Source organism: Pseudomonas sp. WS 5051 (assembly GCF_012985715.1).
GTDB classification, from domain to species: Bacteria; Pseudomonadota; Gammaproteobacteria; order Pseudomonadales; family Pseudomonadaceae; genus Aquipseudomonas; species Aquipseudomonas bubulae.
Map to the genome: position 1 here is coordinate 1 of NZ_JAAQWV010000015.1, position 57,671 is coordinate 57,671.

General features: G+C 57.8%; 48 protein-coding genes and 2 tRNA genes. 18 read left to right on the forward strand and 32 right to left on the reverse strand.

The annotated features are described in order from the left end of the window. Positions 1 to 294 precede the first annotated feature (294 nt). The 9 genes from msrQ to mrcB form a co-directional block, all read right to left on the reverse strand. Positions 295 to 909 (reverse strand): protein-methionine-sulfoxide reductase heme-binding subunit MsrQ, encoded by a 615-nt coding sequence (gene msrQ, locus HBN79_RS19420; RefSeq protein ID WP_095020691.1) that lies wholly within the window; start codon positions 907 to 909, stop codon positions 295 to 297. Then, positions 909 to 1,922, reverse strand: a complete 1,014-nt coding sequence (gene msrP / locus HBN79_RS19425; protein ID WP_095002582.1) for a protein-methionine-sulfoxide reductase catalytic subunit MsrP — start codon at positions 1,920 to 1,922, stop codon at positions 909 to 911. The genes msrQ and msrP overlap by 1 nt, the downstream gene beginning before the upstream one ends. Before the next feature lie 63 nt (positions 1,923 to 1,985). Continuing rightward, on the reverse strand, positions 1,986 to 2,843 hold the full coding sequence (gene pssA / locus HBN79_RS19430) for a CDP-diacylglycerol--serine O-phosphatidyltransferase (protein ID WP_095002581.1): 858 nt from the start codon (positions 2,841 to 2,843) through the stop codon (positions 1,986 to 1,988). Positions 2,844 to 2,987: 144 nt separating this feature from the next. Beyond that, positions 2,988 to 4,004 (reverse strand): ketol-acid reductoisomerase, encoded by a 1,017-nt coding sequence (ilvC, locus tag HBN79_RS19435; RefSeq protein WP_095002580.1) that lies wholly within the window; start codon positions 4,002 to 4,004, stop codon positions 2,988 to 2,990. A 49-nt stretch (positions 4,005 to 4,053) separates the two neighbouring features. After that, positions 4,054 to 4,545: an acetolactate synthase small subunit gene (gene ilvN / locus HBN79_RS19440; RefSeq protein WP_016783407.1), complete on the reverse strand. Its 492-nt coding sequence runs from the start codon at positions 4,543 to 4,545 to the stop codon at positions 4,054 to 4,056. Positions 4,546 to 4,547: 2 nt separating this feature from the next. Continuing rightward, positions 4,548 to 6,272, reverse strand: coding sequence for an acetolactate synthase 3 large subunit (locus tag HBN79_RS19445; RefSeq protein WP_095018783.1), 1,725 nt, complete (start codon positions 6,270 to 6,272; stop codon positions 4,548 to 4,550). A 409-nt stretch (positions 6,273 to 6,681) separates the two neighbouring features. Next, positions 6,682 to 7,011 (reverse strand): YqcC family protein, encoded by a 330-nt coding sequence (locus HBN79_RS19450; protein WP_095002592.1) that lies wholly within the window; start codon positions 7,009 to 7,011, stop codon positions 6,682 to 6,684. 5 nt (positions 7,012 to 7,016) lie between these two features. After that, positions 7,017 to 7,754, reverse strand: coding sequence for a tetratricopeptide repeat protein (locus HBN79_RS19455; protein WP_095018778.1), 738 nt, complete (start codon positions 7,752 to 7,754; stop codon positions 7,017 to 7,019). Between the two features lie 16 nt (positions 7,755 to 7,770). Further along, complete coding sequence (mrcB, locus tag HBN79_RS19460) at positions 7,771 to 10,095, reverse strand: penicillin-binding protein 1B (protein ID WP_095025617.1); 2,325 nt, start codon at positions 10,093 to 10,095, stop codon at positions 7,771 to 7,773. Between the two features lie 116 nt (positions 10,096 to 10,211). Here mrcB and HBN79_RS19465 point away from each other — a divergent pair, with 116 nt between their 5' ends. Together HBN79_RS19465 and HBN79_RS19470 are read left to right on the forward strand one after the other, a co-directional pair. After that, entirely contained in the window at positions 10,212 to 11,768 is a 1,557-nt protein-coding gene (locus HBN79_RS19465; protein ID WP_095018776.1) for a bifunctional aminoglycoside phosphotransferase/ATP-binding protein, read from the forward strand. Between the two features lie 312 nt (positions 11,769 to 12,080). Continuing rightward, positions 12,081 to 12,353 carry a TfoX/Sxy family protein gene (locus HBN79_RS19470; RefSeq protein WP_095002576.1) on the forward strand — a complete coding sequence of 91 codons (273 nt, stop codon included), beginning with the start codon at positions 12,081 to 12,083 and terminating at the stop codon, positions 12,351 to 12,353. A gap of 221 nt (positions 12,354 to 12,574) precedes the next feature. On the opposite strand, the gene HBN79_RS19475 is transcribed toward HBN79_RS19470, so the two are convergent. From HBN79_RS19475 to HBN79_RS19485, 3 genes are read right to left on the reverse strand one after another with little or no spacing between them, the layout of a single operon-like run. Continuing rightward, positions 12,575 to 13,342 (reverse strand): heme ABC transporter ATP-binding protein, encoded by a 768-nt coding sequence (locus tag HBN79_RS19475; RefSeq protein ID WP_169917056.1) that lies wholly within the window; start codon positions 13,340 to 13,342, stop codon positions 12,575 to 12,577. Next, positions 13,342 to 14,325, reverse strand: a complete 984-nt coding sequence (locus tag HBN79_RS19480; RefSeq protein ID WP_169917069.1) for an iron ABC transporter permease — start codon at positions 14,323 to 14,325, stop codon at positions 13,342 to 13,344. The genes HBN79_RS19475 and HBN79_RS19480 overlap by 1 nt, the downstream gene beginning before the upstream one ends. 50 nt (positions 14,326 to 14,375) lie before the next feature. Then, a complete protein-coding gene (locus HBN79_RS19485; RefSeq protein ID WP_095002573.1) occupies positions 14,376 to 15,251 on the reverse strand; it encodes an ABC transporter substrate-binding protein in 876 nt (291 codons plus the stop codon). A gap of 166 nt (positions 15,252 to 15,417) precedes the next feature. Here HBN79_RS19485 and HBN79_RS19490 point away from each other — a divergent pair, with 166 nt between their 5' ends. Beyond that, on the forward strand, positions 15,418 to 15,756 hold the full coding sequence (locus tag HBN79_RS19490; protein ID WP_138738791.1) for a Rieske (2Fe-2S) protein: 339 nt from the start codon (positions 15,418 to 15,420) through the stop codon (positions 15,754 to 15,756). On the opposite strand, the gene sfsA is transcribed toward HBN79_RS19490, so the two are convergent. Both sfsA and HBN79_RS19500 read right to left on the reverse strand, forming a co-directional pair. After that, entirely contained in the window at positions 15,739 to 16,446 is a 708-nt protein-coding gene (gene sfsA, locus HBN79_RS19495; RefSeq protein ID WP_133144029.1) for a DNA/RNA nuclease SfsA, read from the reverse strand. The genes HBN79_RS19490 and sfsA overlap by 18 nt on opposite strands. Next, complete coding sequence (locus tag HBN79_RS19500) at positions 16,446 to 17,618, reverse strand: pyridoxal phosphate-dependent aminotransferase (RefSeq protein ID WP_095002570.1); 1,173 nt, start codon at positions 17,616 to 17,618, stop codon at positions 16,446 to 16,448. The genes sfsA and HBN79_RS19500 overlap by 1 nt, the downstream gene beginning before the upstream one ends. A 322-nt stretch (positions 17,619 to 17,940) precedes the next feature. On the opposite strand from HBN79_RS19500, the gene dksA reads away from it, so the two are divergent. The 14 genes from dksA (at position 17,941) to HBN79_RS19570 (ending at position 36,969) form a co-directional block, all read left to right on the forward strand. Then, positions 17,941 to 18,381, forward strand: coding sequence for an RNA polymerase-binding protein DksA (gene dksA, locus HBN79_RS19505; RefSeq protein ID WP_016783419.1), 441 nt, complete (start codon positions 17,941 to 17,943; stop codon positions 18,379 to 18,381). A gap of 169 nt (positions 18,382 to 18,550) precedes the next feature. After that, positions 18,551 to 19,438 (forward strand): tRNA glutamyl-Q(34) synthetase GluQRS, encoded by an 888-nt coding sequence (gluQRS, locus tag HBN79_RS19510; protein ID WP_095018774.1) that lies wholly within the window; start codon positions 18,551 to 18,553, stop codon positions 19,436 to 19,438. Between the two features lie 78 nt (positions 19,439 to 19,516). Further along, positions 19,517 to 19,693: a hypothetical protein gene (locus HBN79_RS19515; RefSeq protein ID WP_003176118.1), complete on the forward strand. Its 177-nt coding sequence runs from the start codon at positions 19,517 to 19,519 to the stop codon at positions 19,691 to 19,693. After that, the gene (locus HBN79_RS19520; RefSeq protein WP_165446546.1) at positions 19,677 to 22,631 is read left to right on the forward strand and encodes a sensor histidine kinase; all 2,955 of its coding nucleotides are present in this window, start codon (positions 19,677 to 19,679) and stop codon (positions 22,629 to 22,631) included. Before HBN79_RS19515 ends, HBN79_RS19520 begins: the two co-directional genes overlap by 17 nt. A 22-nt stretch (positions 22,632 to 22,653) precedes the next feature. Further along, on the forward strand, positions 22,654 to 24,087 hold the full coding sequence (locus tag HBN79_RS19525; RefSeq protein WP_095002567.1) for a sigma-54 dependent transcriptional regulator: 1,434 nt from the start codon (positions 22,654 to 22,656) through the stop codon (positions 24,085 to 24,087). 735 nt (positions 24,088 to 24,822) lie between these two features. Next, the gene (locus HBN79_RS19530) at positions 24,823 to 26,217 is read left to right on the forward strand and encodes a polynucleotide adenylyltransferase PcnB (protein ID WP_095002566.1); all 1,395 of its coding nucleotides are present in this window, start codon (positions 24,823 to 24,825) and stop codon (positions 26,215 to 26,217) included. A 3-nt stretch (positions 26,218 to 26,220) separates the two neighbouring features. Continuing rightward, complete coding sequence (gene folK, locus HBN79_RS19535; protein ID WP_095002565.1) at positions 26,221 to 26,703, forward strand: 2-amino-4-hydroxy-6-hydroxymethyldihydropteridine diphosphokinase; 483 nt, start codon at positions 26,221 to 26,223, stop codon at positions 26,701 to 26,703. 222 nt (positions 26,704 to 26,925) lie between these two features. Next, positions 26,926 to 27,726: a 3-methyl-2-oxobutanoate hydroxymethyltransferase gene (gene panB, locus HBN79_RS19540; protein ID WP_095018772.1), complete on the forward strand. Its 801-nt coding sequence runs from the start codon at positions 26,926 to 26,928 to the stop codon at positions 27,724 to 27,726. Then, positions 27,723 to 28,583: a pantoate--beta-alanine ligase gene (gene panC, locus HBN79_RS19545; protein WP_169917057.1), complete on the forward strand. Its 861-nt coding sequence runs from the start codon at positions 27,723 to 27,725 to the stop codon at positions 28,581 to 28,583. Before panB ends, panC begins: the two co-directional genes overlap by 4 nt. Before the next feature lie 265 nt (positions 28,584 to 28,848). Beyond that, positions 28,849 to 30,513, forward strand: a complete 1,665-nt coding sequence (pgi, locus tag HBN79_RS19550; protein ID WP_095018771.1) for a glucose-6-phosphate isomerase — start codon at positions 28,849 to 28,851, stop codon at positions 30,511 to 30,513. A 52-nt stretch (positions 30,514 to 30,565) separates the two neighbouring features. Then, positions 30,566 to 31,435, forward strand: a complete 870-nt coding sequence (locus HBN79_RS19555; protein ID WP_169917058.1) for an oxygenase MpaB family protein — start codon at positions 30,566 to 30,568, stop codon at positions 31,433 to 31,435. A 157-nt stretch (positions 31,436 to 31,592) separates the two neighbouring features. Then, positions 31,593 to 32,774 (forward strand): acetyl-CoA C-acetyltransferase, encoded by a 1,182-nt coding sequence (locus HBN79_RS19560; protein ID WP_095002560.1) that lies wholly within the window; start codon positions 31,593 to 31,595, stop codon positions 32,772 to 32,774. A 177-nt stretch (positions 32,775 to 32,951) separates the two neighbouring features. Further along, positions 32,952 to 33,965, forward strand: coding sequence for a class I SAM-dependent methyltransferase (locus HBN79_RS19565; RefSeq protein ID WP_095002559.1), 1,014 nt, complete (start codon positions 32,952 to 32,954; stop codon positions 33,963 to 33,965). An 88-nt stretch (positions 33,966 to 34,053) separates the two neighbouring features. After that, positions 34,054 to 36,969, forward strand: a complete 2,916-nt coding sequence (locus HBN79_RS19570; RefSeq protein ID WP_095002558.1) for a DUF748 domain-containing protein — start codon at positions 34,054 to 34,056, stop codon at positions 36,967 to 36,969. Positions 36,970 to 37,221: 252 nt separating this feature from the next. Here HBN79_RS19570 and HBN79_RS19575 read toward each other — a convergent pair whose 3' ends face one another. The 16 genes from HBN79_RS19575 to rlmE form a co-directional block, all read right to left on the reverse strand. Next, the gene (locus tag HBN79_RS19575; RefSeq protein WP_095002557.1) at positions 37,222 to 37,575 is read right to left on the reverse strand and encodes a BON domain-containing protein; all 354 of its coding nucleotides are present in this window, start codon (positions 37,573 to 37,575) and stop codon (positions 37,222 to 37,224) included. Positions 37,576 to 37,862: 287 nt separating this feature from the next. After that, on the reverse strand, positions 37,863 to 39,968 hold the full coding sequence (gene pnp, locus HBN79_RS19580) for a polyribonucleotide nucleotidyltransferase (RefSeq protein ID WP_095002556.1): 2,106 nt from the start codon (positions 39,966 to 39,968) through the stop codon (positions 37,863 to 37,865). Positions 39,969 to 40,192: 224 nt separating this feature from the next. Next, entirely contained in the window at positions 40,193 to 40,462 is a 270-nt protein-coding gene (gene rpsO / locus HBN79_RS19585) for a 30S ribosomal protein S15 (RefSeq protein WP_016783433.1), read from the reverse strand. Positions 40,463 to 40,623: 161 nt separating this feature from the next. Continuing rightward, positions 40,624 to 41,541 (reverse strand): tRNA pseudouridine(55) synthase TruB, encoded by a 918-nt coding sequence (truB, locus tag HBN79_RS19590; protein WP_095018769.1) that lies wholly within the window; start codon positions 41,539 to 41,541, stop codon positions 40,624 to 40,626. Positions 41,542 to 41,544: 3 nt separating this feature from the next. Continuing rightward, positions 41,545 to 41,946: a 30S ribosome-binding factor RbfA gene (gene rbfA / locus HBN79_RS19595; RefSeq protein WP_016783435.1), complete on the reverse strand. Its 402-nt coding sequence runs from the start codon at positions 41,944 to 41,946 to the stop codon at positions 41,545 to 41,547. Between the two features lie 158 nt (positions 41,947 to 42,104). Beyond that, positions 42,105 to 44,609 carry a translation initiation factor IF-2 gene (gene infB, locus HBN79_RS19600; protein ID WP_095002554.1) on the reverse strand — a complete coding sequence of 835 codons (2,505 nt, stop codon included), beginning with the start codon at positions 44,607 to 44,609 and terminating at the stop codon, positions 42,105 to 42,107. Positions 44,610 to 44,636: 27 nt separating this feature from the next. Further along, a complete protein-coding gene (gene nusA / locus HBN79_RS19605; RefSeq protein ID WP_016783437.1) occupies positions 44,637 to 46,118 on the reverse strand; it encodes a transcription termination factor NusA in 1,482 nt (493 codons plus the stop codon). A 47-nt stretch (positions 46,119 to 46,165) separates the two neighbouring features. Beyond that, on the reverse strand, positions 46,166 to 46,624 hold the full coding sequence (gene rimP / locus HBN79_RS19610) for a ribosome maturation factor RimP (protein ID WP_016783438.1): 459 nt from the start codon (positions 46,622 to 46,624) through the stop codon (positions 46,166 to 46,168). Between the two features lie 141 nt (positions 46,625 to 46,765). Then, positions 46,766 to 46,842, reverse strand: a tRNA-Met gene (locus tag HBN79_RS19615). A 96-nt stretch (positions 46,843 to 46,938) separates the two neighbouring features. Further along, positions 46,939 to 47,024: transfer RNA gene (locus tag HBN79_RS19620), tRNA-Leu, on the reverse strand. 29 nt (positions 47,025 to 47,053) lie between these two features. After that, positions 47,054 to 47,437, reverse strand: a complete 384-nt coding sequence (secG, locus tag HBN79_RS19625; protein WP_003439612.1) for a preprotein translocase subunit SecG — start codon at positions 47,435 to 47,437, stop codon at positions 47,054 to 47,056. 2 nt (positions 47,438 to 47,439) lie between these two features. After that, entirely contained in the window at positions 47,440 to 48,195 is a 756-nt protein-coding gene (tpiA, locus tag HBN79_RS19630; protein WP_169917059.1) for a triose-phosphate isomerase, read from the reverse strand. Positions 48,196 to 48,260: 65 nt separating this feature from the next. Further along, the gene (gene glmM / locus HBN79_RS19635) at positions 48,261 to 49,598 is read right to left on the reverse strand and encodes a phosphoglucosamine mutase (protein ID WP_095025609.1); all 1,338 of its coding nucleotides are present in this window, start codon (positions 49,596 to 49,598) and stop codon (positions 48,261 to 48,263) included. A 16-nt stretch (positions 49,599 to 49,614) separates the two neighbouring features. Beyond that, complete coding sequence (gene folP, locus HBN79_RS19640; RefSeq protein ID WP_095002550.1) at positions 49,615 to 50,466, reverse strand: dihydropteroate synthase; 852 nt, start codon at positions 50,464 to 50,466, stop codon at positions 49,615 to 49,617. An 8-nt stretch (positions 50,467 to 50,474) separates the two neighbouring features. Beyond that, complete coding sequence (gene ftsH / locus HBN79_RS19645; protein ID WP_016783442.1) at positions 50,475 to 52,382, reverse strand: ATP-dependent zinc metalloprotease FtsH; 1,908 nt, start codon at positions 52,380 to 52,382, stop codon at positions 50,475 to 50,477. 193 nt (positions 52,383 to 52,575) lie between these two features. Beyond that, positions 52,576 to 53,226, reverse strand: coding sequence for a 23S rRNA (uridine(2552)-2'-O)-methyltransferase RlmE (gene rlmE, locus HBN79_RS19650; RefSeq protein WP_016783443.1), 651 nt, complete (start codon positions 53,224 to 53,226; stop codon positions 52,576 to 52,578). 107 nt (positions 53,227 to 53,333) lie between these two features. Between rlmE and yhbY the strand changes: the two genes are divergently transcribed. Further along, complete coding sequence (yhbY, locus tag HBN79_RS19655; protein ID WP_003439595.1) at positions 53,334 to 53,642, forward strand: ribosome assembly RNA-binding protein YhbY; 309 nt, start codon at positions 53,334 to 53,336, stop codon at positions 53,640 to 53,642. Between the two features lie 279 nt (positions 53,643 to 53,921). On the opposite strand, the gene greA is transcribed toward yhbY, so the two are convergent. Then, complete coding sequence (greA, locus tag HBN79_RS19660) at positions 53,922 to 54,398, reverse strand: transcription elongation factor GreA (protein ID WP_016783444.1); 477 nt, start codon at positions 54,396 to 54,398, stop codon at positions 53,922 to 53,924. Continuing rightward, positions 54,395 to 57,616: a carbamoyl-phosphate synthase large subunit gene (gene carB / locus HBN79_RS19665; RefSeq protein WP_095002549.1), complete on the reverse strand. Its 3,222-nt coding sequence runs from the start codon at positions 57,614 to 57,616 to the stop codon at positions 54,395 to 54,397. Before carB ends, greA begins: the two co-directional genes overlap by 4 nt. Positions 57,617 to 57,671 lie beyond the last annotated feature (55 nt).

Genomic DNA, 57,671 nt, shown 5'->3' on the forward strand with positions numbered 1-57,671 from the left:
GAGGCGCGCATTCTACAGCAGCCTCTGTTGCTGTCAAGCGGTTATTTTAAGATGCTTTCAAAGTTTCCTCTGTAACATCAACCACTTGCGCTTTCGATCTCTCGTTAACGGGAGGCGAATTCTACAGCGCTACACGCTGCTGTCAACACCTCATTTCCTGCTTCGATGACTTGAAGCTGACACCGCCGAAAACCGTCCAACTCATTGAAACTCAAGGAGTTTTCCGTTTCGACTGCGCCGGAAGTGGGGCGAATTATAGGCCGTTTGAATCTAGGGTCAAGCACTAATTTGAACTTAAATCGCAGAAGCTGATTTCTTCTTATATAGACGCGGAATCCGGCTCTTCACCATCGGTATGCGCAGTGCCAGCAGACCTGCACCTATACAGGCATAAATCGACCATTCCTTGAGGTCCGCCCGCACTATCCAGAGCATATGCAGCAACCCCAAGCCCACTACCACATACACCAGACGATGGAGCTTCTTCCAGCGCGTGCCCAAGCGTCGCTGACTGTAGCGATTCGACGTCACCGCCAACGCCAGTAAACACAAGAACCCCAGGCTGCCGACAATAATGTAGGGACGCTTGCTTAGCTCAACACCCAACTGCGACCAGTCAAACCCCAGCACGAAAGTCAGGTAGGCACACAGATGCAGCACCACATAGGCAAAACACCACAAGCCGAGCTGTCGACGCACCGTGACCCAGCCCGACCAGCTCGTCAGTCTATGCATCGGCGTCATGCTCAACGTCACCAACAGCAGTATCAACGTTCCCAGCCCCAGACGATCGACCAACACCTTTCCCGGGTCTGGCCCCAAGGCAAAGATCCAGGCCTCGTACAACCAATACAAAGGCCAGATGGCCACCACGATAAAGACGCCAAGGCGCCAAGGTAGATGCTTCATCAGTAGTTCTTCCGCAGATCCAGGCCTGTATATAAAGAAGCAACCTCATCGGCGTAACCGTTGAACATCTGCGTATCGCGCACATTGGGACTGAACAGACCGCTCGGCAAGCGTCGCTCACGCGCCTGTGTCCAACGCGGATGATCAACTTGCGGATTCACGTTGGCATAGAAGCCGTACTCATCCGCAGCAATGCTTTGCCAGGTGGTTTTTGGCTGATCCTCGACCAGACTGATACGCACGATGGATTTCACGCTTTTGAAACCATACTTCCAGGGCACCACCAACCGTAGCGGCGCGCCATTTTGATTGGGCAATTCGCGGCCATACATGCCCACCGCCAAAATCGCCAACGGATTCATCGCCTCATCCAGCCGTAACCCTTCTACATACGGCCAGTCAATCAATGCAAAACCCGAACGCTGCCCCGGCATGACCTTAGGATCCTGCAATGTTTCAAAACGGATGTACCTGGCTTTGGAGGTTGGCTCCACCTGCTTGAGCAATGCCGAAATGGGAAATCCCATCCACGGGATCACCATCGACCAGGCCTCTACACAACGCAGACGATAAATCCGCTCCTCCAACTGATAAGGCTTCATGAAGTCTTCCAGCGCGTAACGACCCGGTTTGCCCACCTCCCCGTCGACTACCACAGTCCAGGGCTCGGTTTTCAAGGCACCAGCATTTTGCGCCGGATCCCCCTTGTCAGTGCCGAACTCATAGAAGTTGTTGTAGTGGGTCGCATCCTTGAAAGGCGTGATCGCCTCCCCCTTCACCGTGACGGCCTGCCATTTGGTCTGCGCTAGCTTGTCGGCAAACCAGGCTGGAGCCTTGCCCGGCTCAACATCTGCATAGCGCACCGCATCTTCGGCACTGGCCAAACGTGGAAGCGCGCCCACAGCCAATCCGGCAAGCGAACTGCCCAACAATGCACGACGGGATAAATAGAAGGATTCAGGCGTAACGTCCGACTCTTTGCAGTCGGACGCTTTAGGCAGCTTGATGAGCATGACAACTCCGCAGTATTGGAGGGCTGATGCACCAATAGACTACGGAGTATGGGAGAAATTACATCACTCGGCGTTTTTGTTACGACGCAAACGCAGCAAGTACTGGATCGGCCCCGATGCCGCATATGCCAGGAAGGCCAGCAACAGAATGCGCGGCGGATCGCTGAACACAACCGCGAAGACCAGCACCACAGCCAGAATCGCCACAAAAGGAACACGCCCTTTCAAGTCCAGTTCCTTGAAGCTGTTGTACTTGATATTGCTGACCATCAGCATGCCGGCAGCCGCTACGAGCAAGGCAACCAGGAACGACATTTTCGAACCCTGAATACCGTAATCACTGAATGCCCATACGATACCCGCCACCACACCAGCCGCCGCCGGGCTGGCCAGGCCGATAAAGTAGCGTTTGTCCGCTGTACCTACCTGGGTATTGAAACGCGCCAGACGCAACGCCGCGCCCGCAACATAGATGAAGGCAACCATCCAGCCGACCTTGCCCATGTCCCCCAGTGCCCAGCCAAAAGCCAGCAACGCAGGGGCAACACCAAAGGCAACCATGTCCGACAAGGAATCGTACTCGGCACCAAAGGCACTTTCGGTATTGGTCATGCGGGCTACACGGCCATCAAGACCGTCGAGCACCATGGCGACAAAAATGGCGATGGCTGCAAAGGCAAAGTATTTGCTGGCCCCAGCAGTATCACCCGCACTCATGGCACTTTGCGCACTCATGGAACTGATGATGGAGTAAAAACCGGCGAACAGGTTCGCAGTGGTGAAAAGGTTCGGCAGCAGATAGATACCACGATGCCGGACTTTTCGGCCTTCGGCGTCATGCCCTTCTTCGACATGCTCATCGATAGGCAGCAGGCTATCGGCGTCTGAAGCCGCTTTTGGCTCTTCGGGACGTTCGCTCATGGACATTACCTTGCAACGATATGGAAAGTTTCGGTAGAAGCTTGGGGCCAACACGCACCCGCAAACGATCCTGCTTTATACCAGAAGCCGCCGCTTAAACGAAAAAACGCGGCCTAGGCCGCGTTTTCTCTACAGGCTGGGAACTTAGTTCTTTGCCTGGTCAACGATTTTGTTGGCGCCGATCCAAGGCATCATCGAGCGCAGTTGCCCGCCAATGACTTCGATACCGTGAGCGGCGTTGTTGCGACGCTTAGCAGTCATCGAAGGGTAGCCGGTAGCACCCTCGCTGATGAACATTTTCGCGTATTCACCGTCCTGGATGCGTTTCAGAGCGTTACGCATTGCCTGACGGGATTCAGCGTTGATGACCTCAGGGCCAGTCACGTACTCGCCGTATTCGGCGTTGTTGGAGATCGAGTAGTTCATGTTGGCGATACCGCCTTCGTACATGAGGTCAACGATCAACTTCAATTCGTGCAGGCACTCGAAGTAAGCCATTTCTGGCGCGTAACCGGCTTCAACCAGAGTTTCAAAGCCAGCCTTAACCAGTTCAACAGTACCGCCACACAGAACTGCCTGCTCGCCGAACAGGTCGGTTTCGGTTTCGTCCTTGAACGTGGTTTCGATGATGCCGGTACGACCGCCGCCTACGCCCGAAGCATAAGACAGGGCCAGGTTCTTGGCGTTGCCCGACGCATCCTGGTAGATAGCGATCAGGTCAGGGATACCACCGCCACGTACGAACTCGGAACGAACGGTGTGACCTGGCGCTTTTGGCGCGATCATGATCACGTCGAGGTCGGCACGCGGCACAACCTGGTTGTAGTGAATCGCGAAACCGTGGGAGAAGGCCAGGGTGGCGCCCTTCTTGATGTTCGGTTCGATTTCATTTTTGTACAGCGCGGACTGGAACTCGTCCGGGGTCAGAATCATGACCAGGTCCGCAGCGGCAACAGCGCTGGCAACGTCAGTTACTTTCAGGCCATGAGCTTCAGCCTTGGCGACAGTGGCCGAACCCTTGCGCAGGCCAACGGTAACGTCAACGCCGGAATCTTTCAGGTTGCAGGCTTGAGCGTGACCCTGGGAGCCGTAACCGATGATGGCTACTTTTTTGCCCTGGATGATCGAAAGGTCGCAGTCTTTGTCGTAATAAACTTTCATGATTTTCCCTTATATCCAGGCCATTCAGGCCAATTAGCACTTGTTAGTTTTAGATGCTGAGTACTTTGTCGCCACGGGCAATCCCGGTGACGCCACTGCGAACTGTTTCCAGGATCGAGGCGGTTCCAATCGACTGAATGAAACTGTCGAGCTTCTCACTGGTGCCTGTCAACTGCACGGTATACACACTGGCGCTGACATCAACGATCTGCCCACGGAAAATATCCGTGGTGCGTTTGATTTCTGCGCGCTGTGCACCCGTTGCCTTGACCTTGACCAACATCAGTTCGCGCTCGATGTGAGCGCTTTCCGACAGATCCACCAGCTTGACCACTTCGATCAGCTTGTTCAGGTTTTTGGTGATCTGCTCGATCACTTCATCATGCCCCACCGTGGTCAGGGTCAGACGCGACAGGGTCGGGTCTTCTGTTGGTGCCACGGTCAGGCTTTCGATGTTGTAGTTGCGTTGCGAAAAAAGCCCGACAACGCGAGACAATGCGCCCGGTTCGTTTTCAAGAAGCAAGGAAATAATGTGCCGCATGATTAAGTACGCTCCGTCTTGCTCAGCCACATGTCGCGCATGGAGCCATCTTTGATCTGCATCGGATAAACGTGCTCACTGGTATCAACCTGAATATCCAGGAACACCAGGCGATCCTTCATGGCAAAGGCTTCTTCCATTTTCGGCTTGAGGTCTTTCAGATCGGTGATCCGGATACCTACATGCCCGTAAGCTTCAGCCAGCTTGACGAAATCAGGCAGCGATTCCATATACGAATGGGAGTGACGACTGCCGTAGTTCATGTCCTGCCACTGACGCACCATCCCCAGCACTCCGTTGTTGAGGCTGACGATTTTGACGGGCAAGCCGTACTGCAGACAGGTGGACAATTCCTGAATGTTCATCTGAATACTGCCCTCGCCTGTCACGCAGGCAACGTCAGCATCAGGGAAGCTCAGTTTTACCCCCATCGCAGCCGGGAAACCGAAGCCCATGGTGCCCAGGCCTCCGGAGTTGATCCAGCGGTTGGGTTTGTTGAAGCGGTAGTACTGGGCCGCGAACATCTGGTGCTGCCCCACATCGGACGTTACATAGGCATCGCCCTTGGTCACTTCGCAGAGCATCTCGATAACAGCCTGAGGCTTGATCTGGCTGCCGTCACCCTTGTTGTAAGGGAACAGGTCACCGTCTCCGCGCCACTCGTCGATTTGCTTCCACCAACTGGCAACCGCTTCCGGGTTTGGCTTGTCGCCGATGTCCTTGAGGATGGCGACCATTTCGGTCAGCACGCTCTCAACAGGGCCTACGATCGGCACGTCCGCCTTGATGGTTTTGGAGATGGACGCCGGGTCGATATCGATATGGATGATCTTGGCATTCGGGCAGAACTTGGACGGGCCGTTGATGACCCGGTCATCGAAGCGTGCACCTACCGCAAGGATCACGTCTGCGTTGTGCATCGCCATGTTGGCCGTGAAGCTGCCATGCATGCCAAGCATGCCGATAAACTGACGGTCGGTGCCAGGGTATGCACCCAGGCCCATCAGCGTATTGGTCACGGGCACGTTGAGCATTTTTGCCAGCTCGGTCAGTGGCTCCGAGCCACCGCCCAAAATAACCCCGCCGCCTGCGTAAAGCACAGGGCGCCTGGCCGCCAGCAGCATCTCTGCCGCCTTGCGGATCTGGCCGGAGTGGCCACGCAAGGCCGGGCTGTAGGAGCGCAGCTTGGCTTTTTTCGGGAAAACGTATTCGAATTTTTCGGCCGGGTTGGTCATGTCTTTCGGGATATCGACCACGACCGGACCAGGACGGCCGGATTGCGCCAGGTAGAACGCCTTTTTCATGACTTCCGGGATTTCCGAAGCATGCTTGATCATGAAGCTGTGCTTCACGATGGGCCGGGAGATACCGATCATGTCGGTTTCCTGGAAGGCATCAGTTCCGACCATGGTACTAGGCACCTGGCCCGAAATGATCACCATCGGAATGGAGTCCATGTAGGCAGTGGCAATACCGGTGATGGCGTTGGTAGCACCCGGCCCGGAAGTCACCAGTACTACACCGGCTTTACCGGTGGCACGGGCGTAGCCGTCAGCCATATGGGTTGCAGCTTGTTCATGACGAACCAGGATGTGGGTAACTTCCGGCTCTTTGAACAGTGCGTCGTAGACATGCAGGAGAGCACCACCTGGGTACCCGTAGATATATTTGACACCTTCGTCGCGCAAAAAGCGGACGAGCATCTCACCACCAGACAAAAGCTCCACGTTGTTCACCTCTAAAACGCCAGAATACCGTCCACAAAAATACGAACGGGTCTTAATAGGTTTACTTTTCAGCAGAGCATGAGCGACGGTGGTCGCCGACTACGTCAGCACTGACTGAGCAAGTATTGGGAACTCCCCAAGTATTGCGGGGGTTTCCCACCCAGCGCGAGGTAACGCGTTGCGGGTGTAACAGGTCGGCGCGGGTGTGCGCCTCATGATCTGCTGAGAGAGCCTGCTTCTGGCAGCCCCTCTACAGCGGGAGTTCGATTCTTGTCATTAGGCCTGTCCAAGTCAAGCCATCAATTCAATTTATTTGCATAAATCGACAGGAACGCACAAAAAAACGCGCAAAATGACAGAAGCCAACAAGAAAATGGATGGCTGCCAGTAAAAACTGGCAGCCATGACCTCAGGAGGCAGGGCTGATCAGGTGGTCAAAGTCTTGGAAATGCTTGAGCAAGGGTTTCCAGTTGCCACGACGCTGGGCAAACACATGCTCAGCCATATGCCAAATACCCGAGACACTGGGCAGAGGCTGCCCCCGTTCGACGATGGTTTTCATTTTCGGCAGGAAGATCCACTGCACCCATTGCTCAAAATCCAGGCGATCGACACTGAACGGCTCCAGGCTGGAAAGGTCGTGTTCGGTCGGGACCTTGTCACTCCACAAGCCCTGGGTGCGCATTTCGTGTTCGATCAGCAGCAGGAACCCGGCAACTTCAGATGTGCGTGCATCCATGACCATCAGAGGCTCACCTTGGCTTTTTGACGGGCCAATGCAGCACCAGCGGCATCACCTTGCTTCTCACGGGCCTGGGCAATCAAACCCCACAAGCTCGCCTGCAAATCCGGACGACCACTAGCGAACGTCAAACCACGGCGGGCAAACTGCTCAGCCTGGGCGGCATCGCCCTGGGCCATACGCACCTGAGCCAGACGATAAAGCACCTGAGGCTCACGAGGGGCCACGCGCTGGGCACGTTCAAGGCTCGATGAAGCGCCGTTCAAGTCGCCGCTCGCCTGTTGTTGCTGAGCGGTGGTAAGCAGCGCCAGCACCGGGCCATCCAGTTGCTCGTCGGCAGCCAGGCCGCCGCTGTTCGACGGAATGCCGCTGGGGGTAATGGCCGTCGGGGCACTGTAGGCCGCGCCCGGTGTGTAGCTACCCGTGTTGATGGGGGCTGCGGCAGGGCCGGGGGTGATCGGCCCCGGCGTAAATGGCTGGGTGCTGATCGGCGTCGACACACTGGCAGCGCCGCCCGGAATCATCACCACAACCCCCGAGTCCTCGGTAATCGTACGTGCCTGAGCGGCACGCGGCGCAGTGGCCTGTGGATAATTCCCCGCCGTACGCTGGGCCGAAACACGCTCGTTATTCGACACCGCAACACCAGAATCGACCACAGGGATGGACCCCTGCGGCACGCTGGCACAACCATTGAGCAAAGCCAGGGCTGAAACAGCCGCAATCCACAACTTATTCACGTCATACCCTCTTTGCTTAATTCAACCAGCCCTTGACCCAATCCATCACGGCTTCACCGGTGGCGGGCTCTTGCCCACCACAACTGGCACCAGCTGGCGGTTCACTGCCGCGAATATACGGCATCTGTACCGCGCCAGGGCAGCCGGCATCCGATCCTTGACCGGTATGCGGATCAATCCAGGCCTGCACAATGTTATCGGGCTGAGGCATGTCGAGCGGCAGCGGGTCAGCCTTCTTCATAAAGCTGGTCCACACCTGCAAGGCACCGGTTGCCCCCGTGAACGGGGTTTTGCCGTTGTCATCGCGCCCCAGCCAGACCACTGCCAGCAAGTCCTGGCTAAAGCCGGCAAACCAGCTGTCACGGGAATCGTTACTGGTGCCGGTCTTGCCCGCCAACGCGAGACTCTTGGGCAGCACGTTATAAACCGAGCGCCCCGTACCTTCGCGCATCACATGCTGCATGGCGCTCTGGATCAGAAAGATCGAGCCCGGATCAAAGCGTTGCTGGATCTGGAACGGGTAACGTTTGAGCGGCTCGCCTTCGGCTGTCAGCACGCTGCGAATGCCGCGCATCGGCGTATTGAAGCCGCCGTTGGCCAAGGTCTGGTACATGGTCGCCACTTCCATCGGGCTCAAGGCACCAGCCCCCAGCAACATGGACGGGAATGCCGGAAACTCGCGCTCCACACCCAGTCGCGCCAGGGTCTTGAGTACATTAGGCACGCCGACTTCCTGCCCCAGCCTTACCGTACCGAGGTTGTAGGAGTTCATCATGGACTGATAGAGGAAAATCGTACCGTGAGAGCGGCGGTCATAGTTCTGAGGCTTCCAGATCTGACCATCAGCGCCTTTGATCGACAATGGCTCATCCGACAGCCAACTGGTCAGCGTGTACTTGCTCGGCCGCTCAAGTGCTGTGAGATAGACCGCAGGCTTGATCAGCGAGCCAATCGGTCGCACCGCATCCAGTGCACGGTTGAAACCTGCGTAGCCTGGCGCACGACTGCCGATCAGTGCCTGGACTTCGCCGGTTTCAGGGTTGGTCACCACCATGGCGGCTTCCACTTCATCCGCGCCCTTGCGCCCGGCCAGACGCTTGAAGGTCTCGCCCACCGCAGCTTCGGACTTCATCTGCAGGATCGGGTCGAAGCTGGTGAAGATTCGCAGCCCTTCTTCGGTCAAGTCTTCGTCGCGGTAGTCTTCACGCAGCTGACGCTTGACCAGATCCAGGAACCCCGGGAACGAGCTGTCTGCCAGACTGCCGCGCTTGGTCACGCCCAAAGGCATTTTTTTCGCTGCAGCCACTTGCTCGGGCGTTGCAACACCTTGCTGCTCGAGCAGGTCGAGCACCAGATTACGTCGTACAAGCGCACGCTCGGGGTAACGCCGCGGGTTATAGGCCGAGGGCCCTTTAACCATACCGACCAGCAGTGCTACCTGGTGCAACTTGAGCTCGGCCAGCGGCTGGCTGAAGAAGAACTGGCTGGCCAGACCGAAACCGTGCACCGCGCGTTGACCGTCCTGGCCGACAAACACCTCGTTGAGGTACGCCTCAAGGATTTCGCGCTTGTCATAGTGCAACTCAAGCAGCAGCGCCATCATTGCTTCGGTCAGCTTGCGGCTCAGGCTGCGTTCGTTGGTCAGGTAGAAGTTCTTGACCAGTTGCTGGGTCAAGGTACTGCCGCCCTGGCGCATTTGCCCGGCCGAGGTATTGACCCACATGGCGCGTGCAATCGACTTGGGCGACACCCCGAAATGGTGATAGAAGTCCCTGTCCTCGACGGTGACCAGGGTTTCCAGCAGAAACGGCGGTACCTGATCGATATTGATCAGGATCCGGTCTTCAAGGTTTTTCGGGTACATGCCGCCAATCAGCAGCGGCTCAAGGCGCACCACCGGCAGTTTGGAACCATTGGTCGAGGAAAGCTCGGCAACATAGTCGCCAGAAAATCTTACCCGCACCGGCTGCGCCTGCTCGGCACCTTCATAAAACTGAAAGCCACGGGTATTGAGGTCAACCGTGTTGCCATTGACGGATGCCGCGCCCGGGCCGTTGGCCACGCTTTCACGGCGATAACCCAGCGCATCGAGCTCGGTGAGGAAGTCGTTCTTGCTCAGCTTCTGGCCGACGAACAGCTCCAGCGGGCGCGCATACACCTTGGCCGGGATGGTCCAGCGCTTTCCGGAGAATTTCTCCTGAACGATGGCATCCAGATAGACGGCAAAACCTGCCAGCACCACCAGGCCGACCAGACTGAGCTTGATTGCCCAGCCCAGCCAGGGCCTAAGGCCGCCAGAGGGACGTTTGGAACGGGAACGAGGAGATCGGGTACGAGTCATGGCGCGAGATTATACGCACTTTATTCATGTTCATCATGCGCAGCCCGGCGGTTTGCACTCCCGCTGCCAGCCGCCATAATGGCGCATCGAATATTCCCGACCTTGAAGGATCAACCGTGAGCCAGAACCTGATTGCCGCCCTGCAAAACCCGGACCTCTATCCCCATGAAGTCGAAGGATTTCAGGTTATCGAGACGCATATCTCCTGGGTCATCCTTACCGGGCCGTATGCCTATAAATTGAAGAAACCGGTCAACTTCGGCTTTCTTGACTTCACCGAACTCAGTGGCCGTGAACACTTCTGCAATGAAGAGTTGCGTCTCAACCAGCGCCTGACCGAAGGCCTGTACCTGGACGTGCTGCCGATCACCGGCAGCGCCGACGTACCAGCATTCGGTGGTGAAGGCCCGGCCATTGAATACGCGTTGAAAATGCGCCAGTTCCCGCAAAGCCAGCTGCTGAGCACACTGCAAGCCAATGGCGAACTGAATGCCGGCCATGTCGACGAAATGGCCCAGCAGATCGCCCGCTTCCACATGCAGGCGCCCCATGTGCCTGCTGCGCACTACCAGGGCACGCCTGAGGCGGTAATGGACCCGGTTCGTCAGAACTTCGAACAAATTCGCCCGTTCCTTTCGGACAAAGCCGACCTGTTGCAACTGGAAGCACTCCAGGCCTGGGCAGAGGCCAGCTTCACCCGCCTCAAGCCGCTGTTCGAACAGCGCAAGGCCCAAGGCTTCATTCGCGAATGCCACGGTGACATTCACCTGGGCAATGCCACGATGATTGACGGCAAAGTAGTGATTTTCGACTGCATCGAGTTCAACGAACCGTTCCGCTTCACCGACGTCTACGCCGATACCGCCTTCCTGGCGATGGACCTCGAAGACCGCGGCCTGAAATGCCTGGCCCGCCGATTCGTCAGCCAGTACCTGGAACTGACCGGTGATTATCAGGGCCTGGAGCTGCTGAACTTCTACAAGGCCTACCGCGCACTGGTTCGCGCCAAAGTCAGCCTGTTCAGCATGCCTGCCGAAGCCAGCCCGGTGCAGCGCGCAGCCACTCTGCGTCAATACCGCAACTACGCGAACCTGGCAGAGAGCTACAGCACGATTCCTTCGCGTTTTCTGACCATTACGCACGGTGTTTCGGCTGTAGGTAAAAGCTCGGTAGCCATGCGACTGGTTGAAGCTTTGGGGGCGATTCGCCTGCGCTCAGACGTCATCCGCAAGCAACTGTTCGGTCAGCAGACGGCAGAAAACGCAGTCGGCGATGGCATCTACAACGCCGACGCCAGCGCAGCTACCTACAATAAACTGCATGAACTGGCCGGCATCGTCCTGCGTGCGGGCTTCCCGGTGGTGATCGATGCCACCTACCTCAAGCGTGAGCAGCGCGATGCGGCCGCCAAAGTGGCCGAAGCGACAGGTGTTCCTTGCCTGATCCTTGACTGCACCGCCCCGGACGCCGTGATCGAAGGCTGGCTGGCCCATCGCAAGTCCGTGGGTACCGACCCGTCTGACGCCACCCTGGAAGTAGTCAAAGCTCAGCAAGCCAGCCGCGAAGCGCTGGGCGCTGATGAGATCCTGCGCAGCAAGCGTGTTGAAACCCACAACAGCAAAAGCCTCGACACTCTGATTGCCGACATTCGCCAGCGCTTGCCGGGCCTGTAAGGTCCATGTTCGCCGTGGAACCGCAACGGTTTCACGGCGTTTACCTGCGTAACATCGCCCGTTAACACAAATACGACATCAGCTCCGGCGCTGGCGTTTCACAGTCGCCAAGGTCGATTGAATGGCCATGGGCGCTCTACCCTCTTGGGTCCAGGGAACTGATTTGCGCCTTACTACAGCACATTCGCTCAATTCCAACTCCGCCTTGTTCCAAAACCGACTAACGGACTACGAATTTCCTACTGAGCGCTACACTCAATAGAGTCAACATACCCCGTAAACGCTGAGCTCACGCCGTCGCAAGGAGAGCTGATGAACGATGAACTCCAGCATTTGAAAAATCTTGGCAAGACCTCTTCACAATGGCTGCACGCTGTTGGCATTCACAGTGCCGCGGACTTGAAGCGCCTGGGCGCAGTGGATGCCTACCGGGCGGTGAAGGCACGAGGGTTCAGAGCCTCCAAAGTACTTTTATATGCTATCGAAGGTGCCCTGCTGGATGTTCACTGGAACGATATTCCTGCAGAACGCAAAGAGGCCCTCAATCAGCAAGTCGAGCATCTGGCCACACTGAAAAAGGCCTGATACGGCAGGCTGGCAACGAACACGATGAACGGTAAAAAACAGTTGTTGACTTGGTAATGAGAATTGTTATGATTACGCCATCTGGTCGCGAGACCAGTCGATCTTCTGAAAGGCCCTTGGTTCGGACTCTCAGAAAATCTCCTCATCAGGCTAATCACGGTTATTTGACCCGGCTCTTGCCGGGTCTTTTTTTGCCTGTGGAAAAGTGCTTGGGCGGCTGCTCAGCGAGCAATTACCATCGGGCAACCCAGCTCCGGGTGCGGCTGCACTAAAACATCGAGCCCAAACACGGACTTGAGCTCATCCGGCTGCAATACCGCTTGCGGGCAATCCAGAGCCCGTGGGCGCCCCTGTTCCAGCAAGAGCAAGCGGTCACAGTAACGCGCCGCCAGGTTAAGGTCATGCAGGATGATCAACACCGCGGCGCCGCGATCAGCAAATGCCCGAATGGCCTTGAGCGTGGTGTGCTGATGCAAGGGGTCGAGCATTGAAGTGGGTTCATCAAGCAACAGGGTCTGCCCGTTTTGCCCCGGCCATAATTGCGCCAGTACCCGTGCCAGATGCACACGCTGACGCTCGCCCCCCGATAAGGCCAGGTAGCTGCGCCCCGCAAGATGCTCAACATCGGCGGCCTGCAATGCCTCATGGATTATTTCGGCGTCGCGAGTGCGACCCGTCTGATGAGGCAGTCGGCCCATGCCCACCACTTCTTCAACGCGAAAGGCAAAATCCAGGGTCGAGGTTTGCGGCAGGACAGCGAGGCGTTGTGCCCGCTGCGCGCCCTTCCAGTGGCTCAAGGCCAGCTCATCCAGCCAGACCTGCCCGCCACTCGGCGCCAGCTCCCCGCACAAGGCCGCCAGCAGGGTACTTTTACCCGCGCCATTGGGGCCTAGCACACCCAGTACTTCCCCCGGGCGTACATCAAGGGTGACATCCGCCAGCACGATTTTCTGATCGCGACGGATCTGCAGGTTTTCCGTACGCAGCATCAGTGGCGTCCTCGCATCAGCAAATACAGGAAGAAAGGCGCACCGAGAAACGCAGTAACAATCCCGATGGGCAGTTCGGCTGGCGCCAGCGCCAGGCGAGCGATCAAGTCGGCAAACAGCAACAAGGTGGCCCCCGCCAGTACCGAAGCAGGCAACAGCACCCGGTGATCAGGCCCCGCCAGCAGTCGCACCAGATGCGGCACCACCAGCCCGATAAAGCCAATCATGCCTGCCGCTGCCACAGCGGCCCCCACCCCCAGGGCCGTGCAGAACACCAGTTCGCGCTTCAGGCCTTCAACGTCGATGCCCAGGTGATTGGCTTCGGATTCCCCCAACAGCAGTGCATTGAGCGCATTCGCCCGCCGGGGCAGCCACAGTGCGACCCCCACCGTCACAATCAACAGTGGCCACAGCCGTGCATAGCTGGCGCCATTGAGACTGCCCAGGTTCCAGAATGTCAGAGTGCGCAAGGTCGCGTCATCGGCGAGATAGGTAAACAAACCCACAGCAGAACCAGCCAAGGCTGTCAGGGCAATGCCCGCAAGCAACATCACCGCCACATTGGTCTGACCGTTGCGCCGGCCCAACCGATACACCAGCGCCGTCACCCCCAAACCACCGATAAACGCACACAGCGACAGCAGGTACGGGCCCATCACTTCCGGCAACCCGCCAAAAGCAGCCCCGCCGACAATCGCGATCGCCGCCCCGAGGGCGGCGCCACTGGATACGCCGACCAACCCCGGATCGGCCAGCGGGTTGCGAAACAACCCCTGCATGGCTACACCTGAGAGCGCCAGCACGCCACCCACCGCCAGCCCCAACAAGGTTCGCGGCAAGCGGATCTGCCCCAGGATCAATTCGGCCTGCTCCAGGCCTTCACCCGCAATCGGCACCCCGATCAGGCGCAGTGCCGCGCGCAAGGTGTCAAACAACGGCAGGCTCACCGGCCCCAGCGCCAGCGACAGCCAGATCGACAACAGGCACAACGCGCTCAAACCTGTAAACAGGGCCCGGGGTTTAACCAACGTCCTCATTGGCTGACCGGAACCGCGGGATAGAACTCAGCCGTCAGTTGCTTCAGGCGTTCCGGCAGACGCGGCCCCAGGCCACCCACCAGCAGCGTCGGGTCCAGCTCATAGACACGGCCATTTTTAGCGGCGCGTATAGATGCCAGTACCGGGTTTTCTTTCATAAGCGCTTTGCGCGCCGCCTCACCGGTCAGGCTGCGATCGGCAAATACCAGCACTTCAGGGTTGAGCCCCGCCAGCGCTTCCACAGAAAACGGCTTGTAACCGCTGTGGGTCGCCAGGTTATGTCCCCCCGCTTGCGTCAGCAGCCAGTCCGCCGCCGTATCTTTGCCAGCAATCATCGGTTTACCACCGGCATGGCCCAACAGTAGCAATACCCCGGGTGCCTGATGACTGGCTTGTGCGGCCTTGACCTGCTGTTGATGCTCTTCCAGTTGCTGCTGGTAGTCCTTAAACACTTGCGCTGCCTGCGCCTCATCCCCCAGCAGGCGCCCCAAATGCTGCAAGGTGCCCTCAAGGCTGGCTAGGTCTGCCTGGGCCGAAAACATCTCCACCGGCACACCGGCACCGCGAATCTGCAACAACACCGCGGCCGGGCCCATTTCTTCAGTGCCGATCAGCACATCCGGCTTCAGGCTCAGGACACCTTCTGCCGAGAGTTGGCGCTGATAGCCGATACTGGGCAGCGACTTGAGTGATTCAGGATGCTGGCTGGTGGTATCGACCCCAACCAATTTAGACTCCGCACCCAATACGCTGACCCACTCCGAAAGCGCTCCTCCGGCGCTGACCCAACGTTGTGGCAACTCGCCAGCCAGGCTGACATGACTGATCATAAGGCCTGCACAGAACGTAATCAGGCGGGTACTCAGGCGCATACAGAGGCTTTCCTTGAATAAAGAGGGCTCACAATTTTCACGCTGTGAAAACAGCACATGCAGAGCAAGCCGCCATTTGATAATTGTTTGCATTTGCACGTCAACCTGTTAACCCGCTCAGAAACCCGTCATCGACTCAACCGTTTAGCTGTTATTAAGGATTGTCATGAAGTTTTTATGCTCATCGCATGCACTGAGCGAAGGTACCAGCCGTGGCTTTGAGCTGGATGAAGTGCGGCTGCTGATCACTCGCCGGGAGGGCCGGGTGTATGCCTACAAAAACCGCTGCCCCCATCGCGGGGTGGCACTGGAATGGCAACCCGACCAGTTTCTCGACCCCAGCGCCAGCCTGATCCAGTGTTCAACCCACGCAGCATTGTTCCTGATCGAAAGCGGGGAATGCGTGGCCGGGCCTTGCGCGGGACAATTTCTGACAGCCCTTGACTGCCGTGAAGACGGCCAAGGGATCTGGATTACACCGCAAGCCTCAGAGGATGACGCCTAGACGGCGATCAACCACTACAGCATCCGATGTCAGGCTGACCCCATATGCCAGCACCTGCACCCCGGCCGCCACAGCCTCGCGCAGGGCAGCGGCATAACCCGGGTCGATTTCTTCAGCCGGACGCACCGCATCGATCCCCGTCAGGTTGACGCAATACAGCTGCACCGCACGCACGCCTTCCTTCGCCAGGGTCGCCAGCTCGCGCAGATGCTTGGCGCCACGCTGGGTCACGGCATCCGGAAATGCCGCGACACGGGAACCGTCAAACCCCAGGGTGACACTCTTGACCTCGACATAGGCAAAGCCCTGCGGGTACTCAAGGCGAAAATCGATGCGACTTTTTTCCTGCCCGTAAGGGACCTCGCGCTTGAGCGCGGTAAAACCCTCCAGCTCGGTAATCACCCCGGCCAGCAGCGCCTCTTCGATCAAGTGATTGGCGCGCCCGGTGTTCACGCACGCCAGCCGTCCTTGCGGGGTTTGGCTGATTTCCCAGGTACCCGGCAACTTGCGTTTGGGGTCGTTGGAACGACTGAACCACACCTGACCACCCTCGACCATGCAATTGAGCATGGAACCGGTGTTCGGGCAGTGGATGGTCATCAACTCGCCAGCGCTGGTTTCGATATCCGCCAAAAATCGCTTATAGCGCTTGATCAGGCGCCCTTCTTCCAGTTCAGGTGAAAAACGCATCAGCCCTTCCAGCTCTTGAGGCCACGGGCAATCCGCTCAACAGCTTCCTGCAGGCGTGGCAAATTTTGGGTATAGGCAAAGCGTACGTGATGCCCGGATTTGTAACGGCCGAAATCCAGGCCTGGGGTAAAGGCGATGTGCTGGGTTTCCAGAAAATGCTGACAAAACGCGAAGGCATCACCGCCAAACGCGCTGATGTCGGCATACAGGTAAAACGCACCTTCAGGCTCAACCGCAATGCCAAAGCCCAGCTCGCGCAAGGCCGGCAACAGGAAATCGCGACGACGGCCAAACTCGGCCCGACGCTCTTCCAGAATCGCCAGGGTCTGCGGTTCGAAGCAGGCCAATGCTGCGTACTGGGCCATGCTTGGCGCGCTGATATAGAGATTCTGTGCGAGTTTCTCCAGGTCGGCCACTGCCTCAGGCGGCGCCACCAGCCAGCCCAGGCGCCAGCCGGTCATGCCGAAATACTTGGAAAAACTATTAAGCACAAACGCGCTGTCATCAACTTCCAGCACACTCGCCGCATCACAGCCATAGGTCAGGCCGTGATAGATCTCATCCACCACCAGATGCCCATTGCGGGCCTTGACCGCTGCAGACAGGGCTGCCAGTTCGTCACGACTCAACAGTGTGCCGGTCGGATTGGCCGGGGACGCCACCAACGCGCCTACGCTGTCCTGGTTCCAGTGGCGTTCGACCAGTTCGGCTGTGAGTTGATAGCGCACATCGGGACCTACAGGCACCAGTTGGGCCGCCCCCTCTACCAAACGCAGGAAATGTCGGTTACATGGGTAGCCCGGGTCTGCTAGCAACCAGTGTTTACCCGGATCAACCAGCAGGCTGGAAGCCAGTAACAGGGCACCAGAACCACCGGGCGTTATAAGAATTCGCCCGGGGTCGATATTCAAGCCATAGCGCTGCCGGTAAAACCCGCTGATCGCTTCACGCAGTTCCGGCAGGCCACGGGCGGCGGTATAACGGGTTTTGCCGGCGGCCAGGGCAGCCTGGCCGGCAGCAATGATCGGCTCGGCCGTGGTGAAGTCCGGCTCGCCGATTTCCAGGTGAATCACATCGTGCCCGGCAGCCTGCAACTCATTGGCCCGTGCCAACAACGCCATCACGTGGAACGGTTCGATTGCGCGGCTGCGCGCACTGTATGACTGAGCCATGAGCCTGCCTTCCTGGGTAAGCAAAAAGCCGATTCTACCCAAGCAGTGCTATAAGAGAGAGCTAATTACGGTCTTAGCCCACTTGCCGATAGAACCAAACAACCCGGCCTTTAGTCATAGCTCGACTAAAATTATTAATTAGCCACTAATCTCAAGCACCACAGGCTCTGCACACATACCCTGAGAACGGGCTGGACATGCGGGAGTAGCGCAGCCCGATTTGATCTGGTAAGTTCGCCCGCTTGCAGCCGCAGGGCCGGCAGGTGTCGGTGATGTTGCAATCCTGCGCAATGGATTAGAAGAATGAGAGGCGGTCCATTTCATGCCCACACAAGCAAAGCAACAGAATACTCAACTTAGCGGCTTCGAACCCTACGTTGAAAAGAAGGGTGAAGAGTACATGGGCGAGCCCATGCGTAAACACTTCACCAAGATTCTGCAAAAGTGGAAACAGGACTTGATGCAGGAAGTCGACCGCACCGTTGATCATATGAAAGACGAAGCGGCAAACTTTCCTGACCCATCCGACCGCGCGAGCCAGGAAGAAGAATTCAGCCTGGAACTGCGCGCCCGCGATCGCGAGCGCAAGCTGATCAAGAAAATCGACAAGACGCTGCAACTGATTGAAGACGAAGAATATGGCTGGTGCGAATCCTGCGGCGTCGAAATCGGTATCCGTCGACTCGAGGCCCGCCCTACTGCCGACATGTGCGTAGACTGCAAGACCTTGGCTGAAATCAAGGAAAAACAAGTCGGCAAGTAATCGCCAACTTGACCAGATGGGGCGTGCGAACGCCCCATTTTTGTTTGTGAAATTTCAGTGCCCTGCGTGGGAGCGGGCTTGCTCGCGATAGCATCACCGCGCCAAAGGTTCCAAACCGGGTTGCCCCATCGCGAGCAAACCCGCTCCCACAAGAAATCGGCCCACGTCCATGACTGCACCCTCCTATATCGGGCGCTTCGCCCCAACGCCCAGTGGCCATCTGCATTTTGGTTCGTTGGTCGCCGCCCTTGCGTCATACCTCGATGCCCGCTCCGTAGGTGGCCGCTGGTTGCTGCGCATGGAAGATCTCGATCCGCCGCGGGAAATGCCCGGCGCCCAGGCCGCGATTCTCGATGCCCTTGAGCGCTACGGTTTTGAATGGGACGGCGAACTGGTCCGTCAAAGCGAGCGCCACGAAGCCTATGCGCACGTGCTAAACCGACTGTTCAGCATGGGCCTGGCCTACGCCTGCACCTGTTCACGCAAACAGCTGGAAGGTTACAACGGCATTTACCCCGGCTTTTGCCGCAATGCCGGGCACTCAATGGATAACGCAGCCATCCGCATTCGCGTCCCTGAGCTGGAATATGCCTTCACCGACCGGGTTCAGGGCGAGTTCCGCCAGCACCTGGGGCGCGATGTCGGTGATTTCGTGATTCGTCGCCGCGACGGTCTCTATGCCTACCAATTGGCGGTGGTGCTCGATGATGCCGCCCAGGGTGTGACCGATATCGTGCGTGGCGCCGACCTGCTCGACTCCACCCCGCGCCAACTTTACCTGCAAGAGTTGCTGGGCTTATCACAACCGCGCTATCTGCATGTGCCACTGATCGTGCAGCCTGATGGCCACAAACTCGGCAAATCCTACCGCTCACCGCCCCTGACCCCGGAGCAGGCCACCCCGCTGCTGCTGCGGGCCTTGCGTGCTCTGGGTCAGACAACAGAGCAACACCTGAACGACGCTACCCCGCGTGAGGTGCTGGATTGGGGCATTGCCCACTGGAACGCCGCCAATATCCCACGCACACTGACCCTCGCCGAGGCGCAATTACGCTGACAGCCCTTGCAGGTTGCCAGCCATCCGTTACCATCGCCGCACGTTTTTGGGCATGCGGCCTGTAAAAGTGAGGGCGGGATGTATATCTATCGATTGGTCCTGTTGCTGGTTGTCGGGATCTACCTGTTTTCTCCCGCCATCATGGATTGGTGGATCGATGCGACAGGCGCCTGGTACCGGCCCTATCTGCTCTGGCTGATTCTGATCGTTGTGACCTTTATTCTGCAGAGCCAAAAAGATGCCGATGAGCTTTAGCCTGACCCAGATGATCCTGATCAGCGCCGCCTACCTGCTGGTGCTGTTTGGCGTGGCCTGGATCAGTGAACGCGGCATGATCCCGCGCGCAATCATTCGTCACCCGCTGACCTACACCCTGTCTTTGGGCGTTTACGCCAGTGCCTGGGCGTTCTACGGCACAGTGGGGCTGGCTTACGAATATGGCTACGGCTTTTTGTCCAGCTACCTTGGGGTTTCCGGGGCTTTTCTGCTGGCGCCTGTGTTGCTTTACCCCATTCTAAAAATCACCCGCACCTACCAGCTCTCATCGCTGGCCGACCTGTTCGCCTTTCGCTTCCGCAGCACCTGGGCCGGAGCCCTGACCACGATTTTCATGCTGATAGGCGTGTTACCGCTATTGGCCCTGCAAATCCAGGCCGTGGCCGACTCCATCAGCATCCTCACCCGCGAGCCGGTGCAACACCGCGTAGCCCTGAGCTTCTGCGCACTGATCACCCTGTTTACGATCTTCTTCGGCTCTCGGCATATCGCCACCCGTGAGAAACACGAAGGCCTGGTATTCGCCATTGCCTTTGAGTCGGTGATCAAGCTGATCGCCATTGGCGGTGTGGGCCTTTACGCGCTTTATGGCGTGTTCGATGGCCCGCAACAGCTGGAAGTCTGGCTGCTGCAGAACCAGACCGCCCTCGCCGCACTGCACACACCGCTTCAAGAAGGGCCATGGCGCACCCTGCTGCTAGTATTTTTCGCCTCGGCCATTGTGATGCCGCACATGTATCACATGACCTTCACCGAGAACCTCAACCCGCGCGGGCTGGTCAGCGCCAGCTGGGGCCTGCCGCTGTTCCTGTTGCTGATGAGCCTGGCCGTGCCGCTGATCCTGTGGGCCGGCCTCAAGCTGGGCGCCACCACCAATCCGGAATACTTCACACTCGGTATCGGTATTGCCGCCAACAGCAAACCCCTGGCGCTGCTGGCTTATGTGGGCGGGCTTTCGGCCTCCAGCGGGCTGATTATCGTCACCACCCTGGCGCTTTCGGGCATGGCCCTCAACCACCTGGTGCTGCCGCTTTATCAACCGCCCGCCGAAGGTAATATCTACCGCTGGCTGAAGTGGACCCGCCGCGCCCTGATCGTTGCCATTATCATGGCCGGCTACGGCTTCTACCTGCTGCTGGGCGCCGAGCAGGATCTGGCCAACCTCGGCATCGTGGCCTTTGTCGCCACGTTGCAGTTTTTGCCGGGCGTGCTCTCGGTACTGTACTGGCCGACGGCCAACCGACGTGGCTTTATTGCCGGTCTGCTGGCCGGGATACTGGTGTGGATGGCGAGCATGCTGTTCCCGCTGATCGGCAACTTCCAGGGCTTCTATATCCCGTGGTTGAACATGATCTATGTGCTGGACGATACCAGCTGGCACATGGCAGCCATCGCCTCGCTGGCGGCCAACGTGCTGATGTTCACCCTGATTTCCCTGTTCACCAACGCCAGCCCTGAAGAAGCCAGTGCCGCCGAAGCCTGTGCTGTGGATAACGTACGCCGCCCGCAACGTCGCGAGCTGCACGCGGCCTCCCCGCAGGAGTTCGCTACACAGCTGGCCAAACCTCTGGGCGCCAAAGCTGCGCAAAAAGAAGTCGAACAGGCGCTGCGTGACCTTTTCCTGCCTTTCGATGAACGTCGCCCCTATGCCTTGCGACGCCTGCGCGACAGGATCGAAGCCAACCTTTCCGGCCTGATGGGCCCAAGCGTCGCACAAGATATGGTCGAGACCTTTTTGCCCTACAAGTCCGGCGGCGAAAACTACGTTACCGAGGACATTCACTTTATCGAAAGCCGGCTTGAGGACTACCACTCACGCCTTACCGGGCTGGCAGCCGAGCTCGACGCCTTGCGCCGTTATCACCGCCAGACCCTGCAAGAGTTGCCGATGGGCGTGTGTTCACTGGCCAAGGATCAAGAGATCCTGATGTGGAACAAGGCCATGGAAGAGTTGACCGGCATCCCGGCCCAGCGCGTGGTGGGTTCGCGCCTGGGTACCCTGGGCGATCCATGGCGCGAGTTGCTGCAAGGTTTTATCGACCTGCCGGACGAACACTTGCACAAGCAGCACCTGGCCCTTGATGGCCAGACCCGCTGGCTCAACCTGCACAAAGCCGCCATTGACGAGCCGCTGGCACCGGGTAATAGCGGCCTGGTGCTGCTGGTCGAGGACCTGACGGAAACCCAGATGCTCGAAGACAAGCTGGTGCACTCCGAGCGCCTGGCCAGCATCGGGCGGCTGGCGGCAGGGGTGGCTCACGAAATCGGCAACCCGGTCACCGGCATTGCCTGCCTGGCGCAGAATCTGCGCGAGGAACGCGAAGACGATGGCGAATTGACCGAAATCAGCAGCCAGATACTTGAACAGACCAAACGCATCTCACGCATCGTCCAGTCTCTGATGAGCTTCGCCCATGCCGGCAGCCATCAACACAATGACGAGCCCGTCTGTCTGGCCGAAGTAGCCCAGGATGCCATTGGCCTGCTGGCCCTGAACCGACGCAATTTCGAAGTGCAATTCTACAACCTGTGCGACCCGGACCACTGGGTCGACGGCGACCCGCAGCGGCTCGCCCAGGTATTGATCAACCTGCTCTCCAACGCCCGCGACGCGACGCCTGCCGGCAGTGCCGTACGGGTCAAGAGCGAGGCCAGCGAGCACACCGTCGACCTTATCGTGGAAGATGAAGGCACTGGCATTCCGCAGAACATCATGGACCGGTTGTTCGAACCGTTTTTCACCACCAAGGACCCTGGCGAAGGTACAGGTCTGGGCCTTGCACTGGTCTATTCCATCGTTGAAGAGCATTATGGACAAATCACCATCGACAGCCCGGCTGACATTCACAGCCAACGCGGAACCCGTATCCGGGTGACACTACCGCGTCATGTCGAAGCGACGTCCGCTGTGAACTGAGACCGTCGAGAGAACCGAATCAATGCCGCATATTTTGATCGTCGAAGATGAAACCATCATCCGCTCCGCCCTACGCCGCTTACTGGAGCGCAATCAATACCAGGTCAGCGAGGCTGGCTCGGTGCAAGAGGCGCAGGAGCAGTTCAGCATCCCGTCGTTTGACTTGATTGTCAGCGACCTGCGCCTGCCCGGCGCTCCGGGGACCGAGCTGATCAAGCTTGGCCAGGGCAAGCCGGTGCTGATCATGACCAGCTATGCCAGCCTGCGCTCGGCCGTGGACTCGATGAAAATGGGCGCGGTGGACTACATCGCCAAACCTTTTGATCACGACGAAATGCTGCAAGCGGTGGCGCGCATTCTGCGTGACCGGCAAAACACCCAGAGCGCGCCGGCCGAACGCCCTGCCAAAGCAGGCACCGCTGACAAAAACACGGTGGATAACAGCAACGGTGAAATCGGCATCATCGGTTCGTGCCCGCCAATGCTGGACATGTACAGCAAGATTCGCAAAGTAGCGCCCACTGACTCCAATGTGCTGATCCAGGGTGAATCCGGCACAGGTAAAGAGCTGGTAGCCCGCGCCCTGCACAACCTGTCGCGCCGCGCCAAAGCACCGATGATCTCGGTCAACTGCGCGGCCATCCCGGAATCCCTGATCGAGTCCGAACTGTTCGGCCACGAAAAAGGCGCGTTTACCGGCGCCAGCGCTGGCCGTGCCGGTCTGGTTGAAGCCGCCGATGGCGGCACGCTGTTCCTCGATGAAATCGGCGAATTGCCGCTTGAGGCCCAAGCCCGACTGCTGCGCGTGCTGCAGGAAGGCGAGATTCGCCGGGTTGGCTCGGTACAGTCGCAGAAGGTCGATGTTCGCCTGATTGCCGCGACCCACCGCGACCTGAAAAGCCTGGCCAAGGTAGGCCAGTTCCGCGAAGACCTGTACTACCGCCTGCACGTTATCGCGCTCAAGCTGCCTGCGCTGCGTGAACGTGGCGCTGACGTCAACGAAATCGCCAACGCCTTCCTCGCCCGCCAAAGTGCTCGCGTGGGTCGCACCGACCTCAAATTCGCCCCCGATGCCGAACGGGCGATCAGCCATTACTCATGGCCGGGTAACGTGCGCGAGCTGGAAAACGCTGTGGAGCGCGCGGTGATCCTCTGTGAAAGCCCGGAAATCTCGGCTGAACTGCTGGGTATCGATATTGAACTGAGCGACCTGCAAGACGATGACTTCATCGGCCTGGCCCCGCAGCAGAGCATCAGTAACGGTAACACCAGCCTTGATCCCACCGAGGACCTGTCACTGGAAGACTACTTCCAGCACTTCGTCCTTGAGCATCAGGACCATATGACCGAGACCGAACTGGCTCGAAAACTGGGGGTCAGCCGCAAATGCTTGTGGGAGCGACGTCAGCGTCTGGGAATCCCGCGACGCAAAACCGGCGTGCCAAGCGAGGGCTAGGTAACAGCGCCAGAGGTAACCAACTGTTACCTCTGTTAAATCACGTAACAAAAGCCGGGTCTTACGGTAACGATGACCCGGCTTTTTTTTGCCCGGAAAAAGGCCAAAACCCTGAAAACCCCTTATTTTGCTGGGCCGCGCAAAAGTTGGCACGCACCCTGCTATATGTATTCGTACAAGAACAATAAGAATCACAGCAGCACACAATAAAAATAAGACGTATCGGCTCACGCATAACAAGAACAACACGGCGGAGGCGCAGCTAACTGATTGTTTTGGAGAGGTGTTGTAAATGGGGCTTGCCCCGCGACCAGGCAGAGAACAACAAAAACTGCACTTAAAGCAGAGCCTGAACTGGTTGGATCATTGATCACATCAACGCAGCGACCAAAGCAATCCGTTTGCTCTTATCTCCCGATTGGGAGGGTTGCACAGGCAAGACCTTTGTAACCAGGGCGATTAACAAAAACAAAAAGCCCGCAATCAATAATAAAAATAGAGCACGCAACTAATTCTGGGGGAGCTTCGGCTCCCCTTGTGGTTTCTGCGATTTAACAAATCCCCTCGCAACCGTCTAAACCGCGCCTCTTACAGCTATTTATGCTTACGGCTTGCAGCTTCGCTCGCAAGAGCGGCTAAGCGTCCTACACCATCCCCTGACTAAATGCTAGAATCCCCGCCCATCATGCGGTCATTCTTCGTTTTGGCCGAACATTCCTTCAAACAGTGCATCCCATGCTGAAGAAGCTGTTCCAGTCATTCCGTTCTCCCAAGCGTCGTACGCAACAACTGCGCAGCACCCCTGAAGTGCTCAACAGCAGCCAACACTCGCTGCAACGTGCCCAGTTCAGCCGCTACGCGGTCAATATCGTCGAACGCCTGCAGAACGCCGGTTACCAGGCCTATCTGGTTGGCGGTTGCGTACGCGACATGCTGCTCAATATCACGCCAAAAGACTTTGACGTCGCCACCAGCGCCACGCCCGAGCAAGTGCGCGCCGAATTTCGCAATGCGCGAATCATCGGTCGTCGTTTCAAGTTGGTGCATATCCACTTTGGCCGCGAAATCATTGAAGTCGCGACCTTCCGTGCCAATCACCCGCAAAACGACGAAGAGGAAGACAGCAACCAGTCCTCGCGTAACGAAAGCGGGCGCATCTTGCGCGACAACGTCTACGGCACCCTTGAAGAAGACGCCCAGCGTCGTGACTTCACGATCAACGCCCTGTACTACGACCCGGTCAGCGAGCGCATCCTCGATTACGCCAATGGCGTACACGATATCCGCAACCGCTTGCTGCGCCTGATCGGCGACCCGCAACAGCGCTACCAGGAAGACCCTGTTCGCATGCTGCGCGCAGTGCGCTTTGCCGCCAAGCTCAACTTTGGTATCGAAAAGCACACCGCCGAACCAATCCGCGAACTGGCGCCGATGCTGCGGGAAATCCCTTCCGCGCGCCTGTTCGAAGAAGTGCTCAAGCTGTTCCTCTCCGGTAACGCTTCCGACACCTTCGAGATGCTGGTTGACCTCGAGTTGTTCGACCCTCTGTTCCCGGCCAGCGCCGAAGCACTGGAGCACAACCCGACCTACACCCACACCCTGATCAGCGAAGCCTTGCGCAACACTGATCTGCGCATCAAACAGGGCAAACCGGTGACCCCGGCCTTCCTGTTTGCCGCCCTGTTGTGGCCCGCGTTGCCTGCACGCGTATTGCGCCTGCAAGATCAAGGCATGCCGCCCATTCCTGCCATGCAGGAAGCCGCCCATGAACTGATCGCCGAGCAATGCCAGCGTATTGCTATTCCCAAGCGCTTCACCATGCCGATTCGCGAGATCTGGGACATGCAGGAGCGCCTGCCGCGTCGCAGCGGCAAACGCGCCGACATGTTGCTCGACAACCCGCGTTTCCGTGCCGGGTATGACTTCTTGCTCTTGCGTGAAAGCGCCGGCGAGCAGACCAATGGCCTGGGCGAATGGTGGACCGACTATCAGGACGCCAATGACAGCGGCCGCCGCGAGATGATCCGCGATCTGAGCAACGCCAAGGATGACGGTACCGGTCCTGCACCGCGCAAACGTCGCCGTACCAGCGGTGCCAAGCGTAAACGCAGCGCCGCAGCGGACGAGTAAGCGATGGAACGCGTCTACATTGGAATGGGCAGCAATCTGGCTGACCCGGCGGATCAATTGCGCAGTGCTGTCCAGGCCCTGGCGCAATTGCCGGACTCCCGACTCATCGGGGTTTCAGCATTTTATCAAAGCGATTCGCTGTTGCCTGGCCAGCCGCGCTACACCAATGCCGTAGCGGCCATCGACAGCTCGCTGGCGCCGCTGGACCTGCTCGATGCCCTGCAGGCCATCGAACTGGACCAGGGACGCGAGCGTCAAGAGCGTTGGGGCCCGCGCACTCTGGACCTGGACATCTTGCTATTCGGCGATCGCCTGATCGACGAGCCCCGCCTTAAAGTTCCGCACTACCACATGCACGCCCGGCCTTTTGTGCTGTATCCGCTGGCCGAACTGGCGCCAGCATCGCTGAAACTCTCCGATGGCCGCACGCTCGCGCAATTGCTCGATGACTGCCCATTTATCGGGCTTGAGCGAATCCCCTCTTAAGCTGAATCGAATCTATACCCGGGTAACACCATTGCGGTAACACCCGGAATTGACTTCCAGTGCCCTCGTCACGACTATAGGCATCCCGCAGCCATCCACAGGATGGTGCAATGTGAAAAGCAGGCTTTATAAGCGCCCTCTATAAAGGTGTGCCTGTTCATAACGATGAATCACACGCGTTACTCGCAGTGGTTACCACACTGCCTGACGAGGATCCTTTTCATGCCAGCTATTACCCTGACCACCCTGCAAGGCCTTAAGCAAAAAGGTGAAAAAATCACCATGCTGACGTGCTATGACGCCACCTTCGCCCACGCCTGCAATCAGGCCGGTGTTGAAGTGCTATTGGTAGGCGACTCCCTGGGCATGGTTCTACAAGGGCATGACAGTACATTGCCTGTGACGACCGCTGACATGGCCTACCACGTGGCCTGCGTCAAACGCGGTAACCAGGACGCTCTGATCCTGGCGGACATGGCCTTTATGGCCAACGCCACCCTGGAACAAAGCCTCAACAACAGCGCGGTGCTGATGAAGGCCGGCGCGCATATGGTCAAGGTCGAAGGCGCCGTGTGGCTGGCCGAGTCGATCCGGGCCATGACTGAACGCGGCATCCCCGTGTGCGCGCATATGGGCCTGACCCCGCAGACCGTGAACGTGCTGGGGGGTTACAAGGTACAAGGCCGCAACGAAAACCAGGCGCGCCAGATGCGTGCCGATGCCATTGCCCTGGAACAGGCAGGAGCGGCCATGCTGCTGCTCGAATGTGTACCCAGCGAACTGGCAAAAGAGATCACCCACGCGGTCAAGATCCCGGTCATCGGCATCGGCGCCGGCAGTGACACCGACGGCCAGGTCCTGGTGCTGCACGACATGCTGGGCCTTTCACTGACCGGCCGCGTGCCCAAGTTCGTGAAAAACTTCATGAGCGGCCAGCCCGATATCCAGTCCGCCCTGCGCGCCTACGTCACTGAAGTCAAAGCCGTCAGCTTTCCTGCTACCGAACACGGATTCTCTGCATGAACACAGTTAAAAACGTTCGCGAACTGCGCGCCGTCATCGCCCGCGCACGCCGTGAAGGCAAACAGATAGCACTGGTCCCGACCATGGGCAATCTGCACAGTGGCCATGGCGCACTGGTAACCACCGCCGCACAACAAGCCGATTTCGTGGTGGCCAGCATTTTCGTCAACCCGCTGCAGTTTGGCGCCAACGAAGATCTGGATACCTATCCGCGCACCCTGGCAGCCGACCAGGAAAGGCTTCTGCAGGCAGGCTGTGACTTGCTGTTTGCCCCGACCGTTGAAGAAATGTACCCCAACGGCATGGACGGCCTGACCCGTGTTACTGCTGCCAAATTAAGCAATGAACTGTGCGGCAGCCGTCGCCCGGGGCATTTCGATGGTGTGACCACCGTGGTCAGCAAGCTGTTCAACATGGTTCAGCCCGACCTGGCGATTTTTGGGCAAAAAGACTACCAACAGCTGGCAGTCATTCGCGCAATGGTCAACGATCTGAACTTCCCGATCCAGATCATCAGCGAACCCACCGTGCGCGCCGAAGACGGCCTGGCCCTGTCCTCGCGCAATGGTTACCTGAGCGAAGAGCAGCGAGCCCTGGCGCCAGCGCTGTACCGTCACCTGAGTGAAATGGCGCGCGCCATCGAAGCCGGTGAGCGCGACTACCCGGCCCTGGTGCGCCAGCATCTGGCGCAAATCGAAGCCATTGGTTTTCGTCCGGACTACCTGGAAGTGCGCCACGCACAGACCTTGCTACCGGCACAGGCGACTGATCGCGACCTGGTAATTCTGGTTGCGGCCTTCCTGGGTGCCACCCGTTTGATCGACAACGTACATCTTAATCTCGACAGCGCGCTCTGACAGAGTGGCCTGTGCGGAACCGCGGAATGACCCGCACTCCATAAAGAAACACTGAAACGTTTCACCTGCTGTGACGTAACTGTGACAAAAGTTACTTCTCGGTGTCAGACAAAGCCAAGACAGAAGCAGGCGCGAAGGTTACTGTAATCGCCCTGCTTCCAGTTAACGTGCAGAATCAGACCGACCGAACGCCTGAACAAGAAAAACCAGGCGCAGGTGTTTTCAGTGTCCAAAGGCAGTTCAAGCAAAAAGGATATCCGCAGCGATGGCGTACTACCGCACCCCTCACGACGTTACCGCTCTGCCCGCTTGGCAAGCGTTGAAACTTCACCGTGCCAGCATGCAAAACTTCAGCATGCGTGACGCGTTTAACAGCAACCCGAAACGTTTTGAAGAATTCACCCTGAGCAGCTGCGGGCTGTTTCTGGACTACTCGAAAAACCTGATCACCAACGAGACCCGCGACCTTCTGGTCGACCTCGCCAATGAGGTCGACCTCAAAGGCGCAATCAAGTCGTTGTTCAGCGGTGAAATCGTCAACGCCTCTGAAGGTCGCCCGGCCCTGCACACCGCGTTGCGCCGTCCGGTTGCCGACAAACTGTCGGTCAACGGCGTGAACATCATGCCCGAGGTGCATAAAGTCCTGAACCAGATGACCGAGCTGGTCGGCCGGATTCACGACGGTCTGTGGCGCGGTTACACCGAGAAGCCAATCACCGACATCGTCAATATCGGCATCGGCGGCTCGTTCCTCGGCCCTGAGCTGGTTTCTGAAGCGCTGCTGTCCTACGCGCAAAAAGGTGTGCGCTGCCATTACCTGGCGAACATCGACGGCAGTGAGTTCCATGAACTGACCGCAAAACTGCGCGCTGAAACCACCCTATTTATCGTTTCGTCCAAATCATTCAATACCCTCGAAACCCTGAAAAACGCCCAGGCGGCACGAGCCTGGTACCTCGCCCAGGGCGGTTCGGAAGCTGAGCTGCATCGCCACTTTATCGCCGTATCGAGCAACAACGCGGCAGCCGTGGCATTCGGTATTCGAGAAGAAAACATCTTCCCGATGTGGGACTGGGTCGGCGGGCGTTACTCGCTGTGGTCGGCCATCGGTCTGCCAATTGCCCTGGCCATCGGCATGTCCAACTTCAAAGAGCTGCTGTCCGGTGCCTACAGCATGGACCAGCACTTCCAGACTGCTCCGTTCGAGCAGAACATGCCGGTACTGATGGCAGCACTGGGTGTGTGGTATGGCAACTTCTGGGGCGCGCAAAGCCACGCGATCCTGCCGTACGACCACTACCTGCGTAACATCACCAAACACTTGCAACAGCTGGACATGGAATCCAACGGCAAGAGCGTGCGCCAGGACGGCACTCCGGTGTCAACCGATACTGGCCCGGTGATCTGGGGTGGAGTGGGCTGCAACGGTCAGCATGCGTACCACCAATTGCTGCACCAAGGCACCCAACTGATCCCGGCCGACTTTATCGTGCCGATTGTCAGCTTCAACCCGGTGTCCGACCACCATCAATGGCTGTATGCCAACTGCCTGTCGCAAAGCCAGGCGCTGATGCTGGGTAAAACCCGCGCAGAAGCCGAAGCTGAACTGCGCGACAAGGGCATGAGCGAAGAAGAAGTTAAAAAACTGGCGCCGCACAAGGTGATCCCGGGCAACCGCCCGAGCAATACCCTGGTGGTGGAACGCATCAGCCCGCGCCGTCTGGGTGCACTGGTGGCGCTGTACGAACACAAAGTGTTTGTGCAAAGCGTGATCTGGGGCATCAACGCCTTCGACCAATGGGGTGTTGAACTGGGCAAGGAGCTGGGCAAGGGCGTATACAACCGCCTGACCGGTATCCAGGAAGAGCCTGCCGACGATGCGTCGACCCAGGGCCTGATCAACTACTTCCGCGGCCGTCACCGCGGGTGATTGATAGCCAGCCAGTTTTCATCGACTGGCTGGCACCATCGAGAAAGGCATAATGGAATTTATCCGCCGCCCCATCGAGCGCCAGATCATGAGCCTGACCGGGCTTTCCCTCGGCAAGCTCGACCTCGAAAACCCCAAGAGCGACCCCGGCCTGTTCGGCCCGGACTCCATCAGTTGGCAGGTCCACGGTGACTTCACCAGCATGCTGATTGGCGGCATCAGCGCCTTGATGCTGCAAGCCTTGCACCCACTGGCCCTGGCCGGGGTGTGGGACCACTCCAGTTTCCGCGAAGACATGCTGGGTCGGCTACGCCGCACCGGGCAGTTCATTTCAGGTACCACCTTCGGCGCCACTGGCGATGCCAACTGGCTGATCGACAAAGTGCGCACCATCCACCTGCAAGTCAGCGGCACCGGTCTCGATGGCCGCCCCTATGCGGCCAGCGACCCCGAGCTGCTGACCTGGGTGCATGTGGCCGAAGTCAGCAATTTTCTCGCCGCCCACCTGCGCTATCGCAACCCGCATTTATCCGCTGAAGATCAGGACCGCTACTACGACGAAATCGCCATGATCGCTGAACGCCTGGGCGCCACCCACGTACCGCGCTCACGTCAGCAAGTAGCCCATTACCTCGACAGCGTTCGCCCGCAATTGCTTTGCGATGAGCGCAGCCGTGAAGTCATTCGCCTGCTGCTCAACGCCCCTGCCCCCAGCCTGCTAGCCAAACCATTTGGTGCATTGATGATGCAGGCCGGGATCGATTTACTGCCCGACTGGGCCAGCGACCAGTTGGGGCTGCAACAACACTCGATGATTCGCAAAGGGGTGCGGGCCGGGGTCAACAGCACCGCGCCAATCCTGCGCTGGGCCGTACGCAACGGTTCGGTACAACGGGCGCGACGGCGCATGGGGCTTGGCTGAAAACCGCTACGTTGCCATCGCGGGCAGGCCCGCACCCACAGGATCTGTGGTGCTCTTGTGGGAGCGGGCCTGCCCGCGATGAACTCAACACCGATTTATGCCACCATGCCCGCCTGAATCCGGACACAACACTCCAAGAATAAAGAGGACTCAAGCAATGCAAGACGTCGTAATCGTTGCGGCTACCCGCACCGCCGTTGGCAGCTTTCAAGGTTCGCTGGCCCATGTACCTGCCGTGGAACTGGGTGCCGCCGTCATTCGCCAATTACTCGCACAAACCGGCCTGGATGGCGCCCAGGTCGACGAAGTGATCATGGGTCAGGTACTGACCGCCGGTGCCGGGCAAAACCCTGCCCGCCAGGCGGCAATCAAGGCCGGCCTGCCGTTTGCGGTACCGGCACTGACCCTGAACAAGGTTTGCGGGTCGGGCCTCAAGGCCCTGCACCTGGGGGCCCAGGCCATTCGATGCGGCGATGCCGAGGTGATCATCGCCGGCGGCCAGGAAAACATGAGCCTGTCCAACTACATCATGCCCGGTGCCCGCACCGGTCTGCGCATGGGCCACAGTCAGATCGTCGACACCATGATCAGCGATGGCCTGTGGGATGCGTTCAACGACTACCACATGGGCATTACCGCCGAAAACCTTGTGGCTAAATACGACATCAGCCGTGAAGCGCAAGACGCCTTCGCCGCCGCCTCACAGCAAAAAGCCACTGCGGCGATTGAAGCCGGGCGCTTTGTCGATGAAATCACCCCCGTCCTGATCCCGCAGCGCAAAGGCGATCCGATCGCATTCACTACCGACGAGCAACCGCGCGCTGGCACCACCGCCGAATCGTTGGCAAAACTGCGTCCCGCATTCAAAAAAGACGGCTCTGTCACCGCAGGTAACGCCTCCTCACTCAATGACGGCGCAGCCGCGGTCATGCTCATGAGCGCCGCCAAGGCCAAGGCCCTGGGCTTGCCGGTGCTGGCCAAAATCGCGGCCTACGCCAATGCCGGCGTGGATCCGGCCATCATGGGCATCGGCCCGGTCAGTGCCACCCAGCGTTGCCTGAGCAAAGCCGGCTGGACTTTGCAGCAACTGGACCTGATCGAAGCCAACGAAGCCTTCGCCGCACAAGCGCTGGCCGTGGGCCAGGAACTGCAATGGGACGCGAGCAAGGTCAACGTCAATGGCGGCGCAATTGCCATTGGCCACCCTATTGGTGCGTCAGGTTGCCGGATCCTGGTGACCCTGCTTCACGAAATGCTCAAGCGCGACGCCAAAAAAGGCCTGGCCACCTTGTGCATCGGCGGTGGTCAGGGCGTAGCGCTGGCGATCGAGCGGGAGTAATGCAAAACGTGTAGATACTCTGTTGCCGGTCAAGCCATCCTGTGGGAGCGAGCCTGCTCGCGAACGACCTTCGCGAGCAGGCTCGCTCCCACAGCGGCTACAAGAGCAACGCAGCAATAATCACCAGCCCTATTCTGCTAAACTGCCGCGCCTTATCTGTCCCCCAAGGCGCAATGCATGTCTTCCTTGAATCAGGCGCTGCGCGCCGCCCTCGATAATCGTCACGACCTGTTGGCCGAGCTGCACGCCCAGGGCACCGACTGCTATCGCCTGTTCCACGGCAGCCAGGAAGGCGCCGGCGGCCTGACCATCGACCGCTACGGCCCGCAACTGCTGGTACAAAGCTTTCATCAACGTCTTGAGCGCGATGACTTGCTGCAACTGCACGAAGCCATCAATCGCCACCTGGGCCTCGACCTGCTGCTGGTCTACAACGACCGCTCCCAGGGCAACTCGCGTATCGACCGCGAAGACACCGTGTACCGCGCCGAAGACGCCGCCCTTGAAGACACCGTCGGCCACGAATGGGGCCTCAAGTACCGGGTGCGCGGCCGCCATGCCGGGCAAGACCCGCTGTTGTTTCTCGACCTGCGCAACGCCCGTGGCTGGGTCAAGCAGCACAGTGCCGGCAAAAGCGTGCTCAACCTGTTCTCCTACACCTGTGGTGTTGGCCTGAGTGCCGCTGCAGGTGGAGCCAGCGAAGTCTGCAACCTCGATTTCGCCGAAGGCAATCTGGCGGTTGGTCGCGAAAACGGCCTGCTGAACCCTGAACTGCCAAAAATGAAATTCGTACAGTCCGACTATTTCGCGGCCATCCGCCAATTGGCCGGTCTGCCAATCATTCAGCGTCGTCACAAGCTGCCTGCCTACCCGCGCATGGATCAGCGTGAATACGACCTCGTGCTGCTCGACCCGCCTGCCTGGGCCAAGAGTGCCTTCGGCACGGTCGATCTGCTGCGCGACTACCAAAGCCTGCTCAAGCCGGCCGTACTGACCACCGCACCAGACGGCGTATTGATCTGCTGCAACAATCTGGCAAAGGTCAGCATGGACGACTGGCGCGAGCAGGTTTTGCGTTGCGCCGAGAAAGCTGGCCGCCCGGTTCGCGACTGGCAGGTCATGAGTCCGGCCAGCGATTTCCCGTCCCTGGATCAGCAGCCACCGCTGAAAACCCTGATCCTTCAGTTTTAATCCATTCTCCCAATACGGCGTTCGTCTCGGAACCAGAAACGCGTGCCATACTCCAAGGCACTTCCGACTGCTATAGACGACGCCCCACATGCTCAAAGGATTGATCCGCGCCCTTGGCGCCGTGCTGATTGCCATCGCACTTTACAGCGTGCTTGGGTTCCTGATCTTGCCGGGCATCGGCCTGCGCATCATCAACCAGCAACTGGCCAACTACGCCACGGTGCCCGCCAGACTCGACCGGCTGGAGTTCAACCCCTTCAGCCTTGAGCTGACCCTGTGGGGGTTCAGAGTCGGCGAACCGGGCAAGGAACAGGTCGGCTTCGAGCGGCTGTACACCAATCTGCAAGCCGACAGCCTGTGGACAAAAGCCCTGCACCTGGCCGACGTGCAGCTGGATAAACCGAAAACCGAGCTGCTGTTCAACAAGGACGGTACGCTCAACCTGACACAACTGTTCAAGCTGCCCGAGAGCGAGCCCACCCCGGCCGATCCCGAGAGCAAACCGTTCCCGCTGCGTATCGACAACATCAAGCTGGCGGGTGGCTACCTGCACTTCACCGATATGCGTCCCAGCGAGCCCATCGAATTCCTCTATGACTCGATGGACCTGGAGCTGAAAAACCTCAGCACCCTGCCCGATGACAACGCCGATATGACCCTGGTGGCCGCAGGCCCTGCAGGCGGGCGGATCGACTGGACCGGCACCCTGAGCCTGGTACCCATCACCTCGACCGGCAAACTGAAAGTCACCGACGGCAAGATGAAAGTCTGGTGGCCCTATGTGCGCGATGCATTACCGCTGGCCCTGGAAGATGGCGTACTGAATTTCAGCACCGACTACACCCTGAACCTGTCCAAAGAAACCGAAATGCTCCTGAGCAATGCCACGGCCAGCATCGCACCGCTCAAGATCAATGCCCCCGATGGCCGCCCGCTGGTGCGTCTGGAGCGCCTGGATGTCAGCGACACCAGCGTCGACCTGGCCAAACAGGAAGTGGTGGTCGGCAAGATCAACAGCCAGAACCTCGAAACCTGGGCCGCCCGCGAAAAAGACGGCCAGCTTGACTGGCAAAAGCTGTTTGCCAGCCAGCCCGACAAACCATCGACCAAAACCGAAGAAGTGGTGACCGTCGAAGCACCGAAAGCGGCCCCGGTGGCGCCGAGCAAACCCTGGGCCGTGCTGCTCAAGGATGTCGACCTGCGTGACTATCGCATCCACCTTGCCGACAAGGAGCCCAAAACCCCGGTGGAGCTGGAGGTCGGCCCGCTGAACCTGAACCTGAAAAACTTCGACAGCCTGAACCGTTCTCCTTTCACCCTCAACCTCGACACCGGCGTGGGCAAGCAAGGCAAACTCACCGCCAGCGGCGACGTCAGCCTGAGCCCGGTAAGCGCCAGGCTCAAGGTCAACACCAAAGATATCGACTTGCGTATCGCCCAGGCCTATATCGACCCGTTTATCCGCCTTGAGCTGCGTAGCGGCATGCTTGGCAGCGACCTGGCGGTTGATCTGAAAAGCACCGCCCCCCTGGCCTTTACCGTGGCCGGCCGCGCCCAGATCGATCAACTGCACACATTGGACACCCTGAAAAACCGCGACTTCCTGAAGTGGCAAAAACTGGTGCTGGAGGATCTGAAGTACCAGCACGGCGATAGCCTCTCGCTTGCACGGGTCAATTTCGAAAAGCCCTATGTGCGCTTCATGATCAACGATGACCGCACCACCAATATCGATGACCTGCTGATCCCACAACCTGCAGGCAGTACGTCGGCCAAAGGCACGGCCAGCAAGGAAAAACCGCTGGGCATTCACATCGGCGCAATTGCGATCAACGATGGTTCAGCGAATTTCGCCGACTTCAGCCTGACACCCAACTTCCAGACCGCGGTTCAACAGCTCAACGGCCTGATTGGCACCATCGACAGCCGTAACCCCAAACCTGCCCCGGTCAATATTGCAGGCAAGGTCGACCGTTATGCGCCGGTGACCATCAAGGGCAGCGTCAACCCGTTTGACCCGATGGCCAGCCTGGATATCGCCACCAGCTTCAAGCGTGTCGAACTGACCACATTGACCCCCTACTCCGGGAAGTTTGCCGGTTACCGCATCCGCAAGGGTCGTCTCAACCTCGACCTGCATTACCTGATCACCAACGGCCAGCTCAAAGCCGAGAACAAACTCGTGGTCGAACAATTGCAGCTGGGGGAAAAGGTCGACAGCCCGGACGCCGTGGATCTGCCGATCAAACTGGCGATTGCCTTGCTCAAGGACACGGACGGCAAGATATCCATTGAACTGCCCATCAGTGGCGACCTCAACAACCCGCAGTTCAGCGTGATGCCGATTATCTGGCAAACGGTACGCAACCTGGTGCTGCGTGCCGCCCAGGCGCCCTTCAAGTTCATTGGCGGGCTGATCAGCGGCGGTGGAGCCGAGGACCTGGGCACCGTGTCATTCGCCCCAGGATCAAGCGAGCTGAGCCCTGAGGCACAAAAAGCCCTGACCACACTGGCCCAGGCCCTGAAAGAACGCCCGGCTTTACGCCTGGAGATCGAAGGTACGGCCGCACAGAGCAGCGATGGCCCTCTGATCGCCAAGGAACGTCTTGAGCGCGAGTTCCAGTACACCTACTACAAGATCCTCCAGCGTCGTGGCGACAAAGTACCGGCCAGCGCCGGCTTGCTCACCGTGCCGGACGATGAGAAAGGCCCGTTACTTGAAGGTATCTACCGCACGCGTCTCAAGCAGCAACCGCCTGCTGAATGGAAAGACCTGAGCCGTGACGAGCGCGCGGCCAAAATGACCGCGGCACTGATCGACTTCTGGAGCAAAAGCGAAGTGTTGTTGCGTCAGCTGGGGCAAGACCGTGCAAGCAGCATCAAGGACTACCTGGTGGACAAGGGCGGGCTGGCGGATGACCGCGTGTACTTTATCGATGCCACCCTGGGCCAAGCCGAGAGCGACGGCCGGGTAATCTCGCCACTGCATCTGGATAGCGAATAATGCACAACGTCGCTGATTTGTAGCAGCTGCCGAAGGCACGAGGCTGCGTTCGGCAGCTGCTACGCGGATTTTCGTAGCCCCAATCCCAAATAGACCCAATCCCAAATAGAACAGCCCCCGACGCAAGCGCCGGGGGCTGTAATGGCCACATCCGTGTGGCCGTCGCATGAACCTTTTTAACAATGCCTGCAGGCGTACTGCTTCAATCACCTGCCAGAACCTTGTTCCCCCGGTTCTACGAGAAAGGGTGCTTTATTCCGCTTTCAGGCCATCAGCCGATACAGCTTTAACGCCTTTGATCTTTTTGGTGATCGCAACAGCAATCTCTTTTTGCGCTTCAGTCACCGGTACCATCGAGGACAGGGAAACAACGCCTTTGTTGGTTTCTACCTTGATGTCCGTGCCCGGAATGCCTTTTTCAGTAACCAGGTCAGCTTTTACTTTGGTAGTGATCCAGGTATCAGAAGTAGCTTCCTTGGCTTTGGTTACTTCGCCTGCAGCCACCACCATGGGTGCCTGGGTGGTCGCCTGGGCAGCAAATGCAGCATTGGCCATAGTCAGGGTCAGAGCGGTGGCAGTTGCGGCAGCGATAGCGAACTTCTTCATACGAGTAACTCCTGTCTTCTTTAGAATCTGCGCCGTCTTGCAGCAGCAGGGTTATCAGTACTATTGCAGGCCGCGTGCCAACTTTTAAAAACAAATAAACCTATATAAATCAACAACTTACAAAATAGCCAAAATTGCCCCGTCGTGCAAAATGCATGGCGCCGGTTAATTCTGCATGCAAGTTGCGGCTTTCGACTCGTGGCCTATGGCCCTATGGTGCTGACTTTGCTCCAGGCATAAAAAAAGGACCCCGAAGGGTCCTTTTTCAAAGCAGGTGTCGAGAGCGATTAAGCTTCCGAAGCCTTGGCAGCAGCGACGTCCTTGATGGACAGCTTGATACGGCCGCGGTTGTCCACGTCCAGTACCAGTACTTCCACTTCCTGACCTTCTTTCAGAATGTCAGTCACTTTCTCAACGCGAGCATCGCTCAGCATGGAGATGTGAACCAGGCCGTCTTTGCCCGGCAGGATGTTTACGAATGCGCCGAAGTCGACGATACGCTCAACCTTGCCCACGTAGATCTTGCCGATCTCGGCTTCAGCGGTGATGCCCAGAACGCGCTGACGCGCGGCTTCTGCTGCTTCCTTGGACTCGCCGAAGATCTTGATCGAACCGTCGTCTTCGATATCGATCGAAGCCTTGGTTTCTTCACAGATTGCACGGATCGTCGCGCCGCCTTTACCGATAACGTCACGGATTTTGTCGGTGTCGATTTTCATCGCGATCATGGTCGGAGCGTTGGCCGACAGCTCGTTGCGCGATACGGCAATGATCTGGTTCATCTGGCCCAAGATGTTCAGGCGAGCGTCCAGGGCCTGGCCCAGAGCGATCTCCATGATTTCTTCGGTGATGCCCTTGATCTTGATGTCCATCTGCAGCGCGGTAACACCTTTGGCGGTACCGGCTACCTTGAAGTCCATGTCGCCCAGGTGGTCTTCGTCACCCAGGATGTCGGTCAGAACAGCGAACTTCTCGCCTTCTTTAACCAGACCCATGGCGATACCGGCAACCGGCGCCTTCATCGGCACACCGGCATCCATCAGTGCCAGGGAAGCACCGCAAACCGATGCCATCGAGCTGGAACCGTTGGATTCAGTGATTTCCGATACAACACGGATGGTGTACGGGAACACGTCGGCAGCAGGCAGCATGGCTTGAACCGAACGACGGGCCAGACGGCCGTGACCGATTTCGCGACGACCAGCGCCACCCATGCGACCACACTCACCTACCGAGAACGGAGGGAAGTTGTAGTGCAGCATGAACGGGTCTTTTTTCTCGCCTTCCAGGGTGTCCAGCAGTTGCGCGTCACGGGCAGTACCCAGAGTTGCAACAACCAGCGCCTGAGTTTCACCACGGGTGAACAGGGCCGAACCGTGGGTCTTCGGCAGAACGCCAACTTCGATGTTCAGAGGGCGAACAGTCTTGGTGTCACGACCATCGATACGCGGCTTGCCGTTAACGATGTTTTCGCGAACGGTGCGGTATTCGATTTCACCGAATGCAGCTTTAACTTCGCTGGCAGAAGGCTGGCCTTCTTCACCGGACAGCTTGGCAACAACCTGATCCTTCAACTCGCCCAGACGCGCGTAACGGTCTGCCTTGACGGTGATGGTGTAAGCCTGGGAGATCGCTTCGCCGAACTCGGCACGAATAGCGCCCAGCAGTGCGGTCGCTTCCGGGGCAGCAGCCCAGTCCCAAGTTGGCTTGGCAGCTTCGGCAGCCAGCTCTTTGACAGCCTGGATAACCACCTGGAATTCGTCGTGGGCGAACAATACGGCGCCCAGCATCTGGTCTTCGGTCAGCTCTTTGGCTTCCGATTCAACCATCAATACGGCTTCCGAAGTACCGGCAACAACCATGTCCAGGCTCGAAGCGGCCAGTTGCTCGTAAGTCGGGTTCAGCAGGTAACCGGTGCTTTCGTGGTAAGCAACGCGGGCAGCGCCGATCGGACCATCAAAAGGGATGCCGGAAATGGCCAGGGCAGCCGAAGTACCGATCATCGCAGCGACGTCCGGATCGGTTTTCTTGCTGGTGGACAGAACGGTGCAGACAACCTGCACTTCGTTCATGAAACCTTCTGGGAACAGCGGACGGATCGGACGGTCGATCAGACGCGACGTCAGGGTTTCTTTCTCGGAAGGGCGACCTTCACGCTTGAAGAAACCGCCAGGGATTTTACCCGCGGCGTAGGTTTTTTCCTGGTAGTGAACCGACAGAGGGAAGAAACCCTTGCCTGGATCCGCTTGCTTGGAACCGACCACAGTCACCAACACGCTGACGTCGTCGTCAACGGTGACCAATACTGCGCCGGAAGCCTGACGGGCGATACGGCCAGTCTCGAGAGTAACGGTCGACTGACCGAACTGAAATTTTTTGATAACCGGGTTCACGGTGTCCTACCTTCTTTGTGGCTCTTGGGGAACGGGTTTCTTGCGAAAGTCATATGCAACATCGGGTATTGGCCCGACTCAAGATGCTTACGAAAACAGCCCTATAGGCAAGCTTTCGTAAGAATCCGGGTAGTCCAGATAAAACTTGAGGCTGGAAGCCTGCCATGAGACTGCGGGAAACCCGCAGACACACGACAGACAACCAGCCTCTAGCAACATCGCTATTAGCGACGCAGACCCAGGCGAGCGATCAGCGCTTTGTAACGCTCAACGTTCTTGCCTTTCAGGTAGTCCAGCAGCTTGCGACGCTGGTTTACCATGCGGATCAGACCACGACGGGAGTGGTGATCTTTGCTGTTAGCTTTGAAGTGACCTTGCAGCGTGTTGATGTTAAAGGTCAGCAGTGCAACCTGCACTTCTGGAGAACCTGTATCACCTGGAGCTTGCTGGTAGTCTTTTACGATTTCTGCTTTGTGTTCAACTGTAAGTGCCATTTGGCTTTCCTTTCAATTAGGGCCTGCTTGCGAACAAGACAGATCCAATAGGCCGAGGACAAATCCTCGTATTTAAATGTGAGATGTGACCGTGCCTAATAACAGCCACCCTCATTCCAGTCTGCGCCGGTAATACTACACCCGATGCAGCCTGGTTCCGGTCATTCCGACCGAATCAGTCGACGCGGCGCAATACGCCCGTCTTCGCTCACTTCACCGATACCGATAAAGCGACCGTTGTGATCCTGTACCCGCACCATACCGAACTTCGGAGCATCCGGAGCACGCACCGGTTGGCCATTGAGCCAATAAAACGAGCTGGCTTCCGAGAAGTGCAGCAATGGCCAGTCGAGCAAACCGCTGTCCGATGGCATCAGGAAGCGATCAACCGCTTCATTGCCGCCTTCGGCATGCACCGCCTCCAGCTCTTCCAGGGTAACCGTCTGGGCCAGGCTGAAAGGTCCGGCGTGGGTACGACGCAGTTCTGCAACGTATGCCCCGCACCCCAATTGCTCACCGATATCTTCCACAAGGGTACGGATATAGGTGCCTTTGGTGCAGTCGACGGCCAGGCGCGCAGTGTCGCCTTCGCTGGCCAGTAATTCGAGGCGGGTAATAGTAACAGAACGCGGTTCACGCTCCACCACTTCGCCTGCACGGGCCAGCTTGTAAAGCGGCTGTCCGTCACGCTTGAGCGCAGAGTACATCGGCGGTATCTGGCTGATTTGCCCACGAAAATTGGGTAAAACAGCTTCAATATCGGCGCGACCAACGGTCACCGGGCGAGTCTGCAAAACCTCGCCTTCAGCGTCTGCCGTGGTCGTGGTCTTGCCCAATTGCATCAGGGTTTCATAACCCTTGTCGGAATCGAGCAGGTATTGCGAAAACTTGGTGGCTTCGCCAAAGCACAGCGGCAATACACCGCTGGCCAATGGATCGAGGCTACCGGTGTGCCCTGCCTTCTCGGCATTGAGCAGCCAGCGAACTTTCTGCAGGGCCGCATTGGAAGTAAACCCAAGTGGCTTGTCCAGCAGGATGATGCCGCTGACGTTACGACGGATACGCTTGACCTGAGCCACCGGTTACTCCTTGGTGTCTTCGGGAGCAGTGGTTTCAGGGTGCTGATTGTCTTCAGCCACTGCACGCTCGATCAAGGCGGACAGATGAGCACCACGCACGACGCTTTCATCGTAGTGGAAGTGCAACTGCGGAACGCTGCGCAGCTTCATTTCACGCGCCAGTTGCATGCGCAGGAAACCCGCTGCCGAGTTCAGCACCTTGATGCTCTGGGCGATATCTTCAGCGCTGTCCTGACCCATCACGGTGATGAAGATCTTGGCGTGACCGACGTCACGGCTGACTTCAACAGCAGTAATGGTGACCAGGCCCACGCGCGGGTCTTTGACTTCACGACGGATCAGCTGTGCCAGCTCGCGCTGCATCTGATCGCCAATACGTTGGGTACGGCTATATTCTTTTGCCATGTCTTGTTACCTGTTACTCACCCATGGGAAACCCATGCGGTCTGAAAGCGGCAAACGCCCGGCACGACAGAAGCCGGACCGGGCGTTGCGTTTAGAGTCCAGGCCGAGCGCTGCGCATTTGCATGCGCGGGCTCGTCCTCGCTCTTGAGGCTCGCGAGTTAGAGGCTGCGAGCAACCTGGACCTTCTCGAACACTTCGATCTTGTCACCGACTTTAACGTCGTTGTAGCTCTTGACGCCGATACCGCATTCCATGCCGGCACGCACTTCGGACATGTCATCTTTGAAGCGACGCAGGGATTCCAGCTCGCCTTCGTAGATAACGATGTCTTCACGCAGTACGCGGATTGGACGGTTACGGTGAACAACACCTTCCAGCACCATGCAACCTGCAACCGCGCCGAACTTAGGCGAACGGAACACGTCACGGACTTCAGCGATACCCAGGATGTTCTCCCGAACGTCGCTGCCAAGCATGCCGGTAAGGGCTTTCTTGACGTCTTCGATGATGTCGTAGATGACGTTGTAGTAACGCATGTCCAGGCCTTCCTGCTCGACAATCTTGCGAGCGCCGGCATCGGCACGCACGTTGAAGCCAAACAGTACAGCGTTGGAGGCCAGTGCCAGGTTAGCGTCGCTCTCGGTGATACCACCGACACCGCCGCCCACTACGCGCACTTGCACTTCGTCGTTACCCAGGCCGCTCAGAGCGCCCTGCAGAGCTTCCAACGAACCACGGACGTCAGATTTGAGGACGATGTTAAGCGTCTTCTTCTCTTCCTGGCCCATGTTCTCGAAGATGTTTTCCAGCTTGCCTGCGTGAGCACGCGCCAGTTTCACTTCGCGGAACTTGCCTTGACGGAACAGGGCAACTTCACGTGCCTTCTTCTCGTCGGTCATTACGCTCATCTCGTCGCCAGCATCTGGCGTACCGTCCAGGCCGAGAATCTCGACAGGGATGGATGGACCGGCTTCCTTGATAGGCTTGCCGTTCTCGTCGAGCATGGCGCGGATGCGGCCGTAGTTGGAACCGACCAGTACCATGTCGCCTTGGCGCAGGGTACCGTCTTGAACCAGAACGGTAGCAACAGGACCGCGGCCTTTGTCCAGACGGGACTCAACCACTACGCCACGGCCAGGAGCCGATGGAGTTGCCTTGAGTTCCAGAACTTCAGCTTGCAGCAGTACGGCTTCGAGCAATTCGTCAACGCCGGTACCCATTTTCGCCGAGACCGAAACAAACGGAGTGTCACCACCCCACTCTTCCGACGTCACGCCGTGAACGGACAGTTCGCTACGAATGCGATCGAGGTCAGCACCTGGCTTGTCGATCTTGTTCACTGCAACAACCAGAGGCACGCCAGCGGCTTTCGCATGCTGAACGGCTTCGATGGTCTGCGGCATTACGCCGTCGTCTGCAGCCACAACCAGAATCACGATGTCAGTCGCCTTGGCACCACGAGCACGCATTGCGGTAAACGCAGCGTGACCCGGGGTATCGAGGAACGTGACCATGCCGCGTTCGGTTTCAACGTGGTACGCACCGATGTGCTGGGTAATACCACCGGCTTCGCCAGCCGCTACCTTGGCACGACGGATGTAGTCGAGCAGGGACGTTTTACCGTGGTCAACGTGGCCCATTACGGTCACAACCGGTGCACGGGAGAACGACTCGCCTTCGAACTTCAGGGACTCGGCCAGGGAATCTTCCAGGGCGTTGTCGCTGACCAGAGTCACTTTGTGGCCCAGTTCTTCAGCAACCAGTTGGGCAGTTTCCTGATCCAGTACCTGGTTGATGGTTGCTGGAGTACCCAGCTTGAACATGAACTTGATGACTTCGGCAGCCTTGACCGACATCTGTGCGGCCAAATCGCCGACAGTGATGGTCTCGCCAATCTGCACGTCACGAACTACAGGGCCGGTTGGGCTCTGGAAACCGTGAGCGTTGCGCTTCTTCAGCTTGCCCTTGCCACGACCACCGCGACGGAAGCTGTCGCTTTCTTCGTCGGAAGTGCGCGGAGCAACACGTGGAGTCGGTGCTTTTTCTTTAACCGAGGCACGATGCGGAGCGTTTTTGCGATCGCCGTCACCACTGCCGCGACGATTGTTATCGTCTGCGCGTGGTTTGTCCGGGCGACGCTGTTCGTCACGCTTGCGTGCATCAGCGGCTGGAGCCGGTGCTGGCGCTGCGGCTTGCACAGGTGCAGGCGCTGCAGCGGCCGGAGCCGGTGCTGCAACAGGAGCAGATGCAGGCTGGCGGCGCGCTTCTTCTTCGGCGCGACGCTTGGACTCTTCTTCAGCCTTTTGACGTGCGGCATTTTCTACTGCACGACGTTCATCCATCTCACGTTTGCGCTCGGCTTCGATTTCTTCCGGGCTTTGCTGTACGAAGACTTTCTTCTTGCGTACTTCAACGCTGATGCTTTTGCTGCCAGCTACACGCAGGGTACTGGTGGTTTTACGCTGCAAAGTGATCTTGCGCGGTTCTTCCACTTTAGCCTTGTGGCTGCTTTTAAGGTGAGTCAGCAGAGCCTGCTTCTCACTATCGGTTACATTCTGCTCGGCGGCGTTGTGCGGCAGACCTGCCTCACGCATCTGCTGCAACAGGCGCTCAACCGGTGTTTTGACCTCATCGGCCAGTTGTTTCACCGTGACTTGCGTCATGCATTTCTCTCCTCAGGCCGCGCCTAATTACTCGAACCAATGGGCTCGGGCGGCCATGATCAACTTGCCGGCACGATCATCGTCAATGCCGTCGATGTCGAGCAGGTCGTCAATAGACTGCTCGGCCAGGTCTTCGCGGGTAATTACGCCGCGCACCGCCAGTTCCATCGCCAAATCCTTGTCCATACCCTCAAGCGAGAGCAGGTCTTCGGCCGGATGGGCGTCTGCCAGCTTTTCCTCAGTAGCGATGGCTTTAGTCAACAGTCGATCCTTGGCGCGAGCGCGAAGCTCGTTGACGGTATCTTCGTCAAAGCCATCGATGTTGAGCATTTCCTCCACCGGTACGTAGGCAATCTCTTCCAGGCTAGTAAAGCCTTCATCAACCAGTACCTGCGCCAGGTCTTCATCAACTTCCAGCTCTTCGATGAAGTTGCGCAGGATATCGCCGGTTTCTGCTTGCTGCTTGGCCTGGATGTCCGATTCGGTCATCACGTTCAGGGTCCAGCCGGTCAACTGGCTGGCCAGACGTACGTTCTGACCGCCGCGACCAATCGCCTGGGCCAGATTGTCTGCGCCAACGGCGATGTCCATTGCATGGGCATCTTCGTCGACGATAATAGCCGCCACTTCTGCTGGCGACATTGCGTTGATCACGAACTGCGCCGGGTTGTCATCCCAAAGGACGATATCCACTCGCTCTCCGCCCAATTCGCCGGACACTGCCTGGACACGCGAACCGCGCATACCAATGCAGGCACCTTGCGGATCAATGCGTTTGTCTTTCGAGCGAACGGCTATTTTAGCGCGTGATCCAGGATCGCGGGAGGCCGCCATCACTTCGATCAGGCCTTCGGAGATTTCTGGCACTTCAATGCGGAACAACTCGATCAGCATCTCTGGCGCTGTACGCGACAGGATCAGCTGAGGACCGCGGTTTTCAGTGCGGATTTCCTTGAGCAATGCGCGAAGGCGTACGCCAACACGGAAAGTCTCACGCGAAATGATGTCTTCACGGGCCAGCAACGCTTCAGCGTTGTTACCCAGGTCAACGATCACATTGTCGCGGGTCACCTTTTTAACGGTGCCGGAAATGATTTCGCCCAGACGCTCACGATAGGCATCGACTACTTGAGCACGCTCGGCTTCGCGAACTTTTTGCACGATGACCTGTTTGGCCGTCTGTGCAGCAATTCGACCGAATTCGATAGAATCGATTTTCTCTTCGATAATATCGCCGGCTTTCGCGCCTGGCTGTTTCGCCTGGGCCTGGTCTACAGCCAACTCGTATGCTGGATCATCCAGATCTTCGTCTTCGACCACAGTCCAGCGACGGAAAGTCTCATAGTTACCGGTGTGGCGATTGATTTCCACACGCAGTTCGACTTCGTCTTCAAAACGCTTTTTAGTAGCGGTGGCCAGAGCCAGCTCCAGCGCTTCAAAAATAACGTTTGCCGGTACGCCCTTTTCATTGGACACCGACTCAACAACCAGCAGTACTTCTTTGCTCATCGTACGCCTCGCCTTTCGCAAGCCATTGGATCCGCGGGATCCGCGTCTCAGTCAAAACTGGGAATAATGTTGGCCTTGTCGATCATATCGATCGGCAACAGGAACTCATGGTCTTCAACCTGCACCACGATGTCCTGCTCTTCTACGCCGCGCAGAAGGCCCTGAAAGTTGCGTCGCCCTTCAAAAGGCGAGCGCAGCTTGATCTTCACTTGCTCACCGACAAATTGGGCAAACTGTTCAAGGGTGAACAGCGGGCGTTCCATGCCAGGAGAAGAAACTTCAAGGGTGTATTCAACAGCGATAGGATCTTCGACATCCAGAACGCCGCTGATCTGACGACTCACGATAGCGCAGTCATCCACCAGTACGCCGCCTTCCTTGTCGATATACACACGCAACATTGAATGGCGGCCTTGAGCCGAAAATTCAATACCCCAGCATTCATAGCCAAGGGCCACGACCACCGGGGCCAACAAGTCCTGCAACTGTTCTAGCTTGCTCGACACCTGAACCCCCTAGTGCATGTTTGTGCATGCTGTGCAAAATGAAAAAATGGGCGAAGCGCCCATCTCTGAAACGTCGTTGAATACCGACGCTATAAAGTGTCCAGCTAACAAAAAGCCCCTGAAAAGGGGCTCCGCTGAAACTGGTTGCGGGAGCCGGATTTGAACCGACGACCTTCGGGTTATGAGCCCGACGAGCTACCAGACTGCTCCATCCCGCGACAAAGCTGGAGCGGAAGTATACGGTTGATCCCGTGACGGGTCAATCCAACCTTCCACATACAAGAAAGCCCGCTACTGCGGGCATTCTTGATAATTGGTACCGAGAAGGGGACTCGAACCCCTACACCCTATGGGCACAACCACCTCAAGGTTGCGTGTCTACCAATTCCACCACCTCGGCAATACAACGTTTACATCATGAAACCCGTTTTACTTTTGCTCTTGAGCTGGAGGTACGTCAGTCGCAGGAGTTGCCGACTTTTGCTCTTGAAGCACCGGAACATCATCTGAAGCCGGCTTTTGCACTGGAACTTCCAACACCGCTGGATTTGGCAAACCTACTTGAGTCAGCTGTTCAGCCTTCTCTTTAGCAAAGTAACCTAACCCCAAGCTGGTTATGAAAAAACCTGCGGCAAGTATAGCAGTAAACTTACTAAGAAAGGTAGAGGAACCTTGGCTTCCGAACACAGTATTTGATGCACCTGCGCCGAAAGATGCTCCAGCATCCGCTCCCTTGCCCTGTTGCAGCAAAACCAGGGCAATTACACCCAATGCTGTCAACAGATGAAACACAGTTACGACGTTATCCAGCATTTTCAGTTTCCTGCGGCACGAATGATCGCACCGAACTCATCTGCATTCAGGGAAGCCCCGCCAATGAGTCCCCCATCGATATCCGGCATGCTGAACAGTTCGACCGCATTGGCCGCCTTCACGCTGCCGCCGTATAGAAGCCGCACACCTTGCGCCACTTCAGAATTCTTTTGCGCCAGCTGTGCGCGAATGGCCGCATGCACATCTTGCGCTTGCTGTGGTGATGCGGTCAGCCCGGTGCCAATGGCCCAGACCGGCTCGTATGCAATCACGGCATTTACAAAAGCATCAATACCAAACTCGTCAATCACGGCATTCAGCTGACGCTCTACCACTTCCAGCGTTTGCCCCGCTTCGCGCTGCTCCAGGGTTTCCCCTATGCACAACACTGGCGTCAAGCCTGAGGCTTGGGCCGCTGCAAACTTGCGATTGAGTGTCTCGTCCTGCTCACCCAGCATCAGGCGGCGTTCGGAGTGCCCCACAAGCACCAGCTTGCAACCTGCGTCGGCCAACTGACTAGAGGAAATCTCGCCAGTCAGCGCGCCCTGCCCCGACTCCACTGCAGCATCCTGAGCACCGACCGAAATCGCTGCGCCTTGCAAGCCATTGATAACACGATCAATAAACAGCTGAGGCGGAAAAACTGCAACATCAACATCGTTTGGCAGGACCAGACCACGCAGACCGTCGATCAGCTCAGCGACGCTGGCGCGGGTACCGTGCATCTTCCAGTTACCAGCTACCATAGTGCGACGCATGCTTTACCTCGTCGGTCAAAGTGGGCGCAGATGTTACCCAACCAAATCAAAGCTGGCAAGCCGAATCAGGCACAAACTTCACTTACCAGTTTTGCCAGCTCTTCGGCGTAGCCGCGAACCATGTTTTCGTCATCGCCTTCGACCATCACGCGCACCAAAGGCTCTGTTCCGGACTTGCGCAACAACACACGACCACGGCCATTCATGGCAGCCGTCACTCGCGCGCACGCCTCCTTCACCGCCGGGTGCTCGACAGGGTCGACGCCACCGGCAAAACGAACATTCAGTAACACTTGCGGGCACTTGCGCAGCGCCTGACGCGACTGGGCCAGGCTTTCATCGCGACGACGCAAGGACAACAACACCTGCAGCGCAGCAATGATCGCATCGCCAGTGGTGGTGTGGTGGAAGCACACGATATGCCCGGAGTTCTCGCCACCCACCAGCCAGTTACGCTCTTGCAGGGCCGCGATAACGTAACGGTCGCCCACATTGGCGCGTACGAACTCGATACCCAGGTCAGCCAATGCCAGCTCAAGGCCAAGGTTGCTCATCAGCGTACCGACAACGCCACCCTGCAATTTGCCACGCTCGTGCAGGTCACGGGCAATGATAAACAACAGCTCATCGCCATCGACCACGGCACCGGTATGGTCAACCATCAACACGCGATCGCCGTCGCCATCAAAAGCAATACCCAGGTCCGCACCTTCAGCCACCACGGCAGCCTGCAACTGACCCATATGGGTCGAACCGCAGTTTTCGTTGATGTTCAGGCCATCAGGCTGCGCCGACAGAACAACGACTTGAGCACCCAGCTCCTTGAAAACACTTGGCGCAACCTTGTAGGTAGCACCGTGGGCGCAATCGAGAACAATCTTCATACCGCTGAATTTGGTGCTGCTTGGCACGCTGCTTTTACAGAATTCGATATAACGGCCCGGCGCATCATTGATCCGCGAGACCTTGCCGAGCTTGTCGGAATCGACAACGGTCATCGGCGCATCCAGCAACTCTTCGATCATCAGTTCAACGTCGTCAGGCAGCTTGGTGCCCTCGCCGGAAAAGAACTTGATGCCATTATCGTCGTGGGGATTGTGCGAAGCGCTGATCACGATGCCCGCTTCCGCATGGAAGGTACGTGTCAGGTAGGCAATGGCCGGTGTCGGCATAGGCCCCAGCAACATCACATCAGCCCCGGCAGCCGACAAGCCCGCTTCAAGAGCCGACTCAAACATGTAACCCGAGATGCGGGTGTCCTTGCCTACCAGGATCCGGCAAGCGCCCTTGCTGCGAAACGCCATGCCCGCTGCCCAACCCAACTTGAGCATAAAGTCAGGGGTAATCGGATAAACGCCGACCCGACCACGAATACCGTCGGTGCCAAAATACTTCTTTGTCATAAGTGCTCCATCATTCTTAGTCGGCGGAATCTACCGCTGCGATCATCCGTACCACATCAACTGTTTCGGCAACATCATGGACGCGCAGAATGCGCGCACCCTTGGTCATCGCCAATGCTGCAAGCGCCAGGCTGCCATAGAGACGCCCTGCAACTGGCCGGTTCAGTGTCTGCCCGACCATGCTTTTACGTGACACGCCCACCAGCAAAGGCCGACCCAGCGCATGCAAGGCCTCCATATGCTTGAACAGGCTCAAATTGTGCTGCAATGTCTTGGCAAAACCAAAGCCCGGATCGAGCACGATGCGTTCGGCCCCAATGCCAGCAGCAGCGCAACGCGCCATGCTGTCAGCGAGAAACGTCGACACCTCGCCCACCAGGTCTTCGTAATGCGGGTTGTCCTGCATGTCTCCAGGCTCACCGAGCATATGCATCAGGCATACCGGCAAGCCTGTCGCCGCAGCGGCCTGCAAGGCCCCTTCACGGCGCAGCGAGCGCACATCATTGATCAACCCTGCTCCCAGGCGCGCAACCTCGGTCATGACGATTGGCGCGGATGTATCGACCGAAATAATCACATCCAGTTCCCGGGCAATTCGCTCGACAACAGGAGCAACCCGGTCGAGCTCTTCCTGCGGCAATACCACAGGAGCTCCGGGGCGCGTTGACTCACCGCCAACATCAATCAGGGTTGCACCCGCCTGCACCATCGCCTCTGCATGGCGCAGAGCCGCATCCAGGGCAGCAAAGCGGCCGCCATCGGAAAAGGAATCAGGGGTGACATTGAGGATGCCCATAACATGCGTATGGGCCAAATCAAGAACCCGGTTGCCGCAAGGCAACCGGGTTGAGGACTGAACAGAAGTCATTTCAAGCCTTATTGATCAGCAGCAGGGCCGCCGATAGGTGTTTCCGGGCGCTCGGTTTTATCCAGCGTAGGGGCAGTCGGGGTACCCGAGTTGCCATCTTCCCAGTCACGCGGCTCACGTGGCGGACGACCCGCCATGATGTCGTCGATCTGATCGGCATCGATCGTTTCGTACTTCATCAACGCGTCAGCCATTGCATCCAGCTTGTCGCGATTTTCGGTCAGGATCTGCTTGGCCGTGTTGTAGCACTGATCAATGATGCTGCGCACTTCCGAGTCGATCAGCTTGGCTGTCTCGCCCGACACGTTTGCAGACTGACCACCGCCACGACCCAGATAGGACTCTTCGTCTTCGGCATACATCAGCGGGCCGAGCTTCTCGGACAAGCCCCACTTGGTCACCATGTTGCGGGCAATCTGGCTGGCTCGCATGATGTCGTTGGAAGCGCCGGTGGTCACACCGTCAAAGCCCAAGGTCATCTCTTCAGCGATACGGCCGCCATACAGCGAGCAGATCTGGCTGATCAGCGCACGCTTGGACAAGCTGTAGCGATCTTCTTCCGGCAGGAACATGGTCACGCCCAGGGCGCGGCCACGAGGAATGATCGACACCTTGTAGACCGGATCATGCTCAGGCACTACGCGACCAACGATAGCGTGACCCGCTTCGTGATAGGCCGTGTTGCGCTTTTCTTTATCGGACATGACCATCGATTTGCGCTCGGCGCCCATCATGATCTTGTCCTTGGCCAGCTCGAACTCTTTCATTTCAACAACACGCTTGCCGGTACGCGCCGCGAACAGGGAAGCTTCGTTGACCAGGTTGGCCAGGTCGGCACCCGAGAAGCCCGGGGTACCACGTGCAATAACAGCCGGCTGGACGTCGTCGCCCATTGGCACTTTACGCATGTGTACTTTGAGAATCTGCTCGCGACCACGGATGTCCGGCAAGCCAACCACCACCTGACGGTCAAAGCGACCTGGACGCAGCAGCGCAGGGTCAAGCACGTCAGGACGGTTGGTGGCGGCAATCACGATGATGCCGTCATTCATCTCAAAGCCGTCCATCTCAACCAGCAACTGGTTAAGGGTCTGCTCGCGCTCGTCATGACCGCCGCCCATACCGTTACCACGGTGACGGCCGACAGCGTCGATCTCATCGATAAAGATGATGCAAGGCGCGTGCTTCTTGGCCTGCTCAAACATGTCACGAACACGGCTTGCACCAACGCCCACGAACATTTCAACAAAGTCGGAACCGGAAATAGTGAAGAACGGTACCTTGGCCTCACCCGCAATCGCCTTGGCGATCAGGGTTTTACCCGTACCTGGCGGACCCACCATCAGTACGCCGCGAGGGATACGCCCGCCCAGACGCTGGAACTTGCCCGGATCGCGCAGGAACTCAACCAGCTCGCCCACTTCTTCCTTGGCTTCATCGCAACCTGCCACGTCAGCCAGGGTCGTCTTGACCTGGTCTTCCGACAGCAGCCGCGCCTTGCTCTTGCCAAAGCTCATCGGGCCGCCTTTACCGCCGGCACCGCCCTGCATCTGGCGCATCATGAACATGAAGACCGCAATAATCACCAGGATCGGGAAGCTCGCAACCAGCAACTGGGTCCAGATGCTTTGTTGCTCAGGCAATTTGCCTTCAACGGTGACGTGGTTATCCACCAGGTCGCCGATCAAACCGTTGTCCTGAATCGCCGGACGGATGGTTTTGAAGGTATCGCCATCGCTGCGTTTGCCGGTAATCACGTAGCCATCCACGGCAACGCGCTCGACCTTGCCATCCTTAACTTGCTGGATGAAGTCGGAATAGTTGAGGGTTTGTGGCTCGTTTGGACTGGAGAAGTTGTTCATCACTGTCACCAGGACAGCGGCGATGATCAACCACAGGATCAGATTCTTTGCCATATCGTTCAATTAGCTACCCTCTGAAGCACAAGCCCCGCTACTGAAGCGTGCTTCGCATGATATTCACCGGCATAACTTACTACATTGCCTACAACCCTTGCAGGCTCCGTCTGTAACCCTTTGTGAAACTTTGCCTACACAATATTCGTTATGCCAGATCTGTAAAGCGATTCAAAAAAATCTATCGCCCTTGTTACAGACGTTCATCACTGGCCGAACCTTCAACACCGCGGAAGCCGCGCCCCAGCAAATACTGCTCGCGGGACCTGTCTCGCGACGAGGACGGCTTGCGCATCTGTACCTTGTCAAACAGCTTGCGAATGTCCTTGTGGTACTGATCGAAGCCTTCCCCCTGGAAAACCTTAATCAGAAAATCACCACCTGGACGCAGGACGCGACCGGCAAGATCCAGTGCCAATTCGCACAGAAACATCGCCCGCGGCATGTCGACAGCTGCCAATCCACTCATATTGGGGGCCATATCTGAAATCACAAGGTCTACTTGTGTATTTCCGACCGCCTCGAGGATCTGAGCAAGCACGGCGTCCTCGGTAAAGTCGCCCTTGATGAAGGTCACATCAGGGATGCTGTCCATGTCCAGGATGTCGGAAGCAATCAAACGCCCCTGACCACCGATCAGACGACTGGTCACCTGCGACCAGCCACCCGGGGCTGCACCCAGGTCGATAACGGTCATACCGGGACGAATCAGCTTGTCGCGCTCCTGGATCTCCAGCAATTTGTAGCTGGCACGGGAGCGATACCCGTCTTTTTGCGCCATTTTGACGTACGGGTCGTTGAAATGTTCTTTCAGCCAGTTAAGGCTAGTCTTGGAACGGGCCACGGGCCACCTCAAAAATTTTAAACGGGTCGTGATTAACTGGGCGGTCTGGGACTCGCTCGGGTAAACTGGCCGCCGCTTTTTACAAGATCAGACACAGGGGTCAGATTATGCCGCTCACTCAAGAGCAGAAGAAACAGTACAAATCCATTGGCCACCATCTGAAACCAGTTTTGACTGTGGCTGACAATGGTTTGACTGAAGGTGTTTTAGCCGAACTCGAACGCGCATTGGGCGATCACGAGCTGATTAAAATCAAAGTCAACATTCTGGATCGCGAATCCCGCCTGGAGGCCATTGCAGAACTGTGCAAGGCCGGCAAAGCGGAACTGGTACAGGTTATCGGCAAAATGGCGCTTCTGTACCGCAAGAACGTCAATGTAAACAAGCAACTGTCGAACATCCACCGTTTCAAGTGATGTAGACAAGGGTCAAGGGTGCGCCTGGCGCGCCCTGAAACTCTTCCAGGGCCAAAGCCCGAGAGTCATGCAAGCACTGCCCGCGCAACGCATCAGGCAGCCAGAGACGCCCAACGCACTACTTCCCCACTTGCTCCATGCCACTTCAACAGCTTCGCTGCCAACCGCATTGCGGCCAGCACCGGCAAACAATTCTGTGTGCAACAACCACAGGCCGCCAACCCGGAACACCCGGGCCGACCGCCAAAAAAGTGCGCCCGCACACGGCGGGCGCTCTTCTTAGATGTGACTTACTTTGACAATTTCGTACTCAATGACGCCGCCCGGTGTTTTCACCGCCACCACATCACCCTCTTCCTTGGCAATCAAGGCACGGGCAAGTGGCGAACCAACGGAGATCTTTCCGAGCTTGAAGTCAGCCTCATCTTCACCAACGATCTGGTAGGTCACGCTTTCGTCAGTTTCAACGTTGGCGATCTCGACCGTGGTACCGAAAATCACTTTACCGGTGTGAGGAATAGTCGTTACATCGATGATCACCGCGTTCTGCATGCGGCCTTCGATGTCACGGATACGCGCCTCAACCATACCCTGCTGCTCACGGGCAGCATGGTATTCAGCGTTTTCTTTAAGGTCGCCCAGCTCACGCGCCGTGCCGATATCCTGGCTCAGCTTGGGACGAACAACCTTGGTCAGATGTGCGTGCTCTTCTTCCAGGGCTTTGGCGCCCTGGACCGTCATTGGGTACTTGATCATGCCTTTAATCCTGCGTGTAGATCCTGCAAGCGACGTACGGTTTTTTCAGGACCGAATTTAAGCGCTTCACAGATCGCTTCGCCAGCAGCAATAGTCGTGGTGCAGTAGATCTTGTGCTGCAGCGCGTTGCGGCGAATGGAATAGGAGTCAGCAATCGACTGACGTCCTTCGGTAGTGTTGATGATCAAGGTTACTTCGTCGTTCTTGATCATGTCGACAACGTGCGGACGACCTTCGGTCACCTTGTTCACACGACGTACTTTCAAGCCTGCTGCTTCGATGAACTTGGCAGTGCCAACGGTCGAAACGATTTCAAAGCCCAGGTTGATCAGGTCGCGGGCAACGCCGGCAACCAGCGGCTTGTCGTCGTCGCGCACGCTGATGAAAGCAGTACCGCCAGTCGGCAGCACTTCGCTTGCACCCATCTGGGCCTTGGCAAACGCTTCGCCGAAGGTATCGCCCACACCCATCACTTCACCGGTGGACTTCATCTCAGGGCCGAGAATCGGGTCAACACCCGGGAATTTGGCGAACGGGAAGACCGCCTCTTTCACGCTGTAGAAGTTAGGAATGATTTCTTTGGTGAAACCGATTTCCTTCAGGGTTTTACCGGCCATTACGCGAGCTGCGATCATCGCCAGGGAAACACCGATGCACTTGGAGACGAAAGGAACGGTACGCGATGCACGCGGGTTCACTTCGATCACGTAGATATCTTCGCCCTGCAGAGCCAATTGCACGTTCATCAGGCCGACAACGCCCAACTCCAGAGCCATTTTCTTGACCTGCTCGCGCATCTCGTCCTGGATGTGCAGCGGCAGCGAGTACGGCGGCAGCGAGCAAGCGGAGTCACCGGAGTGAACGCCAGCCTGTTCGATGTGCTGCATGATTGCGCCGATCACTACATCAGTACCGTCGCAGACAGCATCCACGTCCATTTCGATGGCGCAGTTGAGGAAGTGGTCCAGCAGCACGGGGCTGTCGTTGGACACTTTCACTGCGTCACGCAGGTAGCGCTTGAGCTCGTCTTCTTCGTAAACGATTTCCATCGCACGGCCGCCCAACACGTAGGAAGGACGAACAACCAGCGGGTAACCGATCTTGCCAGCGGCACGAATGGCTTCGTCTTCGCTGCGCACAGTAGCGTTAGGCGGCTGACGCAGGTTCAGGCGCTCAACCATCTGCTGGAAGCGCTCACGGTCTTCTGCACGGTCGATCGCGTCAGGGCTGGTACCGATGATCGGCACGCCGGCTTCTTCCAGGGCACGCGCCAGTTTCAGCGGGGTTTGGCCGCCGTACTGGACAATCACGCCTTTTGGCTTCTCGACACGCACGATTTCCAGCACGTCTTCCAGGGTTACGGATTCGAAGTACAGACGATCCGAGGTGTCGTAGTCGGTGGAAACGGTTTCCGGGTTGCAGTTGACCATGATGGTCTCGTAACCGTCGGCACGCAGCGCCAGAGCGGCGTGAACGCAGCAATAGTCAAACTCGATACCCTGGCCGATACGGTTCGGGCCACCACCCAGAATCATGATCTTGTCACGATCCGAAGGGTTGGCTTCGCACTCTTCCTCATAGGTGGAGTACATGTAGGCGGTGTCGGTTGCGAACTCGGCTGCGCAGGTGTCAACGCGCTTGTAGACCGGGAACACTTCCAGCTTGTGGCGGTGGCGACGCAGGTTCTTCTCGGTCACACCCAGCAGAACGGCCAGACGCGCGTCGGAGAAGCCCTTGCGCTTGAAGCGGTACATGGCATCGCGATCGATCGACGACAGGGCCATGGTCTTGATTTTTTCTTCGTCCTTGATCAGATCTTCGATCTGCACCAGGAACCAAGGGTCAATCATGTTCATGCCGAAGATATCTTCAACGGTCATGCCGGCGCGGAACGCGTCAGCCACGTACCAGATACGCTCGGCGCCCGGCACGGTCAGCTCGCGCTTGAGCACGGCCATGCTTTCCGGGTTGCTCAGGTCCAGCTTTGGATCAAGACCGCTGACACCTACTTCCAGACCGCGAAGGGCCTTTTGCAGGGATTCCTGGAAAGTCCGGCCGATGGCCATGACTTCGCCCACAGATTTCATCTGTGTGGTCAAACGGGCGTCAGCCTTGGCGAACTTCTCGAAAGCGAAGCGCGGCAGCTTGGTCACAACGTAGTCGATGGACGGCTCGAAGGACGCAGGCGTAGCACCGCCGGTGATTTCGTTTTGCAGCTCGTCCAGGGTGTAACCGATCGCCAATTTGGCAGCGATACGAGCGATCGGGAAGCCGGTGGCTTTCGATGCCAGCGCCGACGAACGCGATACACGCGGGTTCATTTCGATCACGACCATACGGCCGGTGTCCGGGCAGATACCGAACTGAACGTTGGAACCGCCGGTTTCAACGCCGATCTCACGCAGTACCGCCAACGAGGCGTTACGCATGATCTGGTATTCCTTGTCCGTCAGGGTCTGTGCCGGAGCAACGGTGATCGAGTCACCGGTGTGCACGCCCATCGGGTCGAAGTTTTCGATCGAGCAAACGATGATGCAGTTGTCTTTTTTGTCGCGGACAACCTCCATCTCGTACTCTTTCCAGCCGATCAGGGATTCGTCGATCAGCAGCTCTTTGGTTGGCGACAGGTCCAGACCACGGGTGCAGATCTCTTCGAACTCTTCACGGTTGTAAGCAATACCGCCACCGGTGCCGCCCATGGTGAAGGACGGACGAATGATGCACGGGAAGCCCAGTCGCTCGAGGACCGCATTGGCCTCTTCCATGGTGTGGGCGATACCGGAGCGCGGGCAATCCAGGCCGATGGACTTCATGGCCTTGTCGAAACGCGAACGGTCTTCAGCTTTGTCGATGGTGTCAGCGTTGGCGCCGATCATTTCTACGCCGAACTTCTCGAGCACGCCTTCGCGCTCCAGGTCCAGTGCGCAGTTCAGAGCTGTCTGGCCGCCCATGGTTGGCAGCAGTGCATCCGGACGCTCTTTTTCGATGATCTTGGCAACGGTCTGCCACTTGATCGGCTCGATGTACGTGGCGTCAGCCATGTCCGGGTCGGTCATGATAGTGGCAGGGTTGGAGTTCACCAGGATGACGCGGTAACCCTCCTCGCGCAGGGCTTTGCAGGCCTGGGCGCCGGAGTAGTCGAATTCACACGCCTGGCCGATAACAATCGGGCCAGCGCCGAGAATCAGGATGCTTTTTATGTCTGTACGTTTTGGCATGGGTTTGTCACTCAAATCCGCAGGTCAGTCGGCAAGCTGTCAATCAGGTTCCTGA

Bases quoted from the DNA above. Each gene is read 5' to 3' on its own strand.
- HBN79_RS19450 (WP_095002592.1), bottom strand. From the start codon at position 7,011: ATGGATGCACGCACATCTGAAGTTGCCGGGTTCCTGCTGCTGATCGAA.
- sfsA (WP_133144029.1), bottom strand. From the start codon at position 16,446: ATGCGTTTTTCACCTGAACTGGAAGAAGGGCGCCTGATCAAGCGCTAT.
- yhbY (WP_003439595.1), top strand. From the start codon at position 53,334: ATGCCGCTCACTCAAGAGCAGAAGAAACAGTACAAATCCATTGGCCAC.
- secG (WP_003439612.1), bottom strand. From the start codon at position 47,437: ATGCTGGATAACGTCGTAACTGTGTTTCATCTGTTGACAGCATTGGGT.
- mrcB (WP_095025617.1), bottom strand. From the start codon at position 10,095: ATGACTCGTACCCGATCTCCTCGTTCCCGTTCCAAACGTCCCTCTGGC.
- HBN79_RS19515 (WP_003176118.1), top strand. From the start codon at position 19,517: ATGTATATCTATCGATTGGTCCTGTTGCTGGTTGTCGGGATCTACCTG.
- HBN79_RS19485 (WP_095002573.1), bottom strand. From the start codon at position 15,251: ATGCGCCTGAGTACCCGCCTGATTACGTTCTGTGCAGGCCTTATGATC.
- folP (WP_095002550.1), bottom strand. From the start codon at position 50,466: ATGACTTCTGTTCAGTCCTCAACCCGGTTGCCTTGCGGCAACCGGGTT.
- HBN79_RS19490 (WP_138738791.1), top strand. From the start codon at position 15,418: ATGAAGTTTTTATGCTCATCGCATGCACTGAGCGAAGGTACCAGCCGT.
- HBN79_RS19500 (WP_095002570.1), bottom strand. From the start codon at position 17,618: ATGGCTCAGTCATACAGTGCGCGCAGCCGCGCAATCGAACCGTTCCAC.
- pgi (WP_095018771.1), top strand. From the start codon at position 28,849: ATGGCGTACTACCGCACCCCTCACGACGTTACCGCTCTGCCCGCTTGG.
- greA (WP_016783444.1), bottom strand. From the start codon at position 54,398: ATGATCAAGTACCCAATGACGGTCCAGGGCGCCAAAGCCCTGGAAGAA.
- tpiA (WP_169917059.1), bottom strand. From the start codon at position 48,195: ATGCGTCGCACTATGGTAGCTGGTAACTGGAAGATGCACGGTACCCGC.
- glmM (WP_095025609.1), bottom strand. From the start codon at position 49,598: ATGACAAAGAAGTATTTTGGCACCGACGGTATTCGTGGTCGGGTCGGC.
- msrP (WP_095002582.1), bottom strand. From the start codon at position 1,922: ATGCTCATCAAGCTGCCTAAAGCGTCCGACTGCAAAGAGTCGGACGTT.
- HBN79_RS19520 (WP_165446546.1), top strand. From the start codon at position 19,677: ATGCCGATGAGCTTTAGCCTGACCCAGATGATCCTGATCAGCGCCGCC.
- HBN79_RS19560 (WP_095002560.1), top strand. From the start codon at position 31,593: ATGCAAGACGTCGTAATCGTTGCGGCTACCCGCACCGCCGTTGGCAGC.
- HBN79_RS19575 (WP_095002557.1), bottom strand. From the start codon at position 37,575: ATGAAGAAGTTCGCTATCGCTGCCGCAACTGCCACCGCTCTGACCCTG.
- rpsO (WP_016783433.1), bottom strand. From the start codon at position 40,462: ATGGCACTTACAGTTGAACACAAAGCAGAAATCGTAAAAGACTACCAG.
- ilvN (WP_016783407.1), bottom strand. From the start codon at position 4,545: ATGCGGCACATTATTTCCTTGCTTCTTGAAAACGAACCGGGCGCATTG.
- HBN79_RS19530 (WP_095002566.1), top strand. From the start codon at position 24,823: ATGCTGAAGAAGCTGTTCCAGTCATTCCGTTCTCCCAAGCGTCGTACG.
- HBN79_RS19475 (WP_169917056.1), bottom strand. From the start codon at position 13,342: ATGCTGCGTACGGAAAACCTGCAGATCCGTCGCGATCAGAAAATCGTG.
- nusA (WP_016783437.1), bottom strand. From the start codon at position 46,118: ATGAGCAAAGAAGTACTGCTGGTTGTTGAGTCGGTGTCCAATGAAAAG.
- msrQ (WP_095020691.1), bottom strand. From the start codon at position 909: ATGAAGCATCTACCTTGGCGCCTTGGCGTCTTTATCGTGGTGGCCATC.
- ilvC (WP_095002580.1), bottom strand. From the start codon at position 4,004: ATGAAAGTTTATTACGACAAAGACTGCGACCTTTCGATCATCCAGGGC.
- HBN79_RS19555 (WP_169917058.1), top strand. From the start codon at position 30,566: ATGGAATTTATCCGCCGCCCCATCGAGCGCCAGATCATGAGCCTGACC.
- folK (WP_095002565.1), top strand. From the start codon at position 26,221: ATGGAACGCGTCTACATTGGAATGGGCAGCAATCTGGCTGACCCGGCG.
- carB (WP_095002549.1), bottom strand. From the start codon at position 57,616: ATGCCAAAACGTACAGACATAAAAAGCATCCTGATTCTCGGCGCTGGC.
- HBN79_RS19570 (WP_095002558.1), top strand. From the start codon at position 34,054: ATGCTCAAAGGATTGATCCGCGCCCTTGGCGCCGTGCTGATTGCCATC.
- infB (WP_095002554.1), bottom strand. From the start codon at position 44,609: ATGACGCAAGTCACGGTGAAACAACTGGCCGATGAGGTCAAAACACCG.
- panC (WP_169917057.1), top strand. From the start codon at position 27,723: ATGAACACAGTTAAAAACGTTCGCGAACTGCGCGCCGTCATCGCCCGC.
- gluQRS (WP_095018774.1), top strand. From the start codon at position 18,551: ATGACTGCACCCTCCTATATCGGGCGCTTCGCCCCAACGCCCAGTGGC.
- HBN79_RS19565 (WP_095002559.1), top strand. From the start codon at position 32,952: ATGTCTTCCTTGAATCAGGCGCTGCGCGCCGCCCTCGATAATCGTCAC.
- HBN79_RS19470 (WP_095002576.1), top strand. From the start codon at position 12,081: ATGAACGATGAACTCCAGCATTTGAAAAATCTTGGCAAGACCTCTTCA.
- pssA (WP_095002581.1), bottom strand. From the start codon at position 2,843: ATGAGCGAACGTCCCGAAGAGCCAAAAGCGGCTTCAGACGCCGATAGC.
- dksA (WP_016783419.1), top strand. From the start codon at position 17,941: ATGCCCACACAAGCAAAGCAACAGAATACTCAACTTAGCGGCTTCGAA.
- panB (WP_095018772.1), top strand. From the start codon at position 26,926: ATGCCAGCTATTACCCTGACCACCCTGCAAGGCCTTAAGCAAAAAGGT.
- HBN79_RS19525 (WP_095002567.1), top strand. From the start codon at position 22,654: ATGCCGCATATTTTGATCGTCGAAGATGAAACCATCATCCGCTCCGCC.
- ftsH (WP_016783442.1), bottom strand. From the start codon at position 52,382: ATGGCAAAGAATCTGATCCTGTGGTTGATCATCGCCGCTGTCCTGGTG.
- rbfA (WP_016783435.1), bottom strand. From the start codon at position 41,946: ATGGCAAAAGAATATAGCCGTACCCAACGTATTGGCGATCAGATGCAG.